Here is a 57671-nt window from a genome sequence, read left to right on the forward strand (position 1 = left end):
TAGTTTTGCGACCTAAAGGAAGAATTTACAAGTCGACTACATTTTTAAATGGCTTACGTTTAATGAGTATAAGTCCATTTATTGCGGTTCTAGCAGGCTGGGTAGTTACTGAGGCAGGTAGAGCTCCTTGGCTCATATATGGGCAAATGACCCATGCTCAAGGATTAACGCCTTCACTTACTGGCGGCATGGCTTTATTCACGCTAATCGGCTACATAGTGGTTTATACCTTAGTTTTTAGTTCAGGTATTTATTACTTATTAAAAGTATTTAGAGGTGGTTTAGAAAAAGCAAACGCACCTCACGAAATGGACGAAATAGAACGTCCAAGCAGACCCTTTTCAGCAGCGCACGTTGCAATCGATGGAGATGCATAATTATGGAACAGCAATTTGATTTAACCGTTATTTGGGCAGGCATTATTGGTTTTGGATTAATGATGTATGTATTAATGGACGGCTTTGATTTAGGCCAAGGAATATTGTTCCCCTTTGCGCCAGACGAGAAAGCACGAGACACCATGATGAATTCTATCGCACCGGTTTGGGATGGCAATGAAACCTGGCTAGTATTAGGCGGTGCGGGGCTTTTAGCTGCATTTCCTTTAGTCTATTCGATATTTTTACCGGCACTTTATATCGGTGTTTTTTTACTCCTATCAGGACTCATTTTTAGAGGTGTGGCCTTTGAATTCCGCTTCAAAGCTAAAACGTCTAAATACTTATGGAGCTGGTCTTTCTCGGTTGGCTCTATTGTTGCTGCGTTCGCACAAGGAGCGGTTGTTGGTGCTTATATACAAGGCTTTGAAACTGAGGGGTTTGTTTATTCAGGCGGGGCGCTTGACTGGCTTACCCCTTTCACCGTGATCACGGGGCTGGGTTTGGTTGCTGGTTACTCACTTTTGGGAAGCACTTGGCTGATCATGAAAACTGAGGGCGCCTTGCAAGACTGGGCTTATAAAATAACACCGCGTTTGCTCGCTGGGCTGTTAACTGTTTTTACCATCGTTTGTATTTACACTCCATTTATTGATGCTAATGTAAAAACGCGTTGGTTTGATAATATTAGTGTTATTTGGATTTTACCGGCGCTAACCCTTTATTGTTCGTACATAGTTTTAAGGTCAGTGAAAAAGAGACAAGACGGCATGCCATTCGTCGCATCTATGGGTATTTTCTTGTTTAGCTACCTTGGATTATTAGTCAGCAAATGGCCATACATCGTACCGCCTAATTTTACAATTTACGATGCCGCATCAGCCTATAATTCGCAATTGTTTTTACTCCTAGGTTTCCTATTTGTTATCCCGATTATTCTAACGTATACGACCTGGACATATTGGGTATTTAGAGGAAAAGTAAAACAAGGTGGTTACCACTAATCCGATGACAAAGACCGTAGGATTGCCGCATGAGCGAACAGGCCGCGACTTTTTAAATTCATACGCGTCCAAGCAACGTCGTGCGCTCTCAATGGCAGTGACGGCCGGTTCATTGTCAACGGTATTTATGTTGACGCAATGGCTGTCCTTTTCTTTTATAGCCGAAAAACTCATCATTGAGAATGAATCACTCGCGACAATGAGTTATTTGCTTATCATATTTGTTTGTGCGGTTATTGGCCGCACTCTATTGACTCGATTACAGACATCATTTTCGCAAACAGCCAGTCTCTGCATCCGGCGTGATATTCGAAGCGTCATCTTGGCGCATTGGCGCACATCCAGCCCACTTAATTTAAAAGAGACGTCGGTTGGCGCTTCCGCAGCTCAGTGGGTTGAAGAAGTCGAAGCAATGGATGGTTATTTTTCTCGGTATTGGCCACAGCAACTATTAGCTGTTATGTCGCCATTATTGATTTTGTGTGTTGTTGCTTATTTGAATTGGTTATGCGCTTTGTTATTACTCATTTCTGCCCCCCTTATCCCGTTATTTATGATTTTAGTGGGAATGGGCGCAGAGCAGCTCAATCAAAAATACTCTACTATTCGACAACGCTTAGCCGGCCACTTTTTAGACCGCGTTGCCAACCTGTCTACTATTAAAATGTTAGGCGCTGAAAAAGCAGTTTTTGAAGAAGTTGGTGAGCATAGCGATAATTATCGTAAGGTGGTAATGAAAACTCTTAAACTGGCCTTTTTGTCGTCAACCGTTTTAGAATTTTTTACTAGTATAGCTATTGCTAGTTTAGCTATTTATATTGGATTTTCGCTGTATGGTGCAATTACATGGGGTCCTGCAGATAGCCTATCGCTATTCACCGGTCTCGTGATTTTAATACTCGCACCTGAGTTTTTTCAACCGCTGCGAAATCTATCACAGTATTATCACGACCGCGCAACCGCACTTGGGGCGGCTAATAATCTTGTCATACTACTCAATAGAGGGGCGGATGATAAACCATCAAATAATCGCAAAGATATAAAAGAGTCACTAAAAAAACAAATAAGTACCAGCAAAGAACGCGGCGATGAAGCACGTATCGAACTGCATAAGCTGTGTGTTGCATTTGAAGAAAGTAGCGTATTGACTAAACCAATTAATATTGCACTGAACACCGGCCAAACCCTTGTTATTACCGGTAGTTCCGGCACGGGTAAGTCTACATTGCTGAATATTATTGCAGGCTATATACCTGCTACACATGGCCAACTGCATTTTTATCCTAAACATGACTTACCCATTGCCTATCTGCCGCAAAACGCATGGATAAAAAATGACACTATTATCAATAATCTTGCTGCGTTAGCGCCCAATGCAAGTAAAAAGGAAATGCTAGATGCACTCGATATACTTGGCTTGGCGAGCGAATTGGCGCTTAATCATTCAGGTCTGGATACCGTTATCGGTGAGCATGGACAAGGACTTTCTGGTGGCCAAATGCAGCGTATTGCATTGGCAAGAGTATTACTCAATCCTGCACCGATTGTACTTTTAGATGAGCCATCTGCAAAGCTAGATTTGATCAGTAAAGAATTCATTATTAAGGCGCTTAAAAGCTTAAAAGCAGATGTGATTTTAATTATTGCGACACACGATCCCTCTCTGATTTGCATTGCGGATATTCACCTCAACTTAGATACACTAAGAGAAACAGACAATGCAGTACTGGTTTAATTTACTCTTAAAAAGTCAGGGCCGCCGCTTATATTGGGGTATATTTTGGGCCTTCTTTTCTGCCGTTTCAGCTGTCGCGTTATTAGCCCTTTCGGGCTGGTTTATTACCGCAACCGCATTAACTGGGGTTGCCATAACGGCTGGCATATTTGTCAGGTTTGATATGTACTTACCCGGTTCTGGCATTCGGTTTTTTGCATTGAGTCGAACGATCGGCCGTTATATAGAAAGAATATATAATCATGACACTATTTTGCGCTTAATTTCTGCGTTTAGGTTAAGACTTTTTAAGGGCTTATCTGACTTGCCACTCAGTGAGTTGCGCGCAACATCAGACAGCGAATGGTTAGGTAAACTAACCGCTGATTTAGACTCTCTTGATAGCATATTAATTCGTTATACTATTCCACCCATCGTCGCCACTTTAGTTATTTTGACCCTCACTTTATTTTTGAGCTTCATTTGGCTTGAACTCGCCTTATATCTCGGCGGATCCATGCTTTTATGTATTGCGGTTATTATCGGTCTTACTATTACCCAAACGAAACGCGTAGCTGCAGCATCATCTCTTTTGCTCAGTGAACTTCGAGCTGACATTATCGAGCATCTGCAAGGCGCGTTTGTCTTGCAGTCACAGGGCTTAATGGAGCGTCACGAAGCTCAGATACTAAGCCGCCTCAATTGCTTTAATGATATTGAAAAGTCATTGAATTCAAGAGTAGCGAATATCCAGTTGCTTTTGGACACCATTCTTGGGCTGGTATTGATTGTTTTGGTTATTGTTGGACTTTATTCAGTCGGATCATCAAGCATCAGCGGACCGACTGCTGTCATGCTAGCGATGCTGTTTATCGGTGTGTCGGAAATGTTGCAAAGTATTCCAAGTCAGTTTAGTACATGGGGTAAAACAGATTTTTCTGCAAATAGACTGAAAGAGTTAGTAAAGCAGCCACATACTAAAACTGATCCACAAAAAGTTGATATTGAGGCTGTTTCTGTCAGGTTATCTGATCACCCTAAGATCCCGATCAGCCAAAAAAAAGATCTGGTATTTTTGTTAGCGACTCAACAATTACACTTAATTTATGGTCGTTCGGGCACAGGTAAATCAACCTTAGCTAATTTACTGGTGGGCACTGGGCTGTCTAAAGATCAAGAGAAAATAAGTATCACGGTTAATGCGGGCACCAGTTTGCTAGATATTGCTTCAAGCGACTGGCACAGCAGTCTGGGTTACCTTGATCAGAGCAACGCCATTTTAGCCGGTACACTCGGGTATAACTTAGCTTTAGGTTTACAAACAATATCCGAAGGTGCGATTTGGCATGCCCTTGAGATGGTTGAGTTGGACGAGTGGGCAAACGATTTACCACAGGGGCTTAATACCTGGCTAGGCGAAACTGGCGGTAAAGTATCCGGAGGACAAGCGCGCCGGATCTGCTTATGTAGAATACTATTGAGAGACCCGAAATTGGTTATTTTGGATGAGCCTTTTAACGGTATAGACACTACTATGGCATGCCGTATTTGGCAAAATATCGCGCTCTGGCTGGACCCCAAAATGGTCGTTCTACTCACACACGAAAGGCCTATCTTCTTGAGTGATGAAGAGACCATAAGTGAAGTCTGTTTGGATGTGTTTACAAAATAATATCTAACTCTTGCACCTACACAAAGCGTCTTTAAGAGAGAAATTATCCTCAAGTTAACGAGGCTCTGATGAGTGCAAGACTTTATTCATCGGGGCTAAAGAAATCCCTAAGCGACAGTTGGCTTTTAATGTAATTCCAACTCGAAAAGCGTTACTATTTACGCCACAACCTATACGGAAAAGATATCTTATGAGTCGTTTTTATAAAACAATAACAGTAGCAATAGCAGTCAGTTTGTTGGCCGCGTGCGGATCCTCGCCGCAGATAGATTTAGTTAACACTTCTGTGCAATCAAACTTTCCAGTCGTTGCAAAAGAACAAGTAAAAGATCTAAGCATAAACGACCATGTGCTAAGCGTCGCTACTTGGAATGTTGAACATTTAGCTTATCCAATCGATCAAGGCTGCAAACCGCGGAATGAAGATGAACTGCAAGAAATGCGCGCATATGCGCAAAAACTGGATGTCGACATAGTTGCTCTTCAAGAAGTCGCTTCAAAAGAAGCGGTTCATCTGCTTTTCCCTAAAGCCGAGTGGCAAGTCATTATGTCGGCAAGACCGGACAGTGAAGCATATGAATGCCGTGGTTCAGGATATAAATCCACTCAACAAAAAACCGCTATCGCTGTTAAAAAGGCCCTGCAAGTTGGTGCCGTTGAGCAAAATCAAGCATTTATGCTCAAGCATCCAGGTCTTCGATTTGGCTTAGGTATCTCTATTCAAACAGCGCTTGGGATGACAAATATTCTTAACTTACATTTAAAGAGCGGCTGTTTTGTCGACGACTATTTGAAGAGTGACTCTCGAGCCTGTCAAGATCTTAGCGAGCAAGCAGCCATTCTGTATGATTGGATTGAGAAACGCGAAAATTCATCCGCTCCTTACGTTATTTTAGGAGACTTTAACCATCGTATTTCGGCTCCGTATAATAGAATGACCCGATCTATAAGGGCCAAATCAAAAAGTGCGACCTCACCTATTCAAATAGTCACACAGCCTCTCATAGGTTGCCATCCGAGCTATCCAGCTCCAATAGACCATATTATTGTCGGTGGATTAACAGCAACCAGTGTAACATTGAGTCCGCTAGTACATTACTATGATGACATGCAAGAGGACGCCATGTTGAGTGATCACTGCGCCACATCAGTGAATATTGCGCAAGCTCATTATCCACTATCGACGTCCGTGAAATGGCAAGTAAGCAGCAAAGAGTAATAGATTGTTTCAGGCGCTATTTATCAACAAGCCGGCACAATTCTGCTGCGCTGGGACCAAGATATCGTTATTTTGTCTAACCCGATGTATGGTTCTTGGAATTAAGTCAATAAACAGTCATCTACGTCGCTTCGAAAACTAAATTTGTTCTCGAAACGACCAAAGCGGTAAAAATCTTTGCACCGCTAATGTTAGAAATCAAAGATGATCGGGCCAACTCGGTGGGAGATCGAAAATTAATAGTTAGAACACTAATATTATTTTACGTATTGAGCGTTCTTTATTAGATATGCTTAAAAAGCAATCCGTGACCAATTCTGGAAAGTGCTTATTTTTTAACCAGCACTAGTAGTGAGTATTATGAAGCATCTGTTACGTCATATTAAGGCCTTCAAAAATGTCTTTAAATAGGCTTTCGAACTGCTATAAAAACCCCGCCAAACATAGCTTACATCAGATTATAAATTCCATAATATGGGTATGCTATCAGAATGTAAAAAAGACTCTTTTAATGATTTTATTAACCGGAAAATCAAGCAAACTTGATATTAATTGAACGTTCAATTAATATAACCGTGGTTGGCATATTATTCCCACACATCAAGAACGTTTACTAAAATACATTCAACAGGAACTTTTATGAAACCTCATTTGCCTATGAAGCACAGCGTGATCGCACTATCTGTATTATCAGCAATATCTGTAACCTCCCTGTCCGCTATCGCAGAAGATAGTAAAGAACAGCGAGCGGATACCGAACAAAAAAAAATAGAAACTATTCAAGTTACCGGCCGCAGCCTTTCTTATGCAAACAGCACCGTCTCATCGGAAATGAAAAAGCAGCAGACTCCTATGACCAGCGCACTATCTATTATCGATAACCTGCCTGGTGTATTAGTGAACGAAGGCGACCCCTTTGGATCAGACGAATGGTCAACCAGTATTTCCATGCGTGGATTTCAACTGGATCTTGCATCTCAGCAAATTGGTATGACCGTCGACGGCATTTCCAACGGCAACTCTAACTACGGCGGTGGTACAAAAGCCAGCCGTTATATCGATACTGAAAATTTACGCAGTATTGAAGTATCTCAAGGTACAGCAGACATTAGCTCGCGTTCCAACGAAGCGCTAGGCGGCACGCTTGATTTCACAACAATACGCCCTAGTTTCGACGAGAAACTAACCGTCAGCACTACTCTTGGTGAATACAACGCACGCAAATTTTACACGCGTTACGATACGGGAGAGATTGCTCAGGACACATTTGCATGGGTGTCTATATCAACGCAACAAAATGATGACTATATGGACGGTTCAATAACTAACTCACGGGATCATGCTGAGGGTAAAATAATCAGTCGCATTGGCGACGTCGATTTAACTGGTTATTTGAGCTACGACGATGCTGTAGAATATACCTACCAGCGTGTTTATGGCCTTGAACAATATGCGCAAGATCCTAATTGGGATGGCCTCATCAAAACCTTTACGGGCGTGCCTTATCAAGACCAAGCGTTACGTAAAACTTGGGGTACTGAGCGTGAAAACCTTTTTGGTTATTTACAAGCAGACTTCATGGTCAGTGAAGTTAAGGTTAGCACCAACGTTTATTACCATAAAAACGAAGGTATGGGTAAATGGATGCCGTACTACATGGCCGACGTCACAGATGACGGCGCAGGCAATCCGCACTCCGAGCTAGATAATTCGACCACAGCCTTCGGTGGCTCATCAGCGGGCAGCATCTATTTTGTTAATCGTGACGGTGAGTCGTTGTCACCTAACGCCGGCTGTGTCAGTTCTATCGGTTACCCTTATGGCGGTGGCGGACCTGAAATCGATCCTGGTTGCTATGAACAAGGTGCTATGCCTGTCAGTTCAAATCGTCATAGTAATTATAGTAAAGAGCGTTACGGCGTAAACGCCGACTTAATTTGGAATACCACGATTGCGGGTATGCCAAATACGTTACGCGGTGGTTTATGGTATGAAGATTATCAGCGCGATGAGAACCGTAGCTGGCATAAAACCATCGATGCGGCAACTGGCCCACGTTATGAAAACACGCCTTACTGGATCCAGTATAGTCGAGAGTTTCCAGTCGAGACTCTGATGTATTATATTGAAAACGAGATAGATACTGGTTTTGCTAAATTTCGCTTAGGTGCTAAGAAATTCAACGTTGACGTTACTAAGGAAGATCAGTTTGTACCAGCAAATAACTTGAACGTGTCATCTGACTCAGACGCCTTAATATCAGCTGGATTTGTTGCCCCCTTACCCTTGAGCGGCTTGGAAGTATTTGGTGGTTACGCTGAGAACTTTGCCGCAATAAAAGATGGCGTATTAGAGCTTGACGACACTGACGTGAGCCAAATAGAGCCGGAAACAGCGGATAACATCGATTTTGGTCTGCGTTACTCCACACCTGGTTTTAACGCCAGCTTGACCTATTACAACATTAAGTTTGAAAACCGGATCACGTTTATCAGTAATGAAGATGTCAACGGCATCGACTTCTTAGAAGCGGCTGCCGGCGGATACGTTAACGACGGAGGTGTCGAGTCGGACGGTATCGAAGCATCGTTAGACTATAGACTGACTGATAGTCTGGGTGTTTATGTTTCTTATACTAAAAATGACTCTACATATACCGACAAAGGCTTCCTTGGCAACACCGTGTTAGGAAGTGCTCAGGATATGGCCGTGGTTAGCTTTGACTATACCAAAGGCGATTTTTATGCAGGTTTTAGCACAAAATATGTTGGTGAACGTTATTTAGATCAAGCCAATACGCAGGAAACTGACTCTTATGTAGTGAGTGACTTGTACGTGGGTAAAACAGCATATGAATTTGCTGGAGCCATTCAAAGTATGGAGCTAAGCTTCACAATAAACAATGTCTTTGACAAAAACTACCTTGGCACAATTGCGCCTAACGCAGCTTGGATAGGTGCCCCAAGAACGGCGACATTTAACGCCAAGTTCGTAATGTAAAAAACGTAATGTAAAAAACGTAATGTAAAAAACGTGACGTAAAAAAACGTGAGAAAGGCCACATGCAGTAACAACTGTATGTGGCTACTTCACTAGCATAATAGGGTAAAAAAACGCATGTTTAGATTATTAGCAATTTGCACGTTATTGTTCACCACTGCGGTTTCAGCTGGTGCACCAAGTCGTATTTTATTTGGTTCGTGCTCACATCAAGATAAAGATATTCCAATTTTTAGTAGTATTGTCGACGACGAACCTGAGGTTTTTATCTTTCTTGGAGATAACGTCTACGGCGATACTGAAGACATGGCGGTATTGCAGAGCAAATATGACAAACTGGGCGCAAAACCCGGTTTTAAAAAGTTAAAAGAACAGGCTGAGTTAATCGCCATTTGGGATGATCATGATTTCGGTGCTAACGATGCCGGTAAGCAATATCCAAAGAAAGAAGCCTCTCGCCAAATTATGCTTAATTTCTGGGATGAGCCTGAGAATTCGGCGCGTAGAACCAGAGAAGATGGTATTTATACCTCCTATCAATATGGAGAAGGCGATGAAAGTATCCACGTAATTTTACCTGATCTTCGCTGGAACCGAGATGACATTGCTCATGTAACTAGTGAAGAATATACTAACGTTCGCGAACCTAAGAACATGGGACCTTACAGCGTTCACAGCGATCCAAACGCCAGTATGATTGGAGAAAAACAATGGCTGTGGCTGGAACAAGAACTTAAAAAACCAGCACGCATAAAAGTGATAGGATCTAGCCTGCAGCTTTTGGCTGACTTTACGGGCTGGGAATCTTGGGCTAATTTCCCCGCAGACCGCCAGCGTTTGTTTTCGCTTATTAAAAAACATAATGTGAATGGGGTGGTATTAATAAGTGGTGATACTCATTGGGGTGAAGTCAGCTACTATGATGAAGACCTAGATTATCCATTATGGGAAATCACCTCGTCTGGTTTGACCCAGGAATGGAAAAACGTGAGTCCAAACAAACACCGCATCGGTAATTTTACCAGTAAGGTTAACTATGGTGCGCTGAATGTTGATTGGGGAAAAGACGATCCCGTCGTCACTTTAGGCCTTTACGATGTGGCCGGTGACGTGCTTAACGAACATCGGTTCAGGCTATCAACGCTGGAACCTTACTAATAAATTAATCATGTGAGAAAGGAATGCCAAAACTAGGAATGGAGTCAATGCGTCGTCAACAACTGATTGACGCGACGATTGATGTTGTTGCTGAAGTCGGCTTAAAAGGCGCGACTATAAATCTTATTTCAAAGCGAGCAGGGATGTCGTCTGGCATTATTAGTCATTATTTTGGTAGTAAACAGGCATTGATTGAAGCTTCTGTTCGGTATCTGCTTTCTCAACTTAAAATAGAGTATTCGCCAGATAACCCATATGACCGGCTAATGAAGATTGTTGACTTGAATTTTTCAGGCATACAAAAGGCCGATTCTAGTACTAAGACCTGGTTAAGTTTTTGGGGACAGTCTATGCATGATCCCAACTTGTATCGCCTACAAGAGATAAATAAGCGTCGTCTTGTGAGCAATTTACGTTACAGCTTTAAACAATTATTAGATCCTAAAACGGCTCACGATGCTGCCGAAGTCACCGCTGCATTAATCGATGGTTTTTGGTTGCGCTGTGCATTAAGTCGGGCCAATCAAGAAAAATTTAGCCAAGCGAAAGGATACTGTAAAAAATACATCAACAGTGTGCTGGAACAGCCCACTGTTATTTAAAAATTTACCAACACCAATCGGAGTTATCGTTGCCTTCTACATTACTTAAAAATTTTATTCATGGTCGCCATGTCGACAACAGTGACAACGCCTTTTTTGACGTTATCAATCCAAGCACCGGTCAAGTAATCTACGCTGTTCAAACAGCAGGTGAAACACTCTTAGAACAAACCGTAACAAGTGCTCAGGAAGGCTTTAAAATCTGGTCTAAAACGCCGGCTATAGAACGCGCTAGGATACTGCAACGAGCCGCCGCGATACTCAGAGAGCGCAACGATGAACTAGCCAAAATCGAAGTACTCGACACCGGAAAGCCGTGGCAAGAAGCAGTAGAGGTTGATGTCCAAACCGGTGCAGACGCAATTGAGTATTTTGCTAATTTATCCACCTCAGTGATGGGCGAACAGCAAAGCGTCGGTAATGATTTCTTTTATACCAGACACGAACCACTCGGCGTTTGTTTAGGAATAGGGGCGTGGAACTACCCTCTGCAAATAGCCTGTTGGAAGGCCGCGGCGGCCTTAGCCGCGGGTAATAGTATGATTTTCAAGCCATCTGAAGAAACACCTCGCAGTGCCAGCCTATTGGCTGAAATATTTATTCAAGCCGGCGTGCCCGAAGGTGTATTTAATGTCATTCAGGGAGACGGGGTCGTTGGCAACTATCTGGTTCAGCATCCGGCAATCGCTAAAGTATCCTTAACCGGCGAAGTCGGAACCGGCAAAAAAGTCATGGCTGCAGCCGCAGGCACACTGAAAACGGTAACCATGGAACTCGGCGGTAAGTCGCCATTAATCGTATTTGAAGATGCCGATATTGATGAGGCTGTAACGGGTGCCATGCTGGCGAACTTTTATACACAGGGTGAAGTTTGTACTAATGGAACGCGGGTATTTGTGCACAAAGATTGCTATGCCACCTTCATGGAACGTCTATTGGTGCGTACCCGAGATAATGTCCGTGTCGGCGATCCATTAGACCCAACAACCAACTTAGGCGCACTGATTTCCAACAGTCATATGCAAAAAGTATTGGAATACATTGAGTCAGGCAAGGATGAGGGCGCAACGCTGGCCTTCGGAGGTGAACGTATTAAACCACCGGGCTGTGAAAACGGTTATTTCGTGGGGCCAACCATCTTCACCGATTGTAATGACGATATGCGTATTATACGCGAAGAAATTTTTGGACCGGTCATGTCTGTAATGACATTTGACACCGAAGAAGAAGTAATCCAACGCGCCAATGATACTATTTACGGGCTTGCGGCCGGTATTTTCTGTCAGGACTTACGCCGTGCCCACCGCGTGATAGCGCAATTAGAAGCGGGTATTTGCTGGATTAATGCGTATGGCAACTCCCCTGTAGAGATGCCGGTAGGTGGTTATAAGCAATCCGGTATTGGTCGTGAAAATGGGATAGAAGGCTTCAAGTCATACACGCAGACTAAATCAATTTATGTCGGCATGGAAAAACTTGAAGGTCCGTTCTAATGTCGTCTAAAATCACGGATAACTTCGACTATATTATTGTGGGAGCGGGATCAGCCGGCTGTGTGCTGGCTAACCGCTTGACCGAAGATGCAGCTACTTCGGTCTTATTACTGGAAACCGGCGGCTCAGACCGCAGCATCTTTATTCAGATGCCGACGGCTTTATCGATCCCAATGAATAGCAAAAAATATGCTTGGCAATTTCATTCCCAGCCAGAGCCTTTTCTGAATAACCGTGAAATGCACTGCCCGCGAGGCAAAGTCTTGGGTGGCTCTTCGTCTATTAACGGGATGGTGTATGTGCGTGGTCATGCGCAGGATTTCGATGAATGGCAGACTCATGGCGCAGAAAACTGGGATTATCAGCATTGTTTACCTTATTTTAAAAAGGCCGAAGACTGGGCTTTTGGCACTGATGATTATCGTTCTGAAGGCGGATTGTTAGCGGTTAATAACGGTAATAATATGCAAAATCCCTTGTATCAAGCATTTGTCAACGCAGGGGTAGATGCAGGCTATATGACAACCAAGGATTACAATGGTTACCAGCAGGAAGGCTTCGGTGCTATGCACATGACGGTTAAAAAAGGGGTAAGGTGGTCAACTGCTAACGCCTATTTACGACCGGCTATGCAACGACCTAATTTGACCGTGAAAACCGGTATTCAGGTGACTAAAGTGTTACTGGAAGGTAAGCAAGCGGTGGGCGTTGAATTAGTTGAAGGCGACGGCAAAACCCAAATATTGGTTAATAAAGAAGTGATATTAAGTGCTGGCCCTATCGGTTCGCCGCATATTTTACAGTTATCCGGTATTGGCAGCACTGAGACTCTTTCGGCAGCGGGTATTGCAACCCAACATGAACTCCCTGGTGTGGGCGAAAACCTGCAAGATCACCTCGAATTTTACTTTCAGTACAAGTGCACACAGCCTATAACGCTAAACAGTCAGTTAGGCCCATTAAGTAAGCTAGCCATTGGTGTCCGTTGGATTTTATTTAAGACCGGATTAGGTGCAACTAACCACTTTGAGTCCTGTGGTTTCATTCGTTCTAAAGAAGGTGTTGAATGGCCAGACTTACAATATCACTTCCTACCCGCAGCCATGCGTTACGATGGTAAAAAGGCGTTTAACGGCCATGGTTTCCAGTTACATATTGGACACAATAAGCCAAAAAGCCGCGGCTCAGTAAAAATACAAAATTCTGATGCGTTTACCCCACCTCGCATTCAATTTAATTATTTGCAGCATACAGATGACATTGAGGCATTTCGCGCCTGTGTTAGGTTATCGCGTGAGATTATTGCACAACCAGCCATGGATGATTATCGGGGTGATGAGATCCAGCCCGGCGCTGACATTGTTACTGATGCGCAAATCGATGCATTCGTGCGCGAGACAGTTGAAAGCGCTTATCATCCTTGCGGTACTTGCCGTATGGGCGCCGCTGATGATGAGATGGCCGTGATTGATGCACAAATGCAAGTACGTGGTTTACAGGGGCTGCGTATTGTCGATTCGTCAGTTTTCCCTACTGCGCCCAACGGTAACCTCAATGGCCCTACTATGATGGTTGCTGAGCGAGCCGCCGATATTATAAAGCAGCAAGTGTTACCGCCAACCGATGTTGCTGTTTATAAAGACCCGCAATGGCAACAACGACAGCGCGGCGAGCAAGTAAAGCGGGATCTGACGTGTTAACGCTGGTCAGCATAGGGATGCTGTTTTTTATGGCTATGGTGGTGTTTATTTTAGCCCGCTGGGGTAATCTCAAGCTTAATGGCCGCTACCCCGTTTCAACGCTTACCTTTGTTGCCATATTGTTTACCTCTGGCCTAGATGTGGGGCTGATTATGTTCCCACTGACGGAATTTCCGGTGTATGCCGATATCCAAAAAAACAGTGAATACGCTTTTACTAACCCATTGGCGATTGAATTTGGCTTCTGGGGCTTCCTAGTCTGGGCAATCTATTTTGTCACTTGCTTTTACTTTTGTGCAATTGAGCCTAAAGTTAAGTTTTTTGAAATTGCTTTGGTTAAATGGAGCAACAACATTGTCATTATCGGCACCTGCGCTTTTACTGCTCACCTATTGTTTGCCAACTTAAGTTGGTATTTACCTGAGATTGCCGCAGGTGATGGCTTTCCCTGGTACTACGCACTCATTGTCGGTGCCACTATTTTGTTTTCAGTTTACTCAAGCACGGATATTAAGTTTGTTAAAATTCTAAGTTTGTCGTCAGGTGGGCTGTTTTTTGCTCTCATTATCGGGCTGGGTAGCGTTGCATTGCTGTCCGACAAAGTGTCAGCTTCGGACTACCTGAGTACCCTGCCACTGCTGACCAACTACTTCGCACATTTAGACCGATTTATTTTACCGATCAATGATTATCACGCATTTTATTTATTTTGGTGGTTTGCTTGGAGTATTATGATTGGCCAATTTACGGCCCGTTTTGTAGGCAATATGAGCACGCTAAAATTGTTTTTATGCATGCTTATCTGGCCTTCCCTTTCCATCGGACTGTGGTTTAGTGTGCTGTACGTCTTCCATTTAAAAGGCTTGCAGACGACTGGGTTTATCAATCTGGCCATGGTTTTCGTGGGCATTGTTTTTGTGATAAATTCCCTCGACTCGTTAATCCGCTTGTACTCTGACAACCTGAACTTAACTGTCGCGCGCTTTGGTAGGTACAAATACATAGGCTTACATGCCTTTTTAATGATGCTGCTGACCGTACTATTTAGCCTGCAATTTATTAAGATCCAATGGGTTGGCGCATTGGTTATTGGCATTAGCTTATGTTGTTTTGTGTATATTTTACTTGGCAAACATCAGCAACCTCTGCCCAAAACAAAAGCCTTGGTCTCTATGCCAAGCAACAGAAAATGAGTTGGCGTAAAAATACCTGCTGGGATTGATGTTTAATTACTTATTGGTTTTAGTTGGGTAGTTTGGTTAAGGCGGACTTGAGGCGGTTGATATCCATGGGCATGGTTCCCATGGCGTCCAGTGTAACGTTGTGCAGTGCATTGGAAATCACGCGATTAACGATGTTCCAATTCTCTTTTAATTCACAACTACTCGCAATTTGACAGTCACCGCCGTCCGACTTCGCACATTCAGTTAATGCTATTGGTCCGTCAATGGCTTCTATAATTTGGGCGATGGATATTTGATCCGGTTTACTACTCAGCTTATAGCCACCACGTGGGCCCCTAACTGAGGTTACTAAATCGCTAAGAGTCAGTGCTCGCATTAATTTACGCATCGTTGGTAGCGACAAGCTCGTCAACTCACATAAGCGCTCTTGCGTAATTAGTTGCTCGCAACTACGCATTTTAAATACCACTAATAGCGCATAATCTGCCATGCGGCTAATTCTTATCATGAAAGATTCCCTCAAAAAATTGACTCTTATTTAAGCACTTACAAAAAATATAGTATACCCCAGTGGTGTTACTTTTTTACTCAGGGATAAAAGCTCACTTTGCTATTTTTTGCACTGTATATCAAACCACTGTCATCAGAAATTCTATCCTGTTGCTAGCTTCACTGCATAGCAAAAAACAATAACAATAAATACTAATTTAGTGTCGTATTGATTATCACAATGATGTAGGGTAACATACATTACTAAATTGGTATCATTAATAGCGTTAGAGTCTCACTAAGTTAAATCAGAATCATAGGAGTGACGATGTAACTCAGCACTATTTACTTTTCAAATTACTTTTCAAACTTATATAAAGAGAGTTGATCACTATGAGCGATAACACTGTTATTGATGAGCGTATTAATTCCAAATACGAAGCTGGTTTTATCACCGATGTTGAAATGCAGACATTTGATCCTGGATTAAATGAAAATGTCATTAGAAAAATATCAGCGAAAAAAAATGAACCCGAGTTCATGTTGGAATGGCGTCTAGATGCCTATCGACAATGGTTAGAGATGGAGCGTCCAGCATGGGCACAAGTTAATTATCCAGAAATCGACTTCGATTCCATTGCTTACTACTCAAGTCCGAAAAGCCAAGAAGATGCGCCTAAAAGTTTGGCCGAAGTTGACCCTGAATTGCTGCGAACCTATGAAAAATTAGGCATCCCATTGCATGAGCAAGAGGCACTTGCTGGTGTCGCCGTTGACATCGTATTTGACAGTGTGTCTATCATCACCACTTTCAAAGAAAAACTAGCTGAGTCCGGCGTAATTTTCTGTTCACTTTCAGAAGCAGTCATCGAACACCCAGAATTAATTAAAAAATACCTAGGCTCTGTGGTCCCGGTTAACGATAACTTCTATGCGGCACTTAACTGCGCTGTCTTCAGTGACGGCTCGTTTGTCTATATTCCCAAGGGCGTTAAATGTCCCATGGAATTGTCGACCTATTTCCGGATCAATGAAATGAACACTGGGCAGTTTGAACGAACCTTGATTATTGCTGACGAGGGCAGCTATGTGAGCTACCTTGAGGGTTGTACCGCACCATCGCGTGACGAAAATCAACTGCATGGAGCCGTGGTTGAGTTAGTCGCTCTAAAAGGCGCACAAATCAAATATTCGACCGTCCAAAATTGGTATCCCGGTGATGAAAACGGTAAAGGTGGTATCTATAACTTTGTGACCAAACGCGGTATCTGCCATGACGATGCAAAAGTATCGTGGACTCAAGTAGAAACCGGTTCCGCAATTACGTGGAAGTACCCAAGCGTTGTATTACTCGGTGATAATAGTGTCGGTGAATTTTACTCAGTCGCCCTAACGCGTAACGCACAGCAGGCTGACACTGGGACAAAGATGATCCATCTTGGTCGCAATACTCGCAGTACAATTATTTCGAAAGGTATTTCTGCTGGCAAAGGGTCTAACTCATATCGTGGATTAGTTAGCATATCGCCAAAAGCAGAGGGTGCGCGTAATTTCACTCAATGTGATTCACTACTCATTGGCGATAAATGTGCTGCTAACACATTCCCCTATATTGTAAGCAAAAATCCAAGTGCAATAGTCGAACATGAAGCAACCACATCAAAAGTAAGTGACGATCAGTTATTCCTATGCCAACAACGCGGCATAGATCCTGAGAAAGCAGTATCAATGATTGTTAATGGTTTCTGTAAATCAGTTTTCAAAGAGCTACCAATGGAATTCGCCATGGAAGCCGGAAAACTGTTAGAGGTCAGCCTAGAAGGGTCTGTCGGATAGCACTCCAAGCAAAATTAACCCAAATTCATGATACAGATATCAGGTATAGCAACACGCTGATAAAGACTTTACTAGAATATATAAAAGGTACCAGATGCTAAACATTAAAAATTTAAAAGCCAACGTTGATGGCAAAGAAATCCTCAAAGGCCTAAACATTGACGTTAAACCAGGTGAAGTCCACGCAATTATGGGCCCCAATGGGAGCGGTAAGAGTACATTGTCCAATGTACTCGCAGGTCGTGATAAATACGAAGCAACCGCGGGAACCATCACTTTTGGGGGCAAGGACTTATTAGCTCTTGAGCCTGAAGATCGCGCTCGCGAAGGCATTTTTCTTGCCTTTCAATATCCGGTTGAAATCCCTGGAGTGAGCAATCTTGAATTTTTAAAAACATCCCTTGAGTGTCTGCACGCTTATCAAAATAAACCGCTTTTAAGTGCTGTTGAATTTCTGAAACTGGCTCGTGAAAAGTGCAAGCTGGTTGATTTACATACCGACTTTCTTAAGCGCGGAGTCAATGAAGGCTTTTCAGGTGGTGAGAAAAAACGTAACGAAATTATGCAAATGCTCATGTTAGAGCCAAAGCTGTGTCTTCTTGACGAAACCGACTCAGGTTTAGATATCGATGCACTCAAAGTTGTGGCCGATGGTATCAATACCTTACGCAGCCCGGATCGTGCCTTTATCTTGATCACTCACTACCAGCGCTTGTTAGATTACGTTCAGCCTGATTTTGTGCATGTATTGTCCGACGGTCAGATTGTTAAATCTGGTGGCAGTGAGCTGGCATTAGAATTAGAGGACAAAGGCTACAGTTGGTTAGAAAGTGGAACTGAGCAATCAGCAAATCCACTTAAGGTTTAACAATGAATAATCTAAAGCTAGTAACAAACGACTTCAGCGGCGCGCAACGATCTCAAAAAAATCCGTGGTTACAAGGAATTCGTGATGCCGCAAGCGAGCGCTTAAGAGTGCTACAATTACCGACGCGAAAAACTGAAGATTGGAAATATCTGAAGCTTGAAAAATTGTTAGCTAATGACCAACTTGACGCGCAAAGCATGCAAGAACTTGATTCGAAAAGTCTAGAGGATATCGATGAATTACTTGAGCAGTCTTTTATCGACGGCCTTGACGCGTATCGCCTGGTTTTTGTGAATGGCGTGTTCGTTAGTCAATTGTCACAACATGATAGCAACCCTTATAGTGTTTTGTTCTCTGCAGCTAGCAAAGCTCAGCAACAATTAATTGTAGATCATCTAGATACCAGTCATAACTATTACCATGACTATTTTTCTAGTCTAAACAGCGCGCAACTCGAAGACGGTTTGCTGATCAATATTCCGAAGGACTGTGTTGTTGACAAGCCCTTTTACATTGTCAATCTGACGATAGGTGAACAGCCAAAAACCAGTATGATGCGATTGCTAGTTATTGCTGAAACAGGCAGTACGGCGACCATAATCGAACATGAAGATGCGCCATTAAAGCATACAGGAATGGTTAATACTGTGATTGAATGTTTTGTTAATGACCACGCATATATCACGCATAGCCGTCTGCAACTGGATGAGAGTGTGACCAGTATATGCAGTCATCGCGTAAGACAAAGCGCTCATAGTACTTACCAACAACATCAAATTAGCCTAGCCTCAAAACTAAAACGTAACGATCTTACTGTGGCCTTGCGAGGCGAATATGCGAGCGCGGATATCCGAGGTAGTTTCTACGGTCGCCACCAGCAAAGTATCGATAACCACACTTGCATGGAACATATTGTACCCAATTGCACCAGCAATGAGGTCTTTCGAGGTCTGGTGGACAACGAAGCCAATGCCGTGTTCAATGGCCGTATTCATATTCATCCCGACGCCCAAAAAACATTAGCGGAACTGAGTAATAAAAATTTACTACTGTCAGATTTTGCGACTATTAATACTAAACCCGAACTGGAAATTTACGCTGACGATGTGAGATGTTCACATGGCGCCACAGTAGGTCAGATTGATAATGAGGCATTGTTTTATTTACAATCTAGGGGTATACCAAAGGCCGAGGCTAAACGAATATTAAGCCTCGCTTTCATAGCCGAAATAGTAAATCAGCTAACCGACGATAATGTGCGAGAGTTTGTTTCACAACGTTCATCTAGCTTGTTTACTACATTGCAGCCCGAAGGAGCAAAATAACGATGTCCAGTGTAACCCCGATTACTAAGAACCAGCAATTTGATGTGGACAAGATCCGACAAGATTTTCCTTTATTAAATCAGAATATTAAAGGTAAACCTCTCGTCTATTTAGACAACGCGGCAACGACCCAGAAGCCACAGGTTGTGATTGATGCAATCAGCCAATATTATGCCAATAGCAATGCTAATGTGCATCGAGGTGCGCATTCTTTAAGTGACCATGCAACCGAGCTATTCGAGAAAGCACGGAGTAACGTGCAACACTTTATTAATGCAGAATATAGTCATCAGATAATTTGGACAAAAGGCACCACTGAAGCCATTAACATGATCGCCAGTGGATTAGCCCAAAGTCACTTAAAGCCCGGTGATGAAATTATTATTTCAGCAATGGAGCATCATGCCAATATTGTACCTTGGCAAGTCGCCGCGCAGCGAAGCGGCGCGAAGCTCGTTGTTGCTCCAATAAATGAGAAAGGCGAGCTGAACTTTCCAGTTTATAAGATATTACTCAATGAAAGAACCGCCATTGTTGCAATGACACACGTGTCCAACACGCTTGGCACTATTAATGATGTTAAGGAAATCGTTCACTGTGCAAAGCAAGTAGGTGCGATTACAGTAATAGACGGCGCACAAGCCATTGGTCATGATCATGTTGATATGCAGGATCTGGATTGCGATTTTTACGTGTTTTCAGGGCATAAGTTATTCGGCCCAACGGGTATCGGCGTATTGTACGGTAAAGAAGATCGTCTCGAGCAACTACCGCCTTTTCAAACGGGTGGAGAAATGATCCAAACGGTCACTTTCCAAGAGGCAACATGGAATGCATTACCTTATAAATTCGAAGCGGGCACGCCAAATATTGCAGGTGCCATAGGACTATCAGCGGCCATCGATTACCTTAGTGGCATTGATCGCGTGGGTGCGGCAGCACATGAACAACGATTAATGAACTATTGCATAGAGTTGGCTCAGGATATGGGTGATATTACACGCTATGGTACCGCCAAAAACAGGATGGCTATTTTCTCTTTCCTGCTGGGTGATGCGCATCCAAGCGATGTTGGTACTCTGCTCAATCAACAAGGTATTGCTGTGCGAACGGGTCATCATTGCACAATGCCGCTGATGAATGAACTGGGTATTCCGGGCACAGTGCGCGCCTCGTTTTCTCTTTATAACACACAAGAAGAAGTGGCCATGCTATTTGCAGCTTTAACTAAAGCTAAAACCTTCTTATAACTCAAAAATGACGATAAAAAAGGTAATTTTATTATGAGCGTAATGACGTTTGATCCGACGAAGCCCAGCGTCACTTTGAGTGACAGCGCACGTACTTTCTTGTCTCAAAAAATCGAAAATAAGCAGGCCGATGGCCTGTGTTTTTCAGTCAAAAAAAGTGGCTGTAATGGTTTCAGATATGTGTTGGATTTTATTGACCAACCCAGTACCGAAGCGGGTTTAGTTGTTATTAATGACGATAAATTAAAACTGTATATTACAGAAGAAGCCTTACCCTATGTGAATGGTACTGAGATTGATTGTGTTACTGAAGGATTGAACCAAGTCATCAAGTTCATCAATCCAAATAGCTCAACTGAATGCGGTTGCGGTGAAAGCTTTGGGATTTAACGATTTAACTCAATAAAATTGAAGAAGGCTATGGAAAATAAAATAATTGTAGTGAATAGAGAGTGCCCAGCACTACTCGTGCCAGACGGTATTTCTATTACCATTAAGAAAGACACATTTGTAACGCTTACCCAATCATTAGGTGGCGCATATACCGTGCTTGTTAACGGCAATATGGCACGAGTTGATGGTACTGATGCTGATGCGCTTGGATTTGAGCCAATTGTTTTAGAGTTTGATAACTCAGGTGATGAAACAGTCGTTGAAAGTAATGTATGGAAGGCCTTGTCTGCTGTTTACGACCCAGAACTACCGGTTAGCATTGTTGATTTGGGTTTGATATATGATTGTAAAATTGAGGGTAGTACGGTCGTAATTTCCATGACATTAACGGCACCAGGCTGTGGCATGGGGCCGGTATTGGTAGAAGATGTCAAATACAAAGTTGGGCTAGTGCCCGATGTGGATAATGTAAAGGTGAACCTTGTACTTGAGCCGGCATGGAGTCGAGAAATGATGACGGAAGAAGCGCAACTTGAGATGGGGTTATTTTGATGAATAAACTCGCTATTCCGGCTTTATCCGGCGGACCTTTTGGCACTGAAATTAAATCTACTGATATCGCAGATACACTGAGCTTCTTTGATGATTGGGAAGACCGTTACCGTTATATAATAGACCTCGGCAAAGAGCTTACTGCCCTACCCACTTCATGTAGAACTGATGAAAATCTTATTATCGGCTGTCAGAGTCAGGTATGGCTAGTTTGCGAATACGACACAACAAATAATATTCTTTTTATGGCGGTCGACAGTGAAGCCCTAATTGTAAAAGGCCTCGCTGCTATCGTCTTAAGTGCATTTAATAAGAAAACACCGCAGGAAATTACGGATTTTAATATCGACGCTTTCTTCACCGATATTGATTTATTCAACCATTTGAGTTCGATGCGTGGTAACGGTTTGCGTGCCATGGTCAGCAAAATTTTACGCGTAGCTAAAAATTATGGCTAAGTCACATTTTGATTAACAGCTTAGTAGGAGCAATACATGGACATCATGAGTGAGATTGAAGAACACATTAATAACAATGCCGTCATCATTTTTATGAAAGGTACGCCAGAGCAACCACGTTGCGGATTCTCTGCCACCGCAGTAAAAGCCTTAATCGCTTGTGGTGAAACCTTTTCTTTTATTGATATTTTGGCCAATCCAGAAATTCGAGCGGCATTACCAGCATATGGAGACTGGCCAACCTTTCCCCAAGTATGGGCAAATGGTGAGTTGATCGGGGGCGGTGATATTGTAAACGAACTGAATCAAAGTGGAGAGTTAAAAGAAATTATCCTAGAAGCGCTAAAAAGTGCTCAGATAAAAAACGTACTCGTTGATCCCGCGCAAATAAAACAATAGCAAGCTTCTTAAATTTATTGGCAAAAACACCTTAGCCAAACACCGGTTGGAGCTCTCTGCCATTGCGCCACTAATGTCGGGACCAAGTGCACCAGTGCATGCCATTGATAGCTTGGAAACTATGTTGCCAACCGCATAATCAAGCTGTCTCAATGTATGATTATCAAATTGACTAGACGCATTGAGTATCAACAGGATCCACCAATATCATGACTACTGTAAAACAATCAAAATATGTCGCTGGCGAAAAGCTTCGTAATGCTGATAAGTTAGCTTTTATCCCAGTAAAAATCATTACCAGCGAGAAAGAAACCACATTAAAAAAGCCGAGCTGGTTAAAAATAAAATTACCCAGTAACACGGCTAAAGTAGATCAAATCAAACAAGCTATGCGCAAGCATAATCTAAGTTCCGTTTGCGAAGAAGCTTCTTGCCCTAATTTACACGAATGCTTTAACCACGGAACCGCTACGTTTATGATCCTGGGTGCAATTTGTACTCGTCGCTGTCCATTCTGTGATGTAGCACATGGCAGACCCTTGCCAGTCAGTGCTGAAGAACCACAGAAATTGGCAGCAACGATCCGTGATATGAAATTAAAGTATGTAGTCATTACCTCAGTTGATCGCGATGACCTTCGAGATGGCGGAGCTCAGCACTTTGTTGACTGCATTAATGCAATACGCAGGGAAGTACCCAGTATAAAAATCGAAATCTTAGTGCCAGATTTTAAGGGTCGGATGGACAAAGCACTGGACATTTTAAGTACCGCGCCGCCGGATGTATTTAATCATAACTTGGAGACAGCTCCACATATGTACCGTGAAGTTCGACCAGGGGCTAATTATAAAAATTCATTGGAGTTGTTGCGTCGTTTTAAAGTAATGCATCCACAGGTAGCCACAAAATCGGGACTAATGCTGGGTCTTGGTGAGACTATCGAGGAAATTACCGACGTATTAAAAGACTTGCGTGAACATAATGTAGAGATGCTCACCTTAGGACAATACTTGCAGCCGAGTAAGCATCACCTCGCGGTTAAACGCTATGTACCCCCAGCCGAGTTTGATCAACTTGGTGTTGTCGCAAGAGAGCTTGGCTTTACTCATGCTGCATCTGGTCCACTGGTGCGTTCAAGCTACCATGCAGATCTGCAAGCTGCTGGTAAACAAATAAAGTAATGAAGGATAAATTATTACTTTTAGGACAGGCGAGATGACTATTGCATCCCGCTTCGGATAACAAAAGTTAACGATGTATATTAATTGGTTTTAATTGCGGCAAATTGGTCTTAAATTAACACTTACTCGGTGCGTTATTGTAAGGAAGAGAAATACCCATTATGATTATTAATAAATTAGAATGTAATATGCTGTGTGTTCCTTTTTGCTGCGAGCATAAGTGGCTGAGGCGTGTTGCCAACTTATCGAATTTATAAGAAGCAGTTTTAAGTTGCTTACACCAAATTCCGGACGCAACTAGCCTTAATCAATTGATTAAAAGCCCGTTCTCGGAATATCCTGTAATTCCGGGCTTGCATTTGATGGCGGCCAAGTCTAAACACGTCGTTAACAATGCCCTGGCAAGATAGAAATCGTTGAGCTAGGCATTCGATAAGCTGACAGTACCGACTTGTGAATTAGTCGCTTTTCGCTCACTATTTTGTAGTAATTTGATCGATGTCAGCGTGGCAAATTTGAGCAACCCATCAAAAATTCATCCGCCGCACGCGCGGCCTGGCGACCCTCACGGATTGCCCAAACCACCAGAGACTGGCCTCGTCGCATGTCCCCCGCGGCGAATACTTTGGCGACCGAAGTCTGATAACAACCGTCGCCGTCGGTGCTTGCTTTGGCATTGCCGCGTGCATCTTTTTCGACCGCAAAGGCTTCCAGCACTTGCGCTACTGGCGACACAAAACCCATCGCCAGCAAGACCAAATCTGCTTTCATTTCGAATTCGGAATTTGGCACCTCCTGCATCTTGCCGTCTACCCATTCGACGCGAGCTGCAATCAGCTTCTCGACCTTGCCGTCCTTACCTTCGAAACGCTTGGTCGCAACTGCCCAATCCCGCTCGCAACCTTCTTCTTGTGACGACGAGGTACGCAACTTGATCGGCCAGTAAGGCCATATTAGCGGTTTATCCTCTTGTTCCGGCGGTTGCGGCATCAGTTCAAATTGCGCCAAGCTGGCTGCGCAATGGCGGTTGCATGTGCCTACGCAGTCTGATCCGGTATCGCCTCCTCCGATAACGACTACGTGCTTACCGTTCGCCATGAGCTGGTCGTTGAGCTTGTCACCTGCATCCACTTGGTTTTGCTGGGGCAGGAATTCCATCGCAAAATGGACACCTTTTAACTCACGACCGGGTACCGGAAGATCGCGCGGCAACTCAGCACCGCCAGCGAGAATGATGGCATCAAATTTTTGATTGAGTTGCTTAGGGGAAATGGTTTCTTTGGTCCAATTGATGATTTCTGACGGAAAATCTGTTCCAATCAATACACCGGTGCGGAAGTGCACGCCTTCGGCTTGCATTTGCTCAATGCGGCGGTCGATATGCGACTTTTCCATCTTGAAACCCGGAATACCGTAACGCATCAAACCGCCGATCCGATCGTTTTTTTCAAACACAGTCACATCGTGACCGACACGCGCGAGTTGCTGGGCTGCAGCCAGACCAGCAGGACCAGATCCAACCACAGCAACTTTTTTACCCGTTTTGAAAGCCGCCGGTTGCGGCATAACCCAACCGTTTTTCCAGCCCTTATCGATAATGAAATGCTCGATTGATTTAATGCCTACCGCATCGTTGTTGATGGCAAGCACACAGGCAGATTCGCAAGGTGCGGGGCAGATGCGGCCAGTGAATTCAGGGAAGTTGTTAGTCGAATGCAGGGTCTCCAGCGCTTCGCGATAATTGCCGCTATACACCAAGTCGTTCCAGTCGGGGATGATGTTGTTAACCGGGCAACCGGTCATGCAAAACGGCGTGCCGCAATCCATACATCGCGCACCCTCTGTTTTCGCTTGTTCTTCCTTCAGCGGCAGGATGAACTCCCCGTAGTTCTTGACGCGTTCAGCCGCCGGTACATACGCTTCCTTTTGCCGCTGAAACTCTATAAAGCCTGTTATTTTACCCATTGTCTACCTCTGTCTTATCTAGCTCTTCGTGAGAGGAGGATGGCATTTGCGCCATATTCATCTCACCCAATGCGCGCTTATAATCGTTCGGGAAGACTTTGATAAAGTTTTTGCGGCCGTTGGACCAGTCATCCAACAAGTTGCGCGCGCGCAGGCTGCCGGTATACTTGAAGTGGCGCTCAATCAGGCGCTTTAAAATTACCTCGTCAGTCTCACTTTGGTCGCCGCGTAACTGGCTATGCCAGATCGAACGGTCGACTTTGGCTTCTTGCTCGGCTTGGGCGAGGACAGGTTCCAACGTGACCATTGCGGTATTGCATTTTTTGGCGAAATCACCGTCAGGGTTCCACACGTAAGCGATACCGCCCGACATACCGGCGGCAAAGTTACGGCCGGTTTCTCCGAACACGACCACGGTGCCGCCAGTCATGTATTCGCAACCGTGGTCACCGACCCCTTCAACCACAGTGATGGCGCCAGAATTACGCACCGCGAAGCGCTCGCCGGCGACGCCATTAAAAAATGCCTCGCCGGCAATCGCGCCGTATAACACGGTGTTGCCGATGATAATGTTGTGGTCTGCCAAGCCAGTAAACTCTGTATTCGGACGGACGATGATACGCCCACCCGACAAACCTTTACCGACGTAATCATTGCCTTCGCCGACCAGATCTAGCGTGATACCGTGCGCCAGAAACGCGCCGAGCGACTGACCTGCAGTCCCTAACAACTGAATGTGAATGGTGTCGTCGGGCAAGCCTTCGTGACCGTATTTTTTTGCAACGATGCCTGACAGCATAGTACCCACCGTGCGGTTGAGGTTTCTGACAGGTAAGGCGAATGATACTTTTTTGCCTTGTTCTAGCGCTGCTTGCGATTGGGTAATCAACTTATGATCGAGGGCCTTTTCCAGCCCGTGGTCTTGCTCTTCTGCGTGATAACACAGTGAGCTAGCAGGCATCGACGGCTGATAGAAAATCTTGCTGAAATCAAGTCCCTTGGCTTTCCAGTGGGTAATCGCTTGCGACTTGTCGAGCAAGTCGACGCGACCGATCAAGTCATTAAACCTTCGGATACCAAGTTGCGCCATCAACTCCCGCGCTTCCTCGGCGACGAAGAAGAAATAGTTGACCACGTGTTCCGGCTTACCGGAGAACTTGGCGCGCAGCACCGGGTCTTGCGTCGCGATGCCGACCGAACAAGTATTGAGGTGGCATTTGCGCAACATAATGCAGCCTTCAACCACCAGCGGCGCCGTGGCAAAACCGATTTCATCCGCGCCCAGCATGGCTGCAATCACGATATCTCGACCGGTTTTCATTTGGCCATCGGCTTGTACCCGAATACGGCCACGCAAACCGTTCAGCACCAGTGTTTGCTGGGTTTCGGCCAAACCTAATTCCCACGGTGTTCCCGCATGTTTAAGTGAAGACAAGGGCGTGGCGCCTGTGCCTCCGTCATGACCAGCGATCACTACGTGATCGGCCTTGGCCTTGGCGACGCCGACCGCAACCGTGCCAACTCCAACCTCGGATACCAACTTGATGGAGATCGACGCGCTTGGGTTTACATTTTTTAAGTCATGGATCAGTTGTGCTAAGTCTTCGATCGAATAAATATCGTGATGCGGCGGCGGCGAAATCAAGCCCACGCCCGGCACAGAAAAACGTAATCTTGCGATATATTCAGACACCTTGTAGCCTGGCAACTGCCCACCTTCCCCCGGCTTGGCACCTTGCGCCATCTTGACCTGGATTTGATCAGCGGAATCCAAATATGCTGCTGTTACGCCGAAGCGGCCAGCCGCGACTTGCTTGATCCTAGAACGCACCGAATCGCCATCTTGCAAGGCAATATCGGCTTCAATCTGGTCACGGCCGATGACGGATGCCATGCTATCGCCCTGCTTGATCGGGATGCCTTTCATCTCTTGGCGATAACGGTTCGGATCTTCACCACCTTCACCAGTGTTAGACTTGCCGCCAATGCGGTTCATCGCTACCGCCAACGTGGCGTGTGCTTCGGTGCTGATCGAGCCAAGAGACATTGCGCCGGTGGTGAAGCGCTTGACAATTTCTTTGGCCGGCTCGACTTCATCTAGCGCAATAGCCTTGGACGGGTCCAGCTTGAACTCAAATAAACCACGCAGGGTCATGTGCCGTTTGCTTTGGTCATTGATGATTTGTGCATATTCTTGGTAGGTGCTGAAATTATTGGATCGGGTCGAATGCTGCAGCTTGGCAATCGCGTCCGGCGTCCACATGTGCTCTTCGCCGCGCACGCGAAACGCATATTCGCCACCGGTATCGAGCGCATTCGCCAGTACTGGGTCGTTGCCGAAGGCTTGCTGGTGTAAACGCAACGCCTCTTCTGCCACTTCGAGTACGCCGATACCTTCAATATTGGATGCAACGCCTTTGAAATATTTGTCCACCAGCGATTTATTCAGACCGATCGCTTCGAAAACCTGCGCGCCGCAGTACGACATGTAAGTCGATATGCCCATTTTCGACATCACCTTCAACAAACCCTTGGCGAGCGCTTTCTGGAAATTCTTGATGGCTTTTTCCGGCGATAAATCATCGGGCAATCTTTTCGCCAAGTCCGCCAGCGTATCCATTGCCAGATAAGGATGGACGGCTTCCGCGCCAAAACCAGCGAGCAGCGCAAAATGATGCGTTTCACGGGCAGAACCGGTTTCCACCACCAAGCCGGTCGATGTGCGAAAACCCGTGCTAATCAGATGCAAATGGATTGCCGACGTGGCGAGCAGGGCCGGGATCGCCACTTGTTCGGCGTCCACTTTGCGGTCGGACACGATCAGTATGTTGTGGCCTGATTTGACTGCATCCACCGCTTGCGCGCAAACCGATGCTAGGCGCACCTCCATACCTTCTTTTCCTCGGACCACCGGATAGCAAATATTCAGTTCATGGGATTTAAACTTGCCGCTGGTGTGGGCGCTGATGTTACGCAGTTTGGCGATGCCTGCATAGTCCAGAATCGGCTCCGATACTTCCAAGCGCATCGGTGGGTTCTTGTTATTGACGTCGAGCAGGTTTGGCCTAGGGCCGATGAAGGACACCAGCGACATCACCATCGCTTCACGGATTGGATCGATCGGCGGGTTAGTCACTTGCGCAAACATCTGCTTAAAGTAGTGATACAGCGGTTTGAGTTTGTTAGACATCACTGCCGGCGGCGAATCGTTGCCCATTGAACCCGTCGCTTCTTCGGCATTGCGGGCCATCGGCGACATCAGAACCTTGATATCTTCTTGTGTATAGCCGAATGCCTGCTGGCGGTCGAGCAAGGATGCGCTGTTTTTTGCTGTCGAAGACTGCGTCTTAATATCGTCGAGCGTGATTTCGTCAAGCTTAATGTCCTGCAGATTAATACGCACAGAATTGATCCACGCCTTGTAGGGCTTGGCGTTGGCGTAGGTGTCTTTGATTTCCTGATCATCAATGATGCGCCCGGCTTCGAGGTCGATCAAAAACATCTTACCGGGTTGCAGACGCCATTTCTTGATGATTCTGGATCCCGCAATCGGCAGCACGCCGGATTCGGATGCCATTACCACCAAGTCACCATCGGTTACGATATAACGCGCGGGACGCAAGCCGTTGCGATCCAGCGTGCCACCGACGTACCGACCATCGGTGAACGCCATCGCGGCGGGGCCATCCCAAGGCTCCATCATCGCGGCGTGGTATTCGTAGAAGGCACGGCGGTTGTCGTCCATCAACCGGTGATTTTCCCAGGCTTCGGGGATCATCATCATCATCGCTTGCGCGATCGGATAGCCTGCCATCACCAGCAGTTCAAGCGCGTCATCGAAGCACGCGGTATCGGACTGGACCTTGTCAATCAGCGGAAACAATTTTTGCAAATCGTCGCCTAACATGGCGGATTTCATCGCGCCTTCACGCGCGCGCATCCAGTTGACATTGCCCTTGACAGTATTGATCTCGCCGTTGTGGGCGATCAAGCGAAAAGGATGTGCCAGCGGCCACTCCGGGAAGGTATTGGTCGAAAAACGTTGATGCACGAGTGCCAACGCTGAAACGCAGCGCGCATCCTGTAAGTCTTTGTAATAGACGCCGACTTGATCCGCCAGCAGTAAGCCCTTGTACACAATGGTGCGGGTCGACATCGAAGAGACGAAAAACTCTTTGCCGTGGCGCAAATCTAGCGCCTCGATCGCGTGACTGGAAAACTTGCGGATCACGTACAGTTTACGTTCCAATGCGTCGCTCACCATGATGTCTGACCCCCTACCTATGAAGATCTGGCGGATCACTGGTTCTTTTTCACGCACGGTAGGCGACATAGGCATCTCAGTGTCGATCGGCACGTTGCGCCAACCCAGCACGATCTGGCCTTCGGCGCGCACCACACGTTCTATCTCTTGCTCGCACGCGATCCGGGATGTGTTTTCTTTTGGCAAAAAAATCATGCCTACGCCATATTCTCCGAACTGGGGCAGTTCGACACCCTGCTTGGCCATCTCTTCGCGATAATACCGATCCGGCAACTGAATCAAAATGCCGGCACCGTCGCCCATCAACTTATCGGCACCAACCGCGCCACGATGGGCGAGATTCTCTAGGATAAGCAAGCCTTGCGCAACTATCGAATGGCTTTTATCGCCTTTAATATGGGCAATAAAACCGATGCCGCAGGAATCATGTTCGTTAGTGGGGTTATACAGGCCGTTTTGCTGGATATGTTTAATTTCGGCTTCGATGTGGTGCTTGTGCTCCATCGTACACTCCTCTGTTTCTTGCAGGGTAAATAATGAAAAAGCATATAGTGCGCTGCGGCATATCGGCTCCAGCAACTAGTGTCGATACAAAGCTATATATCGTCGACATAGTTTTTAAACGCTATTAAATAAATATACTGAAAGATCTGAAAATGAACAGTCTGGCCATCGCTAAACTGGTCTTACACTCTGCCGTCAGGTGAGAGACTAACGCCGGACCATAATCGATGTTCAGATGTTTCGCACGTGCAAAACGGACATCATGTTGTCAGATCAGTATTAAATATAATTATAGACTATAGTGAAAATTTTCAAATTTTTAACCTTATTTATTTTGAAGAAGGCAATAAAGCGACCTAAACATCCGTTTAGCGCCCATCAAAACAAGATTAAATTACCATTTATTATATTCAGTGCAAAACTAAGTAACCCGAATCCTGTTCAAAATAAAAGAACGAAGTGCCTGTTCCAAGATCTGATCTTACGACAAAGATTGAACAAATCCAAAAGGCAACAGACATCAATAAGTTGGCAGCTCAATGTCAACTTATCAAATTAAGATGATAAGAACAAATTTTCAGTAACTCGTGCCAAATTCTGGACGCGACTAACCCTAGTTCATTCACTAAATGTTCGTTCACGGAGTGTCCTGTAATTACCGGTTTTCATCTGATGACGGCCAAGCCTTTGCAGATTATTTACAATACCATGGCAAGATAGAAACCGAGGAGCTTGGTCTTGTGATGTAAATCGCCGCAATTGCCTTTTCTGCTGTCTACTGGGTTGATGAGAAAGTTTACAGCGGTTATTTTCGTATTATTGAGTAGAATGAGTCTCTTTTTATCTAATACGCTCTTCCAAAACTCACTGGAGTTTTTATCAATACCAACCGCAGATAAGTCGCCCTTTAAAAATACATCTAAGCGTGGCGTTAATATATTCACCGCCTCGTAGAAAACAGATCTTCCGAAACCAAACTTTCTTAAACTTAATGGTATTACAAAATCATCGATACTAATTTCATTGTGTTCGATATTGAATCTACTATACGAAATTGCCTGTTATTTGGGTTGATATAAGCTATCTATGCTGATCAACTAGTATAAGATTTCCATCGGGGTCGGTCATCATAAAATTTGCCGGACCTTTGCTATTTTCACCAATCAATTGGCCACAGTCGATGTCCTTGTTACCAAGCATTTTTTGTAAATATCTAACGTCAATATAATCGTCAATGTTTTCCCCATTGGCGTCCCAACCTGGATTAAAGGTCAGCATGTTTTCCTTTAACATGCCTTCAAATAAACCAATCACTTGATTATCTTGGTCTTTCATTATCAGCCACTTTTGATCTATATGTCCGCCCGTTTGGCTAAATCCCAATTTCTCATAAAATGCTTTTGAGATCCCAATATCAGCAACTTTTAAACTCAAAGACAGTAAACCTAGATTCATGATTGCACTCTTTATTTTCTAAAATTAACAGTCTATACAATAACAGATTTAGGCGCACACTTACTTTTGTCCTGCGTAAATTTTTAATCAATATTGTACTCACATATATTATTTATGAATAAAAAGGTACTTGTTTTGTCATCAGTGTGGCCTTACGCTTAATGCTACTTTATATTTAAATATAACAACTGGATAACAAGTTATGAAAGCGCAGTCAATTCTAGAGACTATCGGTAATACTCCGCATATTAAAGTTCAACGTTTGTTTGGAGATAAACAAAACGTGTGGATTAAAAGTGAGCGATCAAACCCGGGTGGTTCCATCAAAGATCGTATTGCTTTGTCCATGATTGAAGCCGCGGAAAAAGACGGTTCATTAAAGCTCGGTTCAACTATTATCGAGGCAACCTCGGGTAATACCGGCGTGGGTCTGGCGATGGTAGCGGCAGTAAAAGGCTATAAATTAATATTGGTGATGCCGGAAAGCATGTCGGTAGAACGCCGTCGCTTAATGTTAGCCTACGGCGCAACGTTTGCATTAACACCAAAGGAAAAGGGCATGAATGGTGCAATTGCAAAAGCACAAGCACTAGTGACCGAAACCCCGAACTCGTGGATGCCGCAACAGTTTGAAAACCCAGCCAATATAGATGTGCATGTTGAGTATACCTCAAAAGAGATCCTTGCCGATTTCCCCGACGGTTTAGATGCAATTGTGACCGGCGTAGGCACAGGCGGCCACATTACGGGTTGTGCGCGAGCACTAAAAAAAGTATGGCCACAACTAAAAATATTTGCTGTAGAACCATCAGCATCACCTGTGATTTCAGGTGGCGGTCCTAGCCCACATCCTATTCAAGGTATTGGTGCAGGTTTTATTCCTAAAAACTTAGACGTTACACTTTTAGACGGTATTATTAAAGTCGATGGCGACGATGCAAAAGATATGGCAAGACGCTCTGCAGCGGAAGAGGGAATGTTGGTCGGTATCTCATCGGGTGCAACTCTAGCGGCTATTAGCCAAGTGCTACCCACGCTAGCTGAAGGCGCACGGGTGTTAGGATTTAATTATGATACCGGTGAGCGTTATTTATCGATAGATGGATTTTTACCGCAAGAATAATTATGTGTTCCGAAAAAGCTGACTAGAACTTATTTTCTGAGAATGCTGCATGTCTCGGCCAAAATCGAGCACTCATTTTCGTGCTGTGTCTGGATAGTTGTCGCTTCACTTTTTAATTAATGAAGACAATTATGCCAGCACGTGCAGTAGACTTACAAACTAAACAACAAGGTTGAAGGTGAGGCGTTCTTGAATTCACTAATACTCCGCCAGCAAAGAACTGGCTGTCGGCAGACGGTGGTCAAACATCCAACCGACATTGCGTTGCGATAGCCAGTCATGTCCAATACTTTTGCCATTGGCAAAGCCATTACCACATAAGCAAAGTAAAAGGTCGAGGCTATTAAAATAGCTTGAATTTGATTTAAGTCGCATACAATCTGCAAAAAAGGAACGAGTGCACGATTTAGCCATGTGATAAAACCCAAAATGAAAAACAATCAACCTATGATCATCATGGGCAATAAGCTGCTATGCTGCTTTGGCTTTAATGCTGTGGTTTGCACAAAGCTTCCTTAGTACTTATCTAGTATGTACTTTTTTAATTATTATTTATTGTGAGTTAGCATTAGTTAACAACTGTGCCCGCAACCTGCTCGCCATTTATCCAGCTGTCGTTGTTAAATAATGTATGCAACTATTTGGATAGTTCGCTAAAAAATCCCTCTGTCATTCCCCGCGCAGGCGGGAATCTACATCTTCTACATACAATTGTAAAAACAGGTCTTTCAAAAATAGAGTAAATAAGCTTACGTTAGCCCTAGAATTGTAAATGGGCCACCGACAACTCCGTCGATCACGTCAGTTAAGCGAGCTGTTGCAAGCATAGAACCAAACTAGATCATATTCATACTGTGGAATTGAAATCCAGCAACTGTGCGCACTTCAATCGTTTTTTCTCGATAACCCATATTCACCATCACAAGAATTGCGTCATGCATCGGATTTAAGTCCCGCAATTGTGCTTCAAAACTTGGTTTAATGCCGTTTTTCAAACTCATTACGATTAAGCCTGCTTGTTGACGGTTTCTAATATTATGGAAACCCACACGGTCAATAATATATTGACCGGTAGTTAAGCGGAACAGGTCACTACGTAAGCGAATCATAAGCAATTCAGGAATTCAGGAGGCGAACTGAATTTCAGACATGCTCACCGCACGTTCAGGCAAACAGTAAACGTAGCCATTTCTTCTCAATGGTACTGGTTATCTTTGTTTCATCTTTATTTTTCACTAATTAATCGCTTAATATATTTTCGTTTTATAAGTGTTATGCATCATCGAAGCATTAATAATGAAATTGAAATTGCATATCGTAAAAAAAGCGTTAAAAGTTGAGTAGAGTGTCCGGTTGGACTTGACCAGAACACACCACTAGGAGATCCCGTTTTCAGAATAACTGAGGGTGGATTCGAGCTTTTCTTAGATTTGGATGACAATGGAATTTCGTTGCCTCGGGTCCTAAATTATTTGAGGGCGATCCTTCTATGAATCCTTCGTTTATATCGGGTGAGTTCGAGATGTTCCGTGATGTGAATGCTCCTATACCTACCGAAGCTGGTATTTTGTTGGTTAGCGAAGTTTCAGCTCCATCGGCGATTGCAGTTTTCACATTGGGGCTGCTGGTTTTAGCGTCACGCCGCATTAATAAGCAATCATAATAGTTATATTTTTTATAAAATATGGGATTTGAGGAGGGTCTGCGTTAACAATTTGTGCAGCCTAATGTGGTCGATAACCATTAAGAAGCGCTTACCAATTAGGTAGGCGTTTTTTTGCCCGCGAAGCTGCGTTAGTCGACGCACAGCCTCATAGGGCAAGTTTATGCACATACTTGCCTGTCAATAGACGATCGCTAATGCACACTATGGATCTAAAAAGGTCCATTCACTGCGATATATCAAGCGGTATAGCGCGACAATCAACTTGAACGGTCAGTTATCATAGTTTTATGGTTCGCTGCTACCGCCTATTTCAAGTGCAGCCTTATCAAAGGTATAGAGCGTAATGATGTCAATATTGTTTAATTCTCCATATCGCTTCGCTTTATTGATAATAAGGGCATCAGGAAAGTCTGCCTGTTTTATTTTACCCTTTACTTTAATTGGGGCCGCGTTTACATAGTCTTTCAATGCGCACCAAACAGCCTGCGCATCTTCAAACTGAATATTGGGTTCAGCAAATAATGCATGAATAACATCAACAATAGTATCTTTAGAAACTTGATATCGCTTGCCTTTGAGTACCCAAACAGTCTCAGTTAGAACAACATCAGTGACTAATACTTTGTGCTCGCCGTTGATTAAAATCTTCGCTTTTGGGCTTTGTTTGTCATCATCGTCAAGCAAATAACGAAGAAGTACATTTGTATCAATAGCAATCATCAATCATCAATCAATGGCACTTTGCAGTGATGCATCTTCGCTAATACTTCGATTGGCTTTAGTATTTTTTAAAATACCACTAGCTGCCCCCATTGATTTTTTTACAATAGAGATAATACCTTGTCTATCTACAAAGCTGTCAACTTCGTCACCTTTATCGATATCTGCCACGGCACACAACTCGATGGGTAAAGTAATTTGTCTTTTAGCACTCACTTTCATGTTTATTACGCCTTTACTATTCTTTAATTAGTAAAGAATAACATATTACTATATTCAAGAAAACAGCAAAGACTATAGCCAATTAGATATGGGATTCGTAGCCACGTACGCAGTGGGAATAACAAATTAATTTAGTTGGAAATAATTTTACCTAGCGAAAACATGAGGAAAATAGAGGGAAGCGCTTTCATTAAGTCTTTTGATCAGCTAAGAAAAGTAAGGAGAATGAAGTTTCAAGGGCGCTTATAGAATTGCGCTAATGCACCCTAAGGATCTAAACGGCTATTAAGATAGTGAACCGCGACGGGCCGCTCCTCGCTCTTTGCCGTCAGTCAAGGTTGAGATTAATTGGATGATTTTTTTTCGCAAAATACAGTGTAGTCTATTAGCTCTAATTACCATTGCCCGTGCTTTAACCTGTCCTTTGCACGTGAACTTGAATGATCACTTATTATCAATAACTAATTAGAGTGCGACACGCACATACCGGTATTTTGGTGAGCCTAGCTAGTAGAGTTTACCGCCGAATTAGACTTAACGTAAATACATCATAAATTTATTCAGTAGAGAGAATATCGAACGTGAATTCAACGAAAATCTTGTCTTAATCGGTTTCGTACTTAATGCCAATACGATAGAGTGAAAGATGCACAAATTGAGGATCGTTCAGACCCATTAAAAATTTATAAACTATAAGCTTGTACAAATTTGCAATGTGCAGACCGCCGTATGTTGATTCGCATTTAAAATTGAACCTTATATTCGTATCTTTTGCATAAAAACTTGACCATCCAGCAAGTGCTATAGATTCGTTTGTTAATTCAAGTTGGTCACAGGCCCCAAATTGACGCCGAATTTGGCACATAGTGTAAGAGTCAAAAAAGAAGGAAATGGTGCACCTGGCGCGATTCGAACGCGCGACCCACGGCTTCGGAGGCCGTTACTCTATCCAGCTGAGCTACAGGTGCGTAGCGGGTTACAACAAATTTTAACTTATATTTCGGTCATATCAACCAAATCTCGTGTAGCCTTCGGAGACCGATACTCTATCCAGCTAAGCTACGGGTGCATTGTAATCCGACAATTTATCGTTGTCGTCGATAACAGACCGTGAGTCTAAAGATTTAAGCTAGATTTTCCAGTCTTATTTTACGTCATTTGCTTTTGCACTAACAATCTCATCCAATAAAGCCATCATTAACTTAGTTCCTGTGCCAGATGCAATCGCATTAAATACGTTTTCATCATTCTGGCCTTTTTGACCACCGGCTAAATCACTAACCGAGCGAATAACAATCCAATCGACGTTGTTTACAAAACAAACTTGACCAACAGCGGCCGATTCCATTTCTGCTACCTGCGCGTTAAAAACATCTTGTAACCACACTCGATACTTAGCACTGTCAGCAAACACTGACCCGGTCACACCATTGCCACCGATACTTATTTTGATTGGTTTACCAGAGGGCATTTTTATTGTATCGACATTTATCAGGGCTTTTTTAGCAAGCGCTAATAAATTCGCGGAAACGGTAAAGTAAGGCATTTTTTGTGGGCTTTCGATGCCCTCTTTAACGATCGCAACTTCTCTTGGAAACTGATAAGCAAAGTTCTTGTATTTAGGCGCGTTAGCGTCAATTTTTGCTCGTTCCTCGTGACGATTTGACGCCGCTTCATAATAACCGGGAAGTATATATGCACCTTCATTTTGTGGGTCAGGATTTACATAAACTGACTCGTCGTGATAATACCAGCGCTCAGGGATGGCGATGTCTCCGGGTTCGAACATCGGGTTAATGGCGCCAGCAATACCCATCATGACAACCTTATCGATGGGAAAATAATCAAGCGCCATTTGCATTGTCATTGCCGCATTAACGACACTAATGCCCGTGGTAAAAATGATTACCCGTTGGCTTTTATACGTCCCTAGCTGATATTTGACACCTTTGATGATGATCGTTTCATCGATTTTTGCGCTTTCCATTTTGTCGAAGGCATCATCAATTGCGTTAATTTCAGGTTCATATGCAGCAACAATAGCAGTCCATTTATCGCTATCGGCAAATTCACGAGGACCATATTTCTGTTCAGCCGATGCAGCACTATATAATGCAGGTAGCAATATAATTAGAGTGAGTAAGACGATTTTACGCATGCTTGGTAATCCTTAACGTTTGCGTTAGCTGTTGAATACGCGTTAGCCATTCTTGCTTGTCATTATCAGGCAAAAAACTGGCACTAATACTATTGCTTATGAGCGCCACAGTGTCCTCCTCTGTCAAATCAAGTTTGTCGACTAAGGCATAAAAATTTTCATTTAAATAGCCACCAAAATAGGACGGGTCATCGGAATTTACCATTACCCGCAAACCATCATTCAACAGCTCAACTATATTGTGTTCGCGCATATCGTCAATAACACATAGTTTCAAATTACTCAGCGGACACACTGTCAGTGGGACTTGATGTTGTTTCAAATAGGCCATCAATTTAGGATCTTCAATGCTGCGAACGCCATGATCGACCCGGTCTACTTTAAGTAAATTAATCGCTTCCCATACGTATTCGGGTGGGCCCTCTTCTCCCGCATGAGCAACTAACTTAAAGCCCAACAATGCAGCCTGTGCAAATACACCTTGAAACTTTGATGGCGGATTATGCAATTCAGCACTGTCTAAGCCAACGGCGGTAATCATTGAATAATAGGGCTGTGCTTGTTGTAAGGTCTCGATCGCATTGTCTTCACTTAAATGCCGTAAAAATGACAAAATCAGATAAACAGATACACCAAGCTCAGTTTTTGCTTTATCAATTGCTCTTGCAAATCCCGGCATAAACACGTCGTAAGTAATCCCTCTTTGAGTATGCGTTTGCGGGTCAAACATAATTTCAGTATGCACAATATTTTGTTCGTGACATTTGCCTAAATAAGCCCACATCAGCTCAAAGAAATCATCTTCGTCGCGCAACACATCCGCACCTTGATAATAAAGGTCAAGAAAACTTTGTAAGTTGTTGAACTGATATGCATCTTGAATAGCTTCAACGCTTGCAAATGGTAGCGTAATATTGTGTTTTTGGGCTAGGCGCCACATTAACTCAGGCTCCAACGTACCCTCAATGTGCAAATGCAGTTCTGCTTTGGGCAACTGTTGAATTAGTTGCTTGAGTTTGCTCATTTTGGTGTCAGTGCTCATTATTTATATTCCGGTCGAAAACCAATGGTATTGTCGGCGAGGCTTAAATTTGATTCCTTTACCGACGCGTTTCATTGTAATGCGCATGCACAATACTAAGTAAAATAGGCTTTTGATAATCATTTTTTAATTAATTACTCATATGCTTACTTTGTTTTATAAAATTGGCAGTCCTGTCAGTAATATGGCCACAACACCTGCACTAGTTATGGTGGGTATTTTTATGGTGGATTCAATTAAAGAACTCGATTTTTCGGACTTAGCTAGTGTAGTTACAGCAACCATTGCCCTGATGGCAATGCCCCTGACATTTAGTATTAGCGAAGGAATTGCCTTGGGTTTCATCACTTATGTTGGAATTAAGGTCGGCATCGGTGAATATAAAAAAGTGAGCCTGATTACCTATTTTATGGCAGCGGTATTTTTGCTCAGATACGTACTTTATTTAAAATAGCGCATGCATAAAGTTTGACTACTAACATTAAACAGAGACTTGCAGACCAGTCAAGCCTCTACTTTTCATACATCTGCGGTAGATCCATTTTCATTGTGTGTAAACTGTTATATAATATTCAGTTGATCGTGCTTTTTACTTGATTCAAGCTTTCGAGTTTTAAAAACTTTTGCATCTCATTATATAAGCCATGAGGTTTATACAATGGGTATGAATAAACAATCAGCGTGTTTAGCACTTTAGCTATTTTTTCGCTACCTTATTAATCCGTAGTTTAACTTTTAAGCGTAAACAAAATACCCTATGCCAGATAGTAATCCAATTTTACAGTTACAAAAGCTTGCCGGAAGACGTACTTTCGACAAAGGAGAAATGCTGTATTTTCAAGAAGCAGTTCATCGCTTTACTAGAAATCAATTAATAGTGACAGCTATAGTTCAAGAAATTCAAGAGTTTACTGTGAAACTTTCTATCGTTGATGGTCAGTACGAAGGAAGTTGCAATTGTTCTGACTCCGAAGGGTTCGACTTTTGTAAGCATTGTGTTGCTGTCGCACTCACCGACATTTCGCGTGAAGCCGAACTAGAAGTGTTGCAAGAAGGTGATGAAATTCAGCGGATCACTGGATATATTGAAAGCATGTCCGAAGCAGAAGCAAAAGCAACGCTATTAAAGCAAATTACTAGCGACATTGATAAAACCGAACAATGGGTTCTGTTTGCTGATGTTCGCAATGGAAAAATAAATAAAAAAGCGTTAATAGATATTATTAACAAAGCGCTTCCTTTACGAGAAGTATGGCGTCAAAACAGAGTAAAAACCTACTTTGAGACCGCAATAGAAAAGTTTAATCGGTTAATTTCAATATTACATAAATTACCGACCGACCCTGCGTTCGAGCTAACCCAAACTGCCTTGCTGAGATACAACAAAGCGCTTGGAAAAATTAAAGATGACAAAGGCTATCGACTTAAAGTTGAAGTGACGCTGGTTCAGGCTTTTGCAACGTTCACCAGTGAATTGAATTGGACGCCCCAGCGTAAAGTGAGCTTTTTAATGTCACTTTATCATCAACCATTTTCTAATTTTGCTCTACCTTCAATCTACAAGAGATTCGTACAAAAATACCCTGAGTTAATCGAATTATTTATTGAGAAGCTGGTTAATCTTGAATGCCAATTTGAACAAACCGAGACCAGCTCGATCCAAATCGAAAAAACTGTCGATGACACGCATGTACTAATATTGACTGATCTTGCCCTATACTACGCAGAGAGCGGTCCAGAGGTGTCAACTGAAAATAAACTTAAGCTTATTGAATGTAAGCATAAATTGGCTACTAATCTGACTGAGTATATAGAACTGGCAGAGTTATGCGTTTCATTAGGATGTAAGGATATAGCTAGAAAATACATCACAGAGATCGAAAGTCATACACTCAATTATAGGCAAGAAAGTAAACTGCTAACGCTGAGCGCTAATACACAAGAGCAGGTAGAAGATATCGACGCTTCGCTGGACCTGCATTGGTCAGCATATGAACGTTCATTAGAGGCAAGCGATTTTCACGCTGTGCTCAGCTTGCTCGAGGCCTCCGATAATAAGAGTGAAGCCGATGTTCAACATTGGTTTGAAAAAGCCCAGGCACTATTGATTGAGCGCTTAGAGGATACCGACAATCAAGACACTCTATTTGAACTGTATCTAGCATGTGATAAGAAAGATATCGCGATTGCTGAAGCGCAAGACGTAATTTTGTCGAATCCATTGCTGCACAAAATTTCAAAGTTAGGCATAGAAATGCAACCGGACTTAGGTTTTGTGCTGTATCGCAGACTTATCCGGACGTATCCAAAAAATACCGATACACAAGGTTATGAAACTGCGATTACGTTGTTGAAAGAACTAAAATCTGCATTAAAGAGTAAAAAGCAGCATCAATCTTTTGATTTTTTAATCAGTGAATTGATTTTTGATTTTAAACAAAAACGAAAGTTTATTGCATTGCTGCAGGGTCAATTTGGCTTGTAATTCAAAATATTAACAGAAACAATTTGTTAACCGATAAGTTCAAAGCAAACAACTTTTTTACGATAAATACCCTCAGGGATAATGCAACTAATAGTTGTTTACCCCTGACTAATGTTTATAATCAAGCTAAGTTGTTGTGAGCTAACACAAATTGCAGGAGAAAGTAGTGAAATTCAGAGTATTAGTAAGTCTTTTCGTATCCGCGTTATTTTTCGTCAGTGCAAACGCGCAAGAAATGACGGATGATGATATTGCCCAACGTATTAAACCGAGCGGTAATGTCCATATTGCAGGCGCAGCACCAGCTGTCGCAGCAGGCCCTCGTACCGGCGAGCAAATCTATAATGGCGCATGTGTTGCGTGCCATGCAGCAGGCGTTTTAGGCGCTCCTAAGTCACAAGTTGCGGCTGAATGGCAGCCACGTTTAGATGAAAAAGGCTTTGACCAGGTTTGGAAAAATGCGATTGACGGAATTAACGCAATGCCAGCAATGGGGGCTTGTGGTGACTGTTCTGACGACGATATAAAAACAGCAATAAATTATATGATCGAAGGAATTTAATTCTTTGTAGATTGCATGGAAAGCGATTCCCTAAGAAAATTGCATTATAGGGTTGTAAAGGTTTTTTGTTTAAATGAATAGAGATGATACCGTTATAGGTGAGCTTTCTGAACAAGAATTGCGCGAGCTAATTCCACAACTTCAGGATCTCACCGAAAAGTATAAGCGCGCTGAAAAAATTCAGAAGGCACTTTTTGAGATCAGTGAATTAGCTAGTTCAGTGAGTAATCTTGATCGTCTTTATAAAGCAGTTCATGACATCGTTAGCGATTTTATGAATGCCGATAACTTCTATGTTGCCTTTTTTGACCCCAGCGATAAAAACGTCGATTTTGCTTACTTCGTGGATGAGCTAGATGAAGAAGTAATTTCGTTAGTTCCATATGAACGTATTATGGATGGCATTACTGGTTATATTCTCAAAAATGGGAAAAGCTTGGTTATGACCAAAGAAAATACCGAATCTGTTTTAGAACAAACCGGTATTCAGATGCTGGGAACCCCTCCTGTCGACCTTATTGGTGTGCCTCTAAAGCGCAGTGCTGACGTAATTGGCGCCATGGTGGTGCAGAGCTATAATGACGATGTGCGTTATAGCCCAGACGATTTCGAAGTTCTCTCATTTATCTCACAACACATTGTAACAACCGTTGATCGAGTTAAAAGCCGCGAAGTGACTGAACGAACCATCCGCGATCGCACTAAGCAGTTACGCAGTATTAATGACGATTTACAAGAAGAAATTCTCGAACGCCAAAAGATTGAATCGCTACAAACCGCGTTGTTTGAAATATCAGAGCTGTCAGTTTCTTTGGATGATGATATTCCTCGTTTTTATTTAAAATTGCACGAAGTTCTAGCTCGCTTAATCAGCGCACCAAACTGTTTTGTTGCTGTTTTGAATAAAGACAAAGACAAACTTACCTTTCCATATCTTAGTGATGAATTACATGACTCTGTTGATGAGCGTCCGTTAGGTTTAGGTTTAACCGAATATATTATTCGTCGCGGCGAAGCTTCATTGATCGACAATTCAAAGATTTTATCCTTAGTCGAAGAAGGTGAAGTTGACGTTACCGTAGCGCAAAATATGATGGAACATAATAACTCTTGGTTGGGTTCACCATTAGTCATAGACGGTGAAGTGCAAGGCGTTATTGCAGTACAAACCTACGGTAAGCTTGAAAACTATACACAAAAAGATTTAGACATTTTACGTTTCGTGTCACACCATATTGCAGTAGCAATGGAGCGCAGAAGAAGCGCTGAGGCACTCAAAGAATATAACCTGCAATTGACAAACAAGGTGCAGGAACGCACCGAAGAACTTAACCAAACTAACGAGTATCTGAAAAAACAGATAGAACAGCGTAAAGAGATCGAGCTAAAACTGATCCATGACGCACATCACGACTCACTTACCGATTTACCTAATCGCGTTATGTTTAATAGCCGCCTTGAGCTTGCAATTGCAAACAAAAAGCGCCACCCCGAAAATCAATTTGCGGTGTTATTTATTGATTTAGACAGGTTCAAAGTGATTAACGACACCTTAGGCCACCATGCAGGCGATGAGTTCTTAGTCGAAGTTAGCCAACGTATTTCATTATATAAACGCGGCCACGATTTATTAGCCCGCTTAGGCGGTGACGAATTCGTTATTCTATTAGACAACTTCGAAGATATTAAAGCAGTTGAAGAAGTAGCATCTCGTGTTATCAATTCCGTGTCTATACCATTTATGCTCGACGGTAAAGAAATGTTTAGCGGTGCAAGCCTAGGTATTGCGCATCTTGATAGTAACTATATGTCAGCTGACGAAGTATTACGTGACGCTGATGCAGCTATGTACCAAGCTAAAAGTCTTGGCCGGGGACGCTATGTTACGTTTGATAAGAGCATGCGTGAAAAGTTACTTGGGGATATTCAATTAGAGTCAGAGTTTCGTAAAACGCTAAAAGAGAAAGGCTTCGATTGTATATTGCAGCCCGTTGTTAAGCTTGAAGATGAATCCGTACTGTATTTTGAATGCACGCTACAATGGCACAACGAGTCGTTCGGCAAAATAAACCGAGAGCAGTTTTGGCAAATCGCTGAACAATGCGGTTTGACACTAGAATTAAATCAATTCTTGTTAGATGGCGCTATTGGTTTATTAGGCCAGTGGCAGAATGATGCTGAACACGCGCATCAACGCATTGGCGTGAGTTTATCAGTTGAACACCTCATGAAAAAAGATCTCGTGGATGAGCTGATCGCACATGTAAAGGATAGCGAATTTGACGCTGAGAAATTGCTACTGGAGTTTTCAGAAAGTGCTCTCAGCAATCGTTCACAGTATATATTGCCGTCTATTAAGAAGTTAAAGCGCCATGGTTTTGGTTTAATTTTAGATAACTTTGGTAGCGGCACGGCATCATTAAATTATTTGTTCTCTTACCCATTCGATTTTATTAAAATTGATGAGCGGTTTATTCAATCTTTCACACGCTCCGAGAAGAACTTACGCTTCATTGAATCGGTTATTTTAGTCGCGGAAAAAGTGGGGCTAATTGTTATCGCCGAGGGCATTTCAAGTAAAAGTAAGCTGGAGAGCTTAAAAGGCTTGGGCTGCGAATACGGCCAAGGTGATATATTGGGCAGAACCATATTACTCGACTTTGTCGACGATGATAGCTAACCCGCTTTAACCTTAGAGCAGGTCTCGTAAGTTGGCTATCCCTTTAGCGCCTTTTTCTTTTCTCTCTTCGGGCGTTGCTTTTTTCTTTTGAAACTCCCATTCAACATCGTCCTGCGGTAATTCATAGAGGAAACGAGACGGTTCTGGCTGAATAACTTCACCAAATTGACGACGCTCTCTGGCGATGCTAAACACAAGCTCTTTTTGAGCACGCGTAATACCTACATATGCTAAGCGACGTTCTTCATCAATATTATCCTCTTCAATACTACTTTTATGTGGCAACATTCCCTCTTCCATTCCTACCATGAAGACATAAGGGAATTCCAGTCCCTTGGATGCATGCAGTGTCATCAGTTGCACCTGATCGGCTTCAGCGTCATCTTCACCTCGCTCCATCATGTCCCGCAAAATCAATCGATTCACAATTTCAGGTAAGGTCATTGGTGGCTCTAAATCATCACCCTTAAGCATATTATCAACCCACCCAAACAATGTACTGACATTTGCCATCCCCATTTCCGCCGCTTTAGGACTCGTGCTTTGCTCATACAACCATTCTTCATAGCCCATGGTTTTAATGAAGTCTCGCAATACTGCAACTGTATCGCCGCGCTTTGCGTTGTCCGCGGCTTGCACTACCCAACGTGAAAACTGGTCCACGGATTGGTAGGCTTTTGCACCTAATATGCTATTCAGACCACTGTGACAGCAAGCCTCAAATAAGCCCGTTCTATTGGCGTTTGAAAAGTGCCCCACTTTTTCTAGGGTTGCACGTCCGATACCTCGAGAAGGTGTATTGATAACTCTAAGCAACGCATTGTCATCGTCTTGATTAACCAGTAAACGTAAGTAGGCCATAACATCTTTAACTTCGGTGCGCCCGAAAAATGACGTTCCACCGCTTATTTTGTATGGGATCCGGTTTGTCATTAATACTTTTTCAAACAAGCGAGATTGATGATTTCCTCTGTACAAAATAGCGTAGTCAGCGTAGCTCGTATTATTCATAAAGCGATGCGCCATTAATTCCGCGATTACTTTTTCAGCTTCGTGTTCTTCATTTTTAGCCACCACAACTTTGAGTTTTTCACCATACGGCAATTCGCTAAATAGACGCTTTTCATAAACATGCGGGTTATTTTGGATCAGAATATTAGCGTTGTGTAATATCCGTCCTGATGAGCGGTAGTTTTGCTCTAACTTAATCAGACGAAGACTTGGGAAGTCCTTTTGTAGTAAAACTAAGTTTTGCGGCCTTGCACCTCGCCATGAATAAATAGATTGGTCGTCATCGCCTACCACCGTGAATCTGGCTCGCTGACCCACCAATATCCGAACTAATTCATACTGACTGGTATTGGTATCTTGATACTCATCCACCAGCAGGTATTTGAGCATACTCTGCCATTTGTTACGCACCGCTTCATTGGTTTTCAGCAATAGCGTGGGTAACAAAATAAGGTCGTCGAAATCCAGAGCGTTGTATGCTTTAAGGTGTGATGCATATTCCACGTAGTAGTTTGCTTGCTCAATTTCACTGTCGCCACGGGCCATTTTTAATGCAGCCTGAGGCAGGATCAGATCGTTTTTCCAGTTTGAAATCGTCGACTGCAATGCTGACAGTAAGTCTTTATCACCATCATATTCTGCTTCGGTAAGGTCGCGTAGCAGGCTCATTGAGTCTTTATCATCAAATAATGAAAAGCCCGCTTTATAGCCTAACTGTAAAACGTGTTTTTTGATAATACTGAGTCCAAGTGTGTGGAAGGTTGATACTTTTAAACCACGTGCTTCTGCTTTGCCTAGCGTTTGTGCAACACGCTCCTTCATCTCTCGAGCGGCTTTATTGGTAAACGTAACCGCCGCGATTTGTCTTGCTTTATAACCACATTCACGCACTAAATAAGCAATTTTATTGGTAATAACACGGGTTTTACCACTGCCGGCCCCTGCGAGCACCAAGCATGGACCTGATACATATTCGACGGCTTCTTGTTGGGCATCATTTAAGCGCATGCAGAGTTCTCAAGGGGAAAAAGTAGCAAAGAAAAGAATTATAACAAATGATCAGTTAATAACGCTTTTTTCTTTTTCATTTCGGGATACAATTACCACTAGAAAGTGAAGCCAAGGACAAACAATGCTAGATCCCAAGAAATTAGAAGAAATTGCTAAAAATATCAGTAATGCAATACCCGCCGGTATGAAAACAATGGCAGGTGAAGCGGAAGGTAAAGTAAAGCAAGTGTTGCAAGCCCAATTGTCGAAACTTGATTTAGTTACGCGCGAAGAATTTGACGTTCAAAACCAAGTACTTATTCGTACTAGAGAAAAAATGGAAGCAATGGAAGCGCGTATTGCAGCGCTCGAATCTGCATCAGAATGAACCAATAAACAAAACCTTATAAAAGAGTTGTTGACCAAGTTTACTACATCAGTACGCCGAACAATAAGCCAAATGTGATGACCAAACCAACCCAATGGTTATGTAAAAAGGCAGCAAAACACGCGTCTCTTTGACGCGTTTTTATTAGCCTGAACTGGTATATAAACATCAATGCTGCGAACACTAGGCCAACATAAAAGCTGAAGTGCAGATTGGTGATCCAACCAACGTATGCCAGCAAGATCAGTGTCACGGCATTTAAAAATACAATAATAATGACATCAAATCGACCAAATAAGATGGCGCTCGACTTTACCCCAATGCGTATGTCGTCTTCTCGGTCTACCATCGCATAGGCTGTATCATAGGAGACAGTCCAAGCTAAGTTAGCTAGATAGATGAGCCAAAGCCATGCGGGTAATTCGCCAGTAATAGCCATAAAAGCCATCGGAATAGCCCAACTAAAAGCCGCTCCTAGTACCACCTGTGGCAAATGTGTATAACGTTTCATAAACGGATAAAGGCTGGCGAGAAATAGAGCCCCTAGTGACAGTATAATAGTGTTCGTATTGAGAAATAAAACCAACGCGAAAGCCAGAACGACTAGCAGATAAAACAGTTGCAATGCTTCTTTAGGTTTTACTTCACCAGAAACAATGGGTCTCGCTTGTGTTCTTTTTACTGCGCCATCAACCTTGCGATCAGCATAATCATTAATAACACAACCGGCAGAACGCATAAGGAAGACGCCTAAAATAAAAATAACAGTAATATGCCATGGCGGTAGTCCATTTGAGGCCCACAGTAAGCCCCAAACCGTTGGCCATAATAATAAATAGATACCAATCGGTTTGTCGGCGCGCATTAAACGCCAGTAAGCACCTTTTTTTTGCCAGCGCAACAACGTCATTCAACGCTCACATTGCTTATTTTGCCGGCAGCAGTATCGCAAATGTAACTGGGACAGTCAGGTAAAAAGACTTCCGCCACTAGTAGATGCCAAGCCTCAATTTTGAATGCAGAACGCCTGCCCCACAAAGCGTTAGTTGCGGCAGGAATCGGCGGATCAGTACCAAGACCCGCAATTGGATTATTATCTAATTGTGCAATTACAAATTCACTACGCACAAACTTGTTGTCATTGAAAATTCGCTGACCTAGGGGTTGATTGCCCAACGTTGCCCAAGTTGTTTTACATAAATGTTCAGGCAGCACACTGCGTGCAAAAACCCATGGCTTACCATCACCATATAAGATAACTTCTCGTATTTGCCATTGATGCTTGTGGTAATCTATTAATGCGACTTGTTCACTCTGATCAGCGTCAATTGTAGCCTGCCCTAATACCTTGACCTCAAATTTATTAGTAAGCGCCTGCAAGCGCTCTGTCAGAGAACCGGTATGAAGTAGCCAGTCAGCCAAGTGCTGATTAGGAATATCGTATTGCGACGCACTCTTCCAAGATGCGTGAATACCCAAGGGAAATTGATTTATTTGAGACAAGTGATTTAGAAAATTGAGTTTGATCCGATATAATAAGTCTAACACAGCAAAGATTATATCTGCATCCGTATTGTTCTTTTCCAGAGGCACTAACATGACAATTTGGCGTAAACTACATAAAACTCAACATGTGCAGACTAAAAAGCACCGATATTTTTGTTCAATGTGCAACGGCATGGTACTTCTCACTCTAGCAATAGGGCTGTTAATAACACCTGAACTGGTGCATGCACAACAGCGAAACTATGCCTATGTAGCCTTGGAGCCGGATATCGTCACCAACTACGCTGGCGACAACTCAAAAAAGCTTGGTTATGTACGAGTAACTATTGAAATGATGGTCGCGGATCCAGCAAAAATTGTTGATGTCGAGCATCATATGCCATTGCTAAGAGCAACCGCAATAGAAGTATTGGGAGCGCAACCTGAAGACAAAATACGCTCTCTAACTGGGCGCGAGGATATACGCAGAATGGTATTGCAAAAATTCAAAGATATTATGAAACGCGAGACCGGTGAAAATGTCATTGAAAACATCATCTTCACCAAGTATTTACGCCAAGGTGGCTAATTTCTAGGACGACGATTTCCGGCTAATTGATGTGTTGCCAACGCCATTAAGCAACCTGAAATTAAGCCGAACAAATGTGCCTCATTCGCCATATTGACCCACAATACATCAAAGTAGCCGAGCGCTAACCAACCCAATAAGAAGTACACCAGATTGTTAGGTAAGCCCATACCCCATTGCGGGCGTAGCAAGCCTATCCACCAGACATAACCGAACAAAGCGTAAACGACCCCAGATAAGCCACCAAAATTGGGGCCTGAAACAAGCAGTTGTGCAACGTTTGAACTGATCGCAGCAATTGCAAATATAACGGCTAACGATACGCTACCAAAAGCACGTTCTAACTGTGAGCCTAAGAGCCACCACCAAATTAAGTTGAAAATGATATGGATAGCACCAAAATGCAGGAAGGCAGGGGTAAATAAACGCCACCATTGCTGGCTTTGTAAAAGTTCATCTATACTACGAATTGTTAGACTCTGATAAATGACATTGGACGCGCCAAGATAGCTAAGTAAGAAAACACCGAGACAGATAGCAAGTACCAATGACATAAACGGTGTGGACTTTAGGTCTTGCAGCCAAACAGGTACTCCGGCACTTTTAGCAGTTACGCGTTGCGGTGAGTCTTTTGATCCAGCAATGGATTTCCCTACCTCCCAAGCCGCTTGCTGATATTTGGCTTGGTTTGGATTAGTCACAAAATCTTCAGCGATTTTTAGCGCCTCTTGTACATCATTAGGGTTAAGGACAATAATTTGATAACGTGACGTTTCAATTGGATCAGGTAGCTTGTCAACCGACTCCTGGTCGACGTCTGCAGTGTCATATCCAGATACCGCTGGCTTTCCTTTGCCAATGCGAACATCAATGTTACAACTAGTGAGATAATCGGCAAGTAATCGCGCAGGCTTTTTATCAGAAAAAGCCAATATCGGCGTACTATCTTTACCTAAATCACTCAAGAATCACTACCTTCAACATCGCTTGGTCCTGCGCTGGACTGCGAGGGAAATTGAGTTCGCCAACCTTCAAAGCCACCATCCATACTGTATACAGTCTCAAAACCTTGTTGCAGTATATATTGCGCCGCTTGCTGACTACTGTGCCCGTGATAACAAACCACAATAACAGGCGTATCCAATTCATTCGCATCCATAAATCGTTTAATACTGCCATTGGTCAAATGGAATGCACCAGGAATATGGGCTTGCTCAAATGACTGGTCATCGCGAATATCGACCACTTTGGCAGCACCTGTATCTAGTTTTACTTTGGTATCTTGTACCGAAATATGTTCAAACTGTTGCATTTATCTACCCTTGCCAGTCAAGTAAGACTTTACCACTTTGCCCTGAACCCATCACTTCAAAACCTTTAGCGAAATCATTAATGCTGAATTGATGAGTAATCATTGGGCTTAAGTCCAAGCCACTTTGCAGCAAGCTTACCATTTTGTACCAAGTTTCGAACATTTCGCGGCCATATACACCTTTGATGGTTAAGCCTTTAAAAATAACCGTATTCCAATCAACCGCAACACTCTGCGGTGGGATACCTAACATTGCTATCTTTCCGCCATGATTCATTTTATCCAGCATATCGCGAAATGCTGAGGGAACACCCGACATTTCTAAACCAATATCGAAACCTTCGGTCATACCTAATTCATTCATCACATCTTTTAAGTTTTCAGAGGCAACATTGACTACCCGTGTTGCCCCCATTGTTTTAGCCAAGTCGAGTCGATAATCATTAACATCAGTGATAACGACGAAGCGAGCCCCTGCATGTTTAGCCACAGCTGCAGCCATAATACCAATAGGTCCGGCGCCAGTAATCAAAACATCTTCACCGACTAAATCAAACGACAGTGCCGTGTGCACGGCATTGCCAAAGGGGTCGAAAATAGCAGCCATATCATCGCTGATATTAGCTGGGATCTTAAATGCATTAAACGCCGGTATAACAAGGTACTCGGCAAAAGCGCCCTGTCTATTGACACCAACGCCGGTAGTGTTGCGACACAAGTGTCTGCGACCAGCTCGGCAATTTCTGCAGTGTCCACATGTAATGTGTCCTTCGCCTGAAACCCGGTCACCCATTGTAAAGCCAGCGACTTCTTGTCCTATTTCAACCACTTCACCGACATATTCATGGCCCACAATCATGGGAACCGGAATAGTCTGCTGAGACCATTCATCCCAATTGAAAATGTGCATATCAGTGCCACAGATAGCCGTTTTACGAATTTTTATCATCAAATCATTCGGCCCCATTTCGGGCACCGGATTGTCGGTCAGCCAAATACCGGGCTCTCTGTGTAGCTTAGCCAACGACTTCATTTGTTTTGCTTGTGCACCTTTTAATGGTGAATTCATTAAATTACTCCTAGCTCTTTACCGACTTCAATAAAAGCATCAACCGCTTTATCGATATGCGCAACACTATGCGCTGCCGACATTTGCGTGCGAATACGAGCCTTACCTTTCGGTACAACAGGAAACGAGAAACCCACGACGTAAATACCACGCGCTAACATTTTGTCTGCCATGTCGCTGGCAAGCTTAGCATCACCTAGCATGACGGGAATAATTGCATGATCTTTGCCTGACAAAGTAAAACCTGCACTTTCCATACGCGTTCTAAAATGCGCAGAGTTCCGAGTTAAGGCATCGCGAAGGCCTTTGCCATCTGCCATCATATCAAACACTTTCAATGACGCCGTAACGATAGGAGGCGCAACTGAATTTGAGAAAAGATAAGGTCTGGAGCGCTGGCGCAACCAGTCAACCACTTCTTTTTTACCTGACGTATAGCCACCCGAAGCGCCACCTAATGCTTTACCTAAGGTGCCAGTTAGAATATCAACTCGGCCCATGACATCACAATACTCATGACTACCACGACCGTCTTCCCCTACAAAACCCGTTGCGTGACAATCATCAACCATCACCATTGCATCGTATTTGTCAGCTAAATCACAAATACCTTTAAGGTTGGCGATAACACCATCCATAGAAAAAACACCGTCAGTGGCAATGAGTTTGAATCTGACACCATCAGCAGTTGCTTGCTTTAGTTGTTCTTCAAGCGCTTGCATATCGTTGCTTGCATAGCGATAGCGTTTTGCTTTACTCAAACGTACACCGTCAATAATACTTGCATGATTCAATGCATCAGAAATAACCGCATCTTCTGCATCTAGCACGGTTTCGAATAAGCCGCCATTGGCATCAAAACAAGAAGGATACAAAATAGTATCCTCGGTGCCCAGAAACTCACTAATTTTTTGTTCTAACTGCTTATGAATATCTTGAGTACCACAAATAAAGCGAACCGATGCAACACCAAACCCGTGAGAATCGAGGCCTTGTTTAGCCGCTGCGATCAAATCAGGATGATTTGCGAGACCTAAATAGTTATTCGCACAAAAGTTAATGACGTGCTCGTTGCTAGCTACTGTAATATCTGCGCTTTGCTGTGATGTAATAATCCGCTCTTTTTTGTACAAACCATCGTTCTTAGCGGCGTCTAATTGAGCTTGAATGTGTGAGATAAAACCTTGCGACATGATGAACCCTCAATGGGTGAAAGCTTTTACATAGGACTTACTGCAGCCCAACGCTTTATAAGTGAATTTTCGATCGGTGTATTGTCCAGTATTGTTTACTCAGTGTCCAGTTCACTCAGGGCTCGATCGACTTTTTTCAATACTGTTAAGACCAGTAAATACGTCATTAAATCTTTACCCTTGGCTCTTATGCCCCAAGGAAGATAGCCCCACTCTTTGCCTTTTTGGCTTTTTATTTGAACATCGTACACTGATGCCACCAGCTCTTGCGATAAATAAGGCCCTGTGCGCCTGAAGTTACTATGCGCATACAAGCCAACAACGGGTGTGCCCATCGTCGTCGCCATATGAGCAGGCCCCGTATCCGGCGCTAATACCAATGCTGCATCAGCCAGCACGGCTAACATTTGTTTCAAACTCGTTTGACCTACCAAATTCAGTGCAATAATATCTGGCGTTTGTAATATTTTAACTGAAATCTCAAAATCTACGGGACCAGGCCCACCACAAAGTACAACTTTATAGCCTTTTTCTATTAAATTTTGGGCCACTGCTGTATAGCCATGAACCGTCCAATTTCGTTCAGCCTTAGATGCAGCGGGACTAATGACAGCATATTTCCCTAGCGCAGCGGTTTGCTTTTTAGCCCACTCCCAATCCGTTTTATCGAGCGGCATATCCCATCGCGGGTCAGTGTCTTTAGGAATGCCTAACTTATCGGCAAATCCCATGAAGCCCTCAAGAACGTGTGCATATTTTTGTGCTTCAATGCGTTCATTGGTAAACAACCAGTGACCTTCTTTACTGCGCTCCCAGTCAAAGCCTATTCTGCGCTTTGCCTTCACCACTGTGGATAGTAAGTTAGCACGCAAAGCCACTTGCATTACAAACATAGCATCGAAGGTACGCCCTGCAAGCGCTTGCCTTACTTCTTGTTTAGCTTTTTTGCCTGCTTTTTTATCATATACAATAAATTCAACACCCAACATACCCTGCAGCAGTTGATGCTCTATTTTACCGATAATCCAGGTAATTTTAATATCTGGGCGATGTTGACGAATGCGCGTCACCATGGCAACGGCATGACATACGTCGCCGATTGCTGACAAGCGTAAGATACAAAGTTGAAAAGCTTGGCTCAAATGAATTCCGTTATGCTAACTACATGAATTTTGATATGTTACAGCATATTCTTAGTTTTTGAAGCGCGCAGCACCAATATGTCAATGATCGAGACCTTTCCTATGGGGCTAAATGAATTTATTTTAGTGCCCAAACAAAGTACTTGGACACCCCGTTCTGATACGTTAAGTGATGATTTACTAAGTATTCAAAAATGCTTTGATCCTAGCTGGTTAATGGCTGAAAACTTAATTACACATACCGCTTCTGGGCGCGGGTTAGTTTACTTCTTTTTTATATTAGGAGAGCACTGTGTTTTACGTCACTATTATCGGGGTGGTTTGATCGCTAAGTTGTCAAACGACACGTTTCTATTTAAGCAAGCACAGCAATCTCGCCCTTATAAAGAGCTCAATTTGCTGGCTACGTTACACGCTGCCGGTTTAAATGTGCCTAAACCCATAGCAGCGAGGCTCAAACACACTAGTTTCACTTATACCGCAGATGTTATTACCGGCACTATTCCGCGAGCACAAGAGTTGCACGAATATATATTACAGCAAGCGCTTCAACAGTCTGTATGGGAGAAAATAGGCGTAACATTACGCAAAATGCATGACTTACAAGCGTGTCATTACGACATCAACGTGAAAAATGTATTGTTACAAGCACCCCCTTACATACAAGAAAAAACAGTGGCCAAAGAAGCCAACAATAGCGAAACTTCAGACCCATTTGTTAAAACACAGGACAACACTGAAAACGCTGGCGAACAAAGTATAACTATCTACTTATTAGATTTCGATGGTGGCGCTATTCGCGATGGTGACAAGTGGAAGCGCGCTAATTTAGTCAGATTTAAACGTTCTTTAGAAAAACAAAGGGCGAAATATTCGCCCTATTATTATGATGAAGATTGTTGGAAGTCGATTGAACGAGGGTATCAATCTTAATGACCTAAATTAGCCACTAATCAAATGCGTAAGTCGCGTTAAAATAAAGCAATGCGTCAACTTGGTTGTCTTTAGTCACAAACTGACGTGATTCAATACTACCGCCCGCTTTTAATAACCAGTCGCCAAATGGGCGCTGATAAAACCCACTCACTTGTACTAAGTCTTCGGTAACATCACTGGTAAGCACTGGGGAAGGTCTCGTACCATCTGGATTCAACTCGGCTTTACGCAAAATAATCTCAGCAATAGCGCCACCATCAAAACGGATATTAGCTCCTACTGTAATTTGTTTAGCATCACTGTCAAAGGTACTGCCGATGACTCTTCCTCTAAAACGATAACCACTGCTATATACGCCATTTTCATAATAGCAGTTGGTAATGGTGCTGCCATTTCCAGCGCATGCAATATTGGTATCACTAGTTTCAATGTACACTTTGGCATTCGCAAAATAAGTAGAAATACCAACTAAATTGGCTTGATCCGTAATATTAATACCATCTACGGCGTCTTCACCAATACGCTGGGCATAAACTGAAATGGGACGTTCGAAGAGGTCAAAGCTATATTTTATATCAAACCCAGCAAGATGATTACCTTGTTTGGTTAAGTCTTCATCACCACAAACATCACGATTTCGAGTGCAAACTCCTTTAAATGTGATGACATCAATAAAATCTCCTAAGCTGCTAGGCTGACCTTCACCGCCCCACATTGCCGCCCAAGAAGCACCAAACTCAAAGCGTTTGAACGGGCTAAAGGTGAAACGATTTAACAATAATTTAGTATCAGGTACTGCTCTGTCACTTTCAAGTTGGCCAAGTTGACTGGTAAAATACCAGGGGCCTGCCCAAGACAACCACGGGCTTTCAGAAGCGACTGCTGATGAACGCGATAACGCAACAGTTGGGATCGGTCTGGTGTTGTTTGACAATATCAGACTACTCGACTGACCGGGCCCCCACCATTGATCAATTGAGCCTGCACGGATATTCCAAGCCCCAAATTGATAGGCTAAAAAGCTGTTGTCGAGGTTCTTCTCACCGCTCGATTGATAGTTAACACTTAACTGCCCACTTAAGCGCCCCCAATAAAACTCGTTGGTAACTTTAGCCGACGCTTTCACATCATTGATACCATCAAATGACGTTAGTCTGGGCTGGTCACTTGACGCTTGCAGTTCCAAGAAGGTTCTGCGTTTTTCTTGCTTTTGCAGATTCAAGTAATAGCGTAGTCGTTGTGCCGCTTGTCTCGGCATTGGCAGCATTTTACCTTCGTCCAATGAAAGTATTTGATCGGCAATGCCCTTCCAAGGAACTGGAAAAGTAACCACGGTGGCATCTAAGTAGCCCCATTCTTGCAATGTTTGCAGGTCATAGTGCAGTTGCTTGTCAACCGTGCCAACCCAAGGCGAACCGAGTACTGGAGCGTTAAAAACAAGAGATAAAAAAAGAATAGTGAAAACGCGAAAAATCACAAAATAACCCAGTCCATGTTAATAAATAAATCCGACGCCAATGGTAGCGCATTGACCTAAAGTTAAACACTTTTTATCGATAATTAATTGCAATTATTGTCTGCTTTCAGTTACTGTCTGTCCCCACTCAAAACAAACACCACAGGCGTAGTAGTGATGACACAAATAAAAGCGATTTACCCTGGCACGTTTGACCCCATCACTAACGGTCATGCCGATCTTATCGCTAGAGCATCGAAAATGTTCTCACATGTCATGATAGCTATTGCATGCAACCCTAATAAGCAGCCGTTATTCAGTTTAGAAGAAAGGGTCAATATGGTGAAGCAAGTGACTCGTCACTTGCCTAACGTGGAAGTAAAGGGCTTTACTGGCTTACTAGCCGATTTAGCTCGAACTGAAAACGCTAATATTCTTATTCGTGGTTTACGTGCAGTATCGGATTTTGAATATGAATTTCAACTGGCTAATATGAATCGACGACTCAACAGTGAACTTGAGAGTGTGTTTCTAACCCCATCTGAAGAGAACTCATTTATTTCTTCTACCATAGTGAAGGAAGTGGCATTGCATAATGGTGATGTTAGCGGGTTTTGCGCACCAGAGGTATTAGTGGCATTGCAACAGAGGTTACATAAAAATGGATGATGATGGCGCACTAGCAAACACTAGAGCGGTTTGATTTGTTCACTTGGGGCGGTTATTTATAGGCCCCCAAGTTTAGTTAAAAAGCCCAAAATTCAGCCGCAAGCCCACAGGCTATTTTTGACATTGAATGCAATAAAATGTATTTCGTTGTCCAATAACCACAGAGCGAATAGCCGTTTGACATACTTCACACTCATTACCCGCACGACCATAAACCAGTAAATGCTGCGCAAAGTAGCCGGGGCTGCCGTCTGCTTGTGCAAAATCTTTAAGCGTTGTTCCTCCCTGATTAATTGCACTGGCCAATACTTCTTTAATATTATTGGTAAGCAATTTATAGCGTTTTAAACTGACTTTACCCGCAGCTCGCCTTGGGTCAATACCCGATTTAAACAACGATTCATTGGCGTAAATATTACCCACACCAACGACAACGGAATTATCCATAATGAAGCTCTTCACCGGCGATACCTTACCTCGTGATTTGCTAAACAACACACTGGCGTCAAACTCATCGGTTAACGGCTCCGGGCCCAACGAGCGCAATATCTTCAATGGCAGTTCAGTTGGTGATTGCCACAAGCACGAACCAAAACGACGAGCATCATTAAAGACGAGCTTTTTACCCGTCACTAACTCAATTTCTATATGGTCATGCTTTTTGCGAGGAAGACCGACATCCACCACGCGCATCTTTCCAGACATCCCCAA

48 protein-coding genes, 1 tRNA gene and 4 pseudogenes (2 of these 53 cut by a window edge) are annotated in these 57671 nt (G+C 43.4%); 30 read left to right on the forward strand and 23 right to left on the reverse strand.

Translation table 11 applies throughout. The annotated features are described in order from the left end of the window. From G399_RS0105165 to G399_RS20245, 11 genes are all read left to right on the forward strand, one after another. A protein-coding gene (locus G399_RS0105165; RefSeq protein WP_006008129.1) for a cytochrome ubiquinol oxidase subunit I crosses the window boundary here: on the forward strand, positions 1 to 377 show its final stretch. The gene continues 1021 nt to the left of window position 1, outside the view; the window shows 377 of its 1398 coding nt (coding positions 1022–1398); the start codon falls outside the window, past its left edge; the stop codon is at positions 375 to 377. A gap of 2 nt (positions 378 to 379) precedes the next feature. Beyond that, positions 380 to 1381, forward strand: a complete 1002-nt coding sequence (gene cydB / locus G399_RS0105170; RefSeq protein ID WP_006008127.1) for a cytochrome d ubiquinol oxidase subunit II — start codon at positions 380 to 382, stop codon at positions 1379 to 1381. 4 nt (positions 1382 to 1385) lie between these two features. Then, entirely contained in the window at positions 1386 to 3116 is a 1731-nt protein-coding gene (gene cydD / locus G399_RS0105175) for a thiol reductant ABC exporter subunit CydD (RefSeq protein ID WP_034896279.1), read from the forward strand. Then, positions 3100 to 4767 (forward strand): amino acid ABC transporter ATP-binding/permease protein, encoded by a 1668-nt coding sequence (locus tag G399_RS0105180; protein WP_006008123.1) that lies wholly within the window; start codon positions 3100 to 3102, stop codon positions 4765 to 4767. The genes cydD and G399_RS0105180 overlap by 17 nt, the downstream gene beginning before the upstream one ends. 190 nt (positions 4768 to 4957) lie before the next feature. Further along, on the forward strand, positions 4958 to 5986 hold the full coding sequence (locus tag G399_RS0105185; RefSeq protein ID WP_006008120.1) for an endonuclease/exonuclease/phosphatase family protein: 1029 nt from the start codon (positions 4958 to 4960) through the stop codon (positions 5984 to 5986). A gap of 639 nt (positions 5987 to 6625) precedes the next feature. Further along, positions 6626 to 8986, forward strand: a complete 2361-nt coding sequence (locus G399_RS0105190; RefSeq protein ID WP_006008118.1) for a TonB-dependent receptor domain-containing protein — start codon at positions 6626 to 6628, stop codon at positions 8984 to 8986. A 117-nt stretch (positions 8987 to 9103) separates the two neighbouring features. Beyond that, positions 9104 to 10144, forward strand: coding sequence for an alkaline phosphatase D family protein (locus tag G399_RS0105195; RefSeq protein WP_006008116.1), 1041 nt, complete (start codon positions 9104 to 9106; stop codon positions 10142 to 10144). Positions 10145 to 10167: 23 nt separating this feature from the next. Next, on the forward strand, positions 10168 to 10746 hold the full coding sequence (gene betI, locus G399_RS0105200; protein ID WP_026843490.1) for a transcriptional regulator BetI: 579 nt from the start codon (positions 10168 to 10170) through the stop codon (positions 10744 to 10746). A gap of 29 nt (positions 10747 to 10775) precedes the next feature. Next, entirely contained in the window at positions 10776 to 12239 is a 1464-nt protein-coding gene (gene betB, locus G399_RS0105205) for a betaine-aldehyde dehydrogenase (protein WP_006008112.1), read from the forward strand. Continuing rightward, complete coding sequence (gene betA / locus G399_RS0105210) at positions 12239 to 13939, forward strand: choline dehydrogenase (protein WP_006008111.1); 1701 nt, start codon at positions 12239 to 12241, stop codon at positions 13937 to 13939. The genes betB and betA overlap by 1 nt, the downstream gene beginning before the upstream one ends. Continuing rightward, entirely contained in the window at positions 13888 to 15132 is a 1245-nt protein-coding gene (locus tag G399_RS20245) for a BCCT family transporter (RefSeq protein WP_226988896.1), read from the forward strand. The genes betA and G399_RS20245 overlap by 52 nt, the downstream gene beginning before the upstream one ends. 49 nt (positions 15133 to 15181) lie before the next feature. On the opposite strand, the gene G399_RS0105220 is transcribed toward G399_RS20245, so the two are convergent. Then, positions 15182 to 15631, reverse strand: a complete 450-nt coding sequence (locus G399_RS0105220) for an SUF system Fe-S cluster assembly regulator (RefSeq protein ID WP_006008107.1) — start codon at positions 15629 to 15631, stop codon at positions 15182 to 15184. Positions 15632 to 16005: 374 nt separating this feature from the next. Between G399_RS0105220 and sufB the strand changes: the two genes are divergently transcribed. From sufB to lipA, 9 genes are all read left to right on the forward strand, one after another. Continuing rightward, entirely contained in the window at positions 16006 to 17448 is a 1443-nt protein-coding gene (gene sufB / locus G399_RS0105225) for a Fe-S cluster assembly protein SufB (RefSeq protein ID WP_006008105.1), read from the forward strand. Between the two features lie 94 nt (positions 17449 to 17542). After that, entirely contained in the window at positions 17543 to 18316 is a 774-nt protein-coding gene (gene sufC / locus G399_RS0105230; RefSeq protein WP_006008103.1) for a Fe-S cluster assembly ATPase SufC, read from the forward strand. A gap of 2 nt (positions 18317 to 18318) precedes the next feature. Beyond that, positions 18319 to 19641: a Fe-S cluster assembly protein SufD gene (gene sufD / locus G399_RS0105235; RefSeq protein WP_006008101.1), complete on the forward strand. Its 1323-nt coding sequence runs from the start codon at positions 18319 to 18321 to the stop codon at positions 19639 to 19641. A gap of 2 nt (positions 19642 to 19643) precedes the next feature. Then, complete coding sequence (locus G399_RS0105240; protein WP_006008098.1) at positions 19644 to 20891, forward strand: aminotransferase class V-fold PLP-dependent enzyme; 1248 nt, start codon at positions 19644 to 19646, stop codon at positions 20889 to 20891. Between the two features lie 33 nt (positions 20892 to 20924). After that, positions 20925 to 21281 carry a HesB/IscA family protein gene (locus G399_RS0105245; protein WP_006008096.1) on the forward strand — a complete coding sequence of 119 codons (357 nt, stop codon included), beginning with the start codon at positions 20925 to 20927 and terminating at the stop codon, positions 21279 to 21281. A gap of 30 nt (positions 21282 to 21311) precedes the next feature. Then, a complete protein-coding gene (sufT, locus tag G399_RS0105250; RefSeq protein WP_006008094.1) occupies positions 21312 to 21836 on the forward strand; it encodes a putative Fe-S cluster assembly protein SufT in 525 nt (174 codons plus the stop codon). After that, positions 21836 to 22294 (forward strand): SufE family protein, encoded by a 459-nt coding sequence (locus G399_RS0105255; RefSeq protein WP_006008092.1) that lies wholly within the window; start codon positions 21836 to 21838, stop codon positions 22292 to 22294. The genes sufT and G399_RS0105255 overlap by 1 nt, the downstream gene beginning before the upstream one ends. Positions 22295 to 22330: 36 nt before the next feature. After that, positions 22331 to 22693: a Grx4 family monothiol glutaredoxin gene (grxD, locus tag G399_RS0105260; RefSeq protein ID WP_006008091.1), complete on the forward strand. Its 363-nt coding sequence runs from the start codon at positions 22331 to 22333 to the stop codon at positions 22691 to 22693. Positions 22694 to 22902: 209 nt separating this feature from the next. Beyond that, positions 22903 to 23874, forward strand: coding sequence for a lipoyl synthase (lipA, locus tag G399_RS0105265; RefSeq protein WP_006008089.1), 972 nt, complete (start codon positions 22903 to 22905; stop codon positions 23872 to 23874). A gap of 275 nt (positions 23875 to 24149) precedes the next feature. Here the strand turns inward: lipA and G399_RS22925 are convergent. The 5 genes and pseudogenes from G399_RS22925 to G399_RS0105285 form a co-directional block, all read right to left on the reverse strand. Further along, positions 24150 to 24296: pseudogene (locus G399_RS22925) on the reverse strand (IS6 family transposase); the annotation flags it as partial. Positions 24297 to 24375: 79 nt separating this feature from the next. Continuing rightward, a complete protein-coding gene (locus G399_RS0105270; protein ID WP_006008086.1) occupies positions 24376 to 25839 on the reverse strand; it encodes a glutamate synthase subunit beta in 1464 nt (487 codons plus the stop codon). Then, positions 25832 to 30607 carry a glutamate synthase-related protein gene (locus tag G399_RS0105275; protein WP_006008083.1) on the reverse strand — a complete coding sequence of 1592 codons (4776 nt, stop codon included), beginning with the start codon at positions 30605 to 30607 and terminating at the stop codon, positions 25832 to 25834. Before G399_RS0105275 ends, G399_RS0105270 begins: the two co-directional genes overlap by 8 nt. Before the next feature lie 618 nt (positions 30608 to 31225). Continuing rightward, a pseudogene (locus G399_RS22930) lies at positions 31226 to 31423 on the reverse strand (IS6 family transposase); the annotation flags it as partial. 264 nt (positions 31424 to 31687) lie between these two features. After that, on the reverse strand, positions 31688 to 32062 hold the full coding sequence (locus G399_RS0105285; RefSeq protein ID WP_006008079.1) for a VOC family protein: 375 nt from the start codon (positions 32060 to 32062) through the stop codon (positions 31688 to 31690). A gap of 202 nt (positions 32063 to 32264) precedes the next feature. Here G399_RS0105285 and cysK point away from each other — a divergent pair, with 202 nt between their 5' ends. Continuing rightward, positions 32265 to 33185 carry a cysteine synthase A gene (gene cysK, locus G399_RS0105290; RefSeq protein WP_006008077.1) on the forward strand — a complete coding sequence of 307 codons (921 nt, stop codon included), beginning with the start codon at positions 32265 to 32267 and terminating at the stop codon, positions 33183 to 33185. Between the two features lie 248 nt (positions 33186 to 33433). On the opposite strand, the pseudogene G399_RS0105295 reads toward cysK, so the two are convergent. Both G399_RS0105295 and G399_RS0105300 read right to left on the reverse strand, forming a co-directional pair. Continuing rightward, positions 33434 to 33625: pseudogene (locus tag G399_RS0105295) on the reverse strand (glucose/galactose MFS transporter); the annotation flags it as partial. Positions 33626 to 34021: 396 nt separating this feature from the next. Then, positions 34022 to 34294 (reverse strand): alpha-1,6-glucosidase domain-containing protein, encoded by a 273-nt coding sequence (locus G399_RS0105300; RefSeq protein ID WP_006008069.1) that lies wholly within the window; start codon positions 34292 to 34294, stop codon positions 34022 to 34024. 380 nt (positions 34295 to 34674) lie between these two features. Between G399_RS0105300 and G399_RS21945 the strand changes: the two genes are divergently transcribed. Beyond that, positions 34675 to 34848: a hypothetical protein gene (locus tag G399_RS21945; protein ID WP_006008065.1), complete on the forward strand. Its 174-nt coding sequence runs from the start codon at positions 34675 to 34677 to the stop codon at positions 34846 to 34848. A 288-nt stretch (positions 34849 to 35136) separates the two neighbouring features. On the opposite strand, the gene G399_RS0105310 is transcribed toward G399_RS21945, so the two are convergent. From G399_RS0105310 to G399_RS0105335, 5 genes are all read right to left on the reverse strand, one after another. Further along, on the reverse strand, positions 35137 to 35571 hold the full coding sequence (locus G399_RS0105310; protein WP_006008063.1) for a type II toxin-antitoxin system VapC family toxin: 435 nt from the start codon (positions 35569 to 35571) through the stop codon (positions 35137 to 35139). A gap of 6 nt (positions 35572 to 35577) precedes the next feature. After that, positions 35578 to 35793, reverse strand: a complete 216-nt coding sequence (locus tag G399_RS0105315) for an AbrB/MazE/SpoVT family DNA-binding domain-containing protein (protein WP_006008061.1) — start codon at positions 35791 to 35793, stop codon at positions 35578 to 35580. An 891-nt stretch (positions 35794 to 36684) separates the two neighbouring features. Then, a tRNA-Arg gene (locus tag G399_RS0105325) sits at positions 36685 to 36761 on the reverse strand. Positions 36762 to 36937: 176 nt separating this feature from the next. After that, a complete protein-coding gene (locus G399_RS0105330; RefSeq protein WP_006008059.1) occupies positions 36938 to 37951 on the reverse strand; it encodes a 5'-methylthioadenosine/S-adenosylhomocysteine nucleosidase in 1014 nt (337 codons plus the stop codon). Continuing rightward, complete coding sequence (locus G399_RS0105335) at positions 37944 to 38993, reverse strand: adenosine deaminase (protein ID WP_006008056.1); 1050 nt, start codon at positions 38991 to 38993, stop codon at positions 37944 to 37946. Before G399_RS0105335 ends, G399_RS0105330 begins: the two co-directional genes overlap by 8 nt. A gap of 142 nt (positions 38994 to 39135) precedes the next feature. Between G399_RS0105335 and G399_RS0105340 the strand changes: the two are divergent. The 4 genes and pseudogenes from G399_RS0105340 to G399_RS0105355 form a co-directional block, all read left to right on the forward strand. Next, positions 39136 to 39447, forward strand: a pseudogene (locus tag G399_RS0105340) (NCS2 family permease); the annotation flags it as partial. A gap of 303 nt (positions 39448 to 39750) precedes the next feature. Then, a complete protein-coding gene (locus tag G399_RS0105345) occupies positions 39751 to 41478 on the forward strand; it encodes an SWIM zinc finger family protein (protein WP_006008050.1) in 1728 nt (575 codons plus the stop codon). 166 nt (positions 41479 to 41644) lie between these two features. Continuing rightward, entirely contained in the window at positions 41645 to 42040 is a 396-nt protein-coding gene (locus tag G399_RS0105350) for a c-type cytochrome (RefSeq protein WP_006008048.1), read from the forward strand. Positions 42041 to 42113: 73 nt separating this feature from the next. Then, positions 42114 to 44720, forward strand: a complete 2607-nt coding sequence (locus G399_RS0105355) for a bifunctional diguanylate cyclase/phosphodiesterase (RefSeq protein ID WP_006008046.1) — start codon at positions 42114 to 42116, stop codon at positions 44718 to 44720. Positions 44721 to 44732: 12 nt separating this feature from the next. Here G399_RS0105355 and rep read toward each other — a convergent pair whose 3' ends face one another. Then, positions 44733 to 46739, reverse strand: a complete 2007-nt coding sequence (gene rep, locus G399_RS0105360) for a DNA helicase Rep (RefSeq protein ID WP_006008044.1) — start codon at positions 46737 to 46739, stop codon at positions 44733 to 44735. A 124-nt stretch (positions 46740 to 46863) separates the two neighbouring features. Between rep and ubiK the strand changes: the two genes are divergently transcribed. Continuing rightward, on the forward strand, positions 46864 to 47109 hold the full coding sequence (gene ubiK / locus G399_RS0105365; protein ID WP_006008042.1) for a ubiquinone biosynthesis accessory factor UbiK: 246 nt from the start codon (positions 46864 to 46866) through the stop codon (positions 47107 to 47109). Positions 47110 to 47152: 43 nt separating this feature from the next. On the opposite strand, the gene ubiA is transcribed toward ubiK, so the two are convergent. Together ubiA and G399_RS0105375 are read right to left on the reverse strand one after the other, a co-directional pair. Beyond that, positions 47153 to 48019, reverse strand: a complete 867-nt coding sequence (gene ubiA / locus G399_RS0105370) for a 4-hydroxybenzoate octaprenyltransferase (RefSeq protein ID WP_006008040.1) — start codon at positions 48017 to 48019, stop codon at positions 47153 to 47155. Next, a complete protein-coding gene (locus tag G399_RS0105375; protein WP_006008039.1) occupies positions 48016 to 48708 on the reverse strand; it encodes a chorismate--pyruvate lyase family protein in 693 nt (230 codons plus the stop codon). Before G399_RS0105375 ends, ubiA begins: the two co-directional genes overlap by 4 nt. A gap of 67 nt (positions 48709 to 48775) precedes the next feature. Between G399_RS0105375 and G399_RS0105380 the strand changes: the two genes are divergently transcribed. Further along, the gene (locus tag G399_RS0105380; RefSeq protein WP_026843498.1) at positions 48776 to 49183 is read left to right on the forward strand and encodes a flagellar basal body-associated protein FliL; all 408 of its coding nucleotides are present in this window, start codon (positions 48776 to 48778) and stop codon (positions 49181 to 49183) included. On the opposite strand, the gene glpG is transcribed toward G399_RS0105380, so the two are convergent. The 5 genes from glpG to G399_RS0105405 form a co-directional block, all read right to left on the reverse strand. Next, positions 49180 to 50148 (reverse strand): rhomboid family intramembrane serine protease GlpG, encoded by a 969-nt coding sequence (gene glpG, locus G399_RS0105385; RefSeq protein WP_006008035.1) that lies wholly within the window; start codon positions 50146 to 50148, stop codon positions 49180 to 49182. The two genes, G399_RS0105380 and glpG, sit on opposite strands and share 4 nt — an antisense overlap. After that, positions 50145 to 50495 carry a thiosulfate sulfurtransferase GlpE gene (gene glpE / locus G399_RS0105390; RefSeq protein ID WP_006008033.1) on the reverse strand — a complete coding sequence of 117 codons (351 nt, stop codon included), beginning with the start codon at positions 50493 to 50495 and terminating at the stop codon, positions 50145 to 50147. The genes glpG and glpE overlap by 4 nt, the downstream gene beginning before the upstream one ends. Before the next feature lie 4 nt (positions 50496 to 50499). Further along, entirely contained in the window at positions 50500 to 51528 is a 1029-nt protein-coding gene (gene tdh, locus G399_RS0105395; RefSeq protein ID WP_026843499.1) for an L-threonine 3-dehydrogenase, read from the reverse strand. Between the two features lie 35 nt (positions 51529 to 51563). Further along, positions 51564 to 52757 (reverse strand): glycine C-acetyltransferase, encoded by a 1194-nt coding sequence (kbl, locus tag G399_RS0105400; protein WP_006008029.1) that lies wholly within the window; start codon positions 52755 to 52757, stop codon positions 51564 to 51566. Between the two features lie 95 nt (positions 52758 to 52852). After that, on the reverse strand, positions 52853 to 53899 hold the full coding sequence (locus G399_RS0105405; RefSeq protein ID WP_006008028.1) for a glycosyltransferase family 9 protein: 1047 nt from the start codon (positions 53897 to 53899) through the stop codon (positions 52853 to 52855). A 78-nt stretch (positions 53900 to 53977) separates the two neighbouring features. On the opposite strand from G399_RS0105405, the gene G399_RS0105410 reads away from it, so the two are divergent. Next, positions 53978 to 54832 (forward strand): 3-deoxy-D-manno-octulosonic acid kinase, encoded by an 855-nt coding sequence (locus tag G399_RS0105410; protein WP_148277324.1) that lies wholly within the window; start codon positions 53978 to 53980, stop codon positions 54830 to 54832. 16 nt (positions 54833 to 54848) lie between these two features. Here G399_RS0105410 and G399_RS0105415 read toward each other — a convergent pair whose 3' ends face one another. Continuing rightward, positions 54849 to 56312 carry a capsule assembly Wzi family protein gene (locus tag G399_RS0105415; protein ID WP_006008024.1) on the reverse strand — a complete coding sequence of 488 codons (1464 nt, stop codon included), beginning with the start codon at positions 56310 to 56312 and terminating at the stop codon, positions 54849 to 54851. Positions 56313 to 56468: 156 nt separating this feature from the next. Here G399_RS0105415 and coaD point away from each other — a divergent pair, with 156 nt between their 5' ends. After that, positions 56469 to 56960 (forward strand): pantetheine-phosphate adenylyltransferase, encoded by a 492-nt coding sequence (coaD, locus tag G399_RS0105420; protein ID WP_006008023.1) that lies wholly within the window; start codon positions 56469 to 56471, stop codon positions 56958 to 56960. 111 nt (positions 56961 to 57071) lie between these two features. Here coaD and mutM read toward each other — a convergent pair whose 3' ends face one another. Further along, a protein-coding gene (gene mutM, locus G399_RS0105425; protein ID WP_006008021.1) for a bifunctional DNA-formamidopyrimidine glycosylase/DNA-(apurinic or apyrimidinic site) lyase crosses the window boundary here: on the reverse strand, positions 57072 to 57671 show its 3' portion. The gene runs 213 nt beyond the window's last position; only the last 600 of its 813 coding nucleotides appear in the window; its start codon lies off the right edge, out of view; the stop codon is at positions 57072 to 57074.

The organism is Brumicola pallidula DSM 14239 = ACAM 615, from assembly GCF_000428905.1.
Taxonomy (GTDB): domain Bacteria; phylum Pseudomonadota; class Gammaproteobacteria; order Enterobacterales; family Alteromonadaceae; genus Glaciecola; species Glaciecola pallidula.

Coding starts and splice junctions, on each gene's coding strand:
- cydB (WP_006008127.1), top strand. CDS start 380: ATGGAACAGCAATTTGATTTAACCGTTATTTGGGCAGGCATTATTGGT.
- cydD (WP_034896279.1), top strand. CDS start 1,386: ATGACAAAGACCGTAGGATTGCCGCATGAGCGAACAGGCCGCGACTTT.
- G399_RS0105180 (WP_006008123.1), top strand. CDS start 3,100: ATGCAGTACTGGTTTAATTTACTCTTAAAAAGTCAGGGCCGCCGCTTA.
- G399_RS0105185 (WP_006008120.1), top strand. CDS start 4,958: ATGAGTCGTTTTTATAAAACAATAACAGTAGCAATAGCAGTCAGTTTG.
- G399_RS0105190 (WP_006008118.1), top strand. CDS start 6,626: ATGAAACCTCATTTGCCTATGAAGCACAGCGTGATCGCACTATCTGTA.
- G399_RS0105195 (WP_006008116.1), top strand. CDS start 9,104: ATGTTTAGATTATTAGCAATTTGCACGTTATTGTTCACCACTGCGGTT.
- betI (WP_026843490.1), top strand. CDS start 10,168: ATGCCAAAACTAGGAATGGAGTCAATGCGTCGTCAACAACTGATTGAC.
- betA (WP_006008111.1), top strand. CDS start 12,239: ATGTCGTCTAAAATCACGGATAACTTCGACTATATTATTGTGGGAGCG.
- G399_RS20245 (WP_226988896.1), top strand. CDS start 13,888: ATGGCAACAACGACAGCGCGGCGAGCAAGTAAAGCGGGATCTGACGTG.
- G399_RS0105220 (WP_006008107.1), bottom strand. CDS start 15,631: ATGATAAGAATTAGCCGCATGGCAGATTATGCGCTATTAGTGGTATTT.
- sufB (WP_006008105.1), top strand. CDS start 16,006: ATGAGCGATAACACTGTTATTGATGAGCGTATTAATTCCAAATACGAA.
- sufC (WP_006008103.1), top strand. CDS start 17,543: ATGCTAAACATTAAAAATTTAAAAGCCAACGTTGATGGCAAAGAAATC.
- sufD (WP_006008101.1), top strand. CDS start 18,319: ATGAATAATCTAAAGCTAGTAACAAACGACTTCAGCGGCGCGCAACGA.
- G399_RS0105240 (WP_006008098.1), top strand. CDS start 19,644: ATGTCCAGTGTAACCCCGATTACTAAGAACCAGCAATTTGATGTGGAC.
- G399_RS0105245 (WP_006008096.1), top strand. CDS start 20,925: ATGAGCGTAATGACGTTTGATCCGACGAAGCCCAGCGTCACTTTGAGT.
- sufT (WP_006008094.1), top strand. CDS start 21,312: ATGGAAAATAAAATAATTGTAGTGAATAGAGAGTGCCCAGCACTACTC.
- G399_RS0105255 (WP_006008092.1), top strand. CDS start 21,836: ATGAATAAACTCGCTATTCCGGCTTTATCCGGCGGACCTTTTGGCACT.
- grxD (WP_006008091.1), top strand. CDS start 22,331: ATGGACATCATGAGTGAGATTGAAGAACACATTAATAACAATGCCGTC.
- lipA (WP_006008089.1), top strand. CDS start 22,903: ATGACTACTGTAAAACAATCAAAATATGTCGCTGGCGAAAAGCTTCGT.
- G399_RS0105270 (WP_006008086.1), bottom strand. CDS start 25,839: ATGGGTAAAATAACAGGCTTTATAGAGTTTCAGCGGCAAAAGGAAGCG.
- G399_RS0105275 (WP_006008083.1), bottom strand. CDS start 30,607: ATGGAGCACAAGCACCACATCGAAGCCGAAATTAAACATATCCAGCAA.
- G399_RS0105285 (WP_006008079.1), bottom strand. CDS start 32,062: ATGAATCTAGGTTTACTGTCTTTGAGTTTAAAAGTTGCTGATATTGGG.
- cysK (WP_006008077.1), top strand. CDS start 32,265: ATGAAAGCGCAGTCAATTCTAGAGACTATCGGTAATACTCCGCATATT.
- G399_RS0105300 (WP_006008069.1), bottom strand. CDS start 34,294: ATGATTCGCTTACGTAGTGACCTGTTCCGCTTAACTACCGGTCAATAT.
- G399_RS21945 (WP_006008065.1), top strand. CDS start 34,675: ATGAATCCTTCGTTTATATCGGGTGAGTTCGAGATGTTCCGTGATGTG.
- G399_RS0105310 (WP_006008063.1), bottom strand. CDS start 35,571: ATGATTGCTATTGATACAAATGTACTTCTTCGTTATTTGCTTGACGAT.
- G399_RS0105315 (WP_006008061.1), bottom strand. CDS start 35,793: ATGAAAGTGAGTGCTAAAAGACAAATTACTTTACCCATCGAGTTGTGT.
- G399_RS0105330 (WP_006008059.1), bottom strand. CDS start 37,951: ATGCGTAAAATCGTCTTACTCACTCTAATTATATTGCTACCTGCATTA.
- G399_RS0105335 (WP_006008056.1), bottom strand. CDS start 38,993: ATGAGCACTGACACCAAAATGAGCAAACTCAAGCAACTAATTCAACAG.
- G399_RS0105345 (WP_006008050.1), top strand. CDS start 39,751: ATGCCAGATAGTAATCCAATTTTACAGTTACAAAAGCTTGCCGGAAGA.
- G399_RS0105355 (WP_006008046.1), top strand. CDS start 42,114: ATGAATAGAGATGATACCGTTATAGGTGAGCTTTCTGAACAAGAATTG.
- rep (WP_006008044.1), bottom strand. CDS start 46,739: ATGCGCTTAAATGATGCCCAACAAGAAGCCGTCGAATATGTATCAGGT.
- ubiK (WP_006008042.1), top strand. CDS start 46,864: ATGCTAGATCCCAAGAAATTAGAAGAAATTGCTAAAAATATCAGTAAT.
- ubiA (WP_006008040.1), bottom strand. CDS start 48,019: ATGACGTTGTTGCGCTGGCAAAAAAAAGGTGCTTACTGGCGTTTAATG.
- G399_RS0105375 (WP_006008039.1), bottom strand. CDS start 48,708: ATGTTAGTGCCTCTGGAAAAGAACAATACGGATGCAGATATAATCTTT.
- G399_RS0105380 (WP_026843498.1), top strand. CDS start 48,776: ATGTGCAACGGCATGGTACTTCTCACTCTAGCAATAGGGCTGTTAATA.
- glpE (WP_006008033.1), bottom strand. CDS start 50,495: ATGCAACAGTTTGAACATATTTCGGTACAAGATACCAAAGTAAAACTA.
- tdh (WP_026843499.1), bottom strand. CDS start 51,528: ATGAAGTCGTTGGCTAAGCTACACAGAGAGCCCGGTATTTGGCTGACC.
- kbl (WP_006008029.1), bottom strand. CDS start 52,757: ATGTCGCAAGGTTTTATCTCACACATTCAAGCTCAATTAGACGCCGCT.
- G399_RS0105410 (WP_148277324.1), top strand. CDS start 53,978: ATGTCAATGATCGAGACCTTTCCTATGGGGCTAAATGAATTTATTTTA.
- coaD (WP_006008023.1), top strand. CDS start 56,469: ATGACACAAATAAAAGCGATTTACCCTGGCACGTTTGACCCCATCACT.